Raw genomic sequence first — 57,671 nt, 5'->3', positions numbered from 1 at the left:
AAAGCACAACAATATGAGACCAGTATTTCAAAGTAAAACCTGTTTTTCAAAAAATATAGAAGGATTGGGCAACTTTGAACTTTTTCCTCTGGATCTGGATGAGCATGTTCCTGTTATTCATAACTGGGTAAATCAGGAATATGCCGAATACTGGCAAATGCTTGATACAACTACAGAGCAAGTCTATGAAGCCTATGAATATCTTTTGGCACAAAAGGATTATTATATCTGTATGGGATATTTTGAAGGTGAGCCATGTTTTTTACTGGAATGCTATCATCCAAAACATGTCCTGAGCAAATTTTACAACGTTGAAGACTCAGATTGTGGTATGCATATATTGGTGGCACCACCAGACAAAAAAATAAAATCTTTCACATGGAGTGTATTTCAGACTATCATGGAGTTTTTATTCTCTGATCATAGAATTCAACGTATTGTAGTGGAACCGGATGTTAGAAATGAGAAAGTTCACAAACTTAACCGAAAGGCCGGATTTACACGCTACAAAAAAATACAACTACTGGAAAAAGAAGCATATCTGGAGTTTTGCACCAGAGAACAATTTAAAAACGCCCTACAAAATCAAATAATATGAACCAAATAATAAGTCCCGAAAAAACAATAGAACACCTTACCCCGGAAAGCTGGGCAAAGGCAAATCTATATCTTATTCAGAAAGCTTTGGCTGAATTTGCTCATGAAATGATTATTAACCCGCAATTAATATATGAAAAGGATGGATGGGGTTACTATCAGCTTCCTGCTCAACACGCAGAAGGAGAAATAATTTATACCTTCAAAGCACAGAAGCGGGTTTTAGATCATTGGTCTATAGATGTACATTCAATAAAAAAGACACATAACGGAAAAGAAGTTCCATTAGATCTTATACACCTCATCGTAGATTTCAAAGAGGAGTTGGAATTTTCTAAAGAGATACTTCCGGTTTACATAGAGGAACTGATTAGTACATTATATGCCAGAGCACAGGTAATGAATCGTGAGAACAATTCTTGTATCCTGGCAGATGCAGACTATCAGACCATAGAAGGTTCTACAACCGGACACCCTACTTTTATTGCAAACAACGGAAGAATAGGCTTCGATGCGGATGATTATTACAAATATGCGCCGGAATCACAAAATGAACTTCGCCTGCTTTGGATTGCTGTAAAAAAGGATCGCTGCAATTTTTCAACTGTTGAAAGCCTTAGCTATGATGAGCTGATGAATCAGGAGCTTTCACCCGAAACATTAATAAAATTCCGCCAAAAACTAAAAGATCTGGATCTTAATGCCGAAGAATTCTATTATATGCCTATCCATCCGTGGCAATGGTATAATAAAATGAATCCGACTTTCTCTTCAGAAATAGCCTTGCAAAATATTGTATTACTAGGTGAAGCAGAAGACTTATACCGCGCACAACAGTCTATCCGTACTTTTTTCAATACAAGCAACCCGGATAAATTTTATGTGAAAACAGCTATGTCTGTGCTGAACATGGGCTTTATGAGAGGACTTTCACCTTATTACATGAAAGCTACTCCGGCTATTAATCAGTGGGTAGACGATTTGGTAAAAAGCGATGCATACCTTCAGGAAAAAGGCTTTATTATTCTGAAAGAAATAGCTGCAATAGGCTACCGAAGTGAATATTATGAAAAAGCACTTCAGAATAATAATACACCTTATACCAAAATGCTGGCAGCATTATGGCGGGAAAGCCCAATGCCTTTCGTCAACGAAAACCAACGTCTTATGACAATGGCAGCTCTGCTTCATCTCGATAATAATGGCTATTCTCTGGCCGCTGAGTTAATCGAAAAATCAGGTCTTACAGCAGAAGAATGGGTAAGCAAATACCTCGATCTTTATCTGATGCCATTGATACATAGCTTCTATGAATATGATCTTGTATACATGCCGCACGGAGAGAATCTCATCCTGATTATGGAAAATTACACTCCGGTGAAAATTATTATGAAAGATATAGCAGAAGAGATTGCAGTATTAAACGGAGATATCAAACTCCCGGGTGAAACCAGCCGTATTGGTATAAAAGTTCCGGACGATTTTAAACTAACTTATATTTTCACTGATGTATTCGACTGCTTCCTGAGGTATTTATCTGCTCATCTTCATGATCAGGCAGACTTCAAAGATGAAAATTTCTGGAGACTAGTTGCTGATAAGATTATAGCATATCAGGAAGAGAGGCCTCATCTGAGAGAGAAATTTGAAAAATACGATATATTCGAACCACAATTTAAAAGATGCTGTTTGAACCGTTTACAAATAAAAAACAATAAACAAATGGTAAACCTTGAAGACCCAATTAATAGTTTACAGTTTGTAGGGATGCTGGATAATCCGATTCATATTTATAAAAGAGAATTGGTGTAATACACAACCCAAAATAATTGAAATATCTAAGAAAGCATTGCAAGCTAAAGCCGCTTGCAATGCTTTTATTTATACAAGCTTTTTAAATTTATCAGGCTTATACTTAATTTTCACAATAGGCAAATGCCCTGAAACAGCCCTGCTAGTAAAATTTAATTTGGTATATCCCTCTTAAATTTGTAAAATTGAAGTCTCTAATCATCCATTAACGGATAACAAACCCCAAAAGTTGAAGGTAAGCAGGCATTATAAGAATTTTCTGACCGCTATTTTTATAGCTATATATGCCTTTGCTGTTTCTCCGGCAGAATATTTACACAACCATTTTTTTCATAATTTCGACACCAACGGAATTCAGCATACAGCAAAACATGGCGATGCAAACTTAAAAAAAGCAGCATCTTCATGTGACGGTAAGTGTCCTATTTGTCATCATAAACTTATTGGTGAGGAAGGGAATATACCTAAACTTATTCCGGATTTTTATTCCAGTAAGTTTGGTGACAAAATATTATCCTTTATTTCTGAGGCTTCTTTCTCAAAATTCTTTTCTTTAGCTGTAAGAGGTCCGCCAGTATTATTATGATATTCAAATAAATGACGTCAGCACATCCTGCTGACTACAATTCTTATTTACATAACACATCCGCTGTTTATTCTGATTATTTAAAAGCATTTACAACTGGTATTGGCCAGTTGCTTTGTCGGTATATACACAGAGGAGACATAATAATATTTTCGATGTCAGTATTACAAGCAATAGCGCTTAGTAAGCAGTATAATAATGTAACTGCACTAAGCAATCTTAATATATCCGTAGAAAAAGGAGAAGTTTTCTGCCTGCTGGGACAAAATGGTGCCGGCAAAACAACAACAATTAATATTTTCTTAGGCTTTCTGGAAGCAACTTCCGGAAAAGCTTTGATCAATGGAGCAGAGGTACACCTCAACGATGAATGGACTAAAAAATACATTGCCTATATCCCTGAAGTAGTTCAGTTATATCCTAATCTTACAGGAATAGAAAATCTGGATTTCTTTAGCAAAATGGCTGGTTTTAGTTATTCGAAAGAACAACTTACAGAATTTCTGAAAAGAACCAGCTTGCAGGAATCTGCACACCATAAAAGACTTTCTGCCTATTCTAAAGGAATGCGCCAGAAAGTAGCGATTGCCATTGCAATAGCTAAAGATGCCGATGTTATCCTGATGGACGAGCCAACTTCCGGACTGGATCCAAAAGCAACCGCAGAGTTTACCAGGATTTGTAAAGAATTTGTTGCCCAGGGCAAAACCATTGTGATGGCAACCCACGATATCTTCAATGCAGTAAACGTAGGCACAAGAATAGGAATAATGAAGCAGGGATCATTAGTTCATACAATAGATGCTAAATCTGTTACGGCAAGTGAATTACAGAAAATCTATCTGGAAACGATCTAAAGCCGACATACATGAAGTATTTATATATAGCAGCCACACTGGTAATATCCAGTGTGAAGATCTGTGCACAGGAAAATCTTTCAGGTGAAGTCACGGGTCAGGATGGAAAAAAAATTGGTAATGTAAACATCATCATCAAAAATAAAGAAGGAGAATATAAAACAACTACCAATCAGGAGGGGAACTTTATTGTCACCGGAATCCTGCCGGGGTTATATCATATTGAAGCCAATGCAAAGGCTTATGATAGCTATAACCATCAAATAAAAATAGACAGTACAACCCCTAAAATATTTATACAGCTTTTCAGACAGGCAAACGAAATACAAAATGTTGAAATCTTGGGACGTTCTTCCAAAAAGTATTACAGTGATTACTCTTTCACCGCTACCAAGATCGCTGCAGATAATAAGGATATTCCGCTTTCAATCTCAACTGTAAGTAAAGAACTAATAGCGGATAAACAAGCTTATCAGTTGGGTGATGCAGTGAAGATGGCAAGCAGCGTAACGCCTCTAAGTTACTATAACCAGTTTAGTATCCGTGGTATTGCACAGAATGAAGAAGGGACCATTATCAACGGTATGCGCACCCGGCAGTATTATTTTATGCAGCCTATTACCAGCAATCTGGAGAAGATAGAAGTAATAAAAGGGCCGGCAAGTGCTACTATGGGAAGTGTAGATCCTGGAGGAAGCATTGTACTGATTACAAAGAAACCATTAAAAACAACAAGGAGAGAGGTAAGTATAAGCGCAGGCAGCTTTAGTACAATAAGAGGAACAATGGATTTTACCGGGCCTTTGGATCAGGATAAAACATTATTGTATCGTTTTAATGCTGCCTATACGGAAGCAAAAAGCTTCAGAGATCTGCAGTCTCAAAAAGCAATATTAATATCTCCATCCTTTTCTTATATCCCAAATGATAAAACTGCCATTAATGTAGAAATGATCTACAATGATTCTAATGGCAGAATAGACAGGGGACAGCCTATTTTCGGGGCAAAAGATGGGGCTACAGATCTCCGCAGTACACCTATAAGTTTTAATCTGGGTGCAGTAAACGATTATTTCAAATCGAAGGAATTAATCATTATGTCCAATTTCACTCATAAGTTTACCGATAAGATTAGTATCAATGCTTCTTATATGAAGCAAACCTGGAAAGAAGATTTACAGGAACACAGAACAACCAATGCTTTTGCAGTAGACAAGGATAATAAACCTATTCCTACACTTGCTGCAATGCAGATGGTACAGCGCGATCAATTCTGGAATACCGATAATCTAAATACCTATCTGACATTTGATGTAAAAACAGGCCCTCTGCAACATAAGATTCTGGCAGGTTATGATTACCTAAGTACTCATAAGCACAAAGGCGGAGCACAAAATACAGCAAGAGGATATCTACTGGTCAATGGAAAAACAGCATCGTCTTACGATCCAAAGAATGCTGATTCCTATCAAATGATTACAGTAGATGGTATTACAATGCCAAAGCCAAATGTAGAACACTTTAATTTGGCGAATCCTGTATATAATATAAAAAATACAAGTGAGTATATATTTACTAAGGCAGCTTTACCTCCTGCATTAATTACTTCCGGGGGGCTTTATCTGCAGGATCAGATCAAATGGAACAGGTTCAATTTATTTCTAAGCCTTCGACAGGAATGGTTTCAGGATGTAACAAATTACAAAGAGAACAATGAAATTGTTGTAAAAGATTCGAAACTGATCCCGAGAATAGGACTAACCTATACCGTGAATGATAAAATAAACGTATATGCTTCCTATATCGAAGGCTTTCAGCCGCAATCCAATACAGCTTCTTTAGCTCCGATAACAATTCCATCCGGACGTGCTTTCCAGCCATTGATAAGTAATTCTAAGGAGGTCGGGATGAAAGCAGATTTTTTCAACAAGAAAATTCATGTTAATCTGGCAATATATGAGATTATCCAGAAAAACATTCTGCTAAATGCCAATGATCCTTCAAATCCTGATTTATTAGTCACAAGAGGAAAGGAGAGGAGCAGAGGACTCGAGATGGATATTATCGGTTATATTCTACCAAACTGGCAAGTTTATGCTACTTATGGTTATAACGATGCCAAAATTGTGGAAGATACCAATCCTGCATTAGTAGGTGCCAGAAAACAAAACACACCATTTCATAGTGCCAATATATGGCAGAAATACAGCTTTGATCAAAATAGTATTATGAAGGATTTTGCTATTGGATTTGGTATTCAGTATAGCGGAAATAAAGTCCCGATGTATAACCGCTCGTTTGTAGTTCCGGATTATACGCTTTTTGATGCTGCAATCTATTACACTCCTAAACAGGGACATTTGGAGATGACTCTTAATGTCAATAATCTATTTAACAAAACCTATTGGTTGGGAGCACAGAATTATCTGAGACTCTTCCCCGGAGCGCCCAGAAATGCAATGCTTACTGCAACCTATAAATTCTAAATCTTGTTTATATGAGAAAAAATATCATTCGGCTGATTTCCGGACAAGTATGGAAACAGTCATTACAAAATAAAGGGATCCTCTTTCTGCTCGTTTTGTTTAGTTGTTTATTTTTATTTGCAGCTTATACGGGCTGGAAAAACTATTCGGTACAGGAAGAAATAAGAACAGAACACCAGCAGGAAGTACGGCAGCAATGGGAAAGCAAACCGGATAAGCATCCTCATAGAATGGCTCATTATGGTTATCTGATCTTTCGTCCAAGATATCCGTTAAGTTTTTTTGATTCAGGCCTAGAACGTTATACCGGAAATTCTGTATTTCTGGAAGCACATAAACAAAATACAGCAAACTTTTCGGAAGCCGGTTTTTCATCAGGAATGCTAAGATTTGGAGAAATTAGTATTGCAATGATCCTTCAGATCCTGGTTCCTTTATTTATCTTTTTCCTTGGTTTCAGCTGTATATCTGCGGAAAGGGAAAACAACACCCTGAAGGTACTTCTCAGTCAGGGGGTAAAATGGAAAGAACTTTTGACTGGCAAAATGCTGGGTTTATTATCTGTAGCCAGTCTGTTGTACTTTCCTGTAATTATAGTTTCAGTAATTCTCTGGTTATCTCTTGCTGGTTTCAAAGTTAGTATAGATGAGGTAACACGCTTATTATGGATTATCCTTAGTTATTTTGGTTATTTCTTTATTATATGTCTGGTTTGTGTACTGGTTTCGGCTACAAGTAAAACATCAAAATCATCTTTAATAAAATTAATAAGTATCTGGCTATTATTTATTGTGATTATGCCAAGAGCAGCACAGGTATTTGGAAGCTATACACATCCGGCTCCTTCCAAAATAGATTTTGATACACGGGTAGAAAGTGAGCTGATAAAAGCCGGGGACAGCCATAATCCCGATGATATACACTATAAAGGAATAAAAGACTCTTTGCTAAAAACTTATAAAGTAGCAACAGTAGAGGAATTACCCTTTAATTACAGTGGTTATATTATGGCAGAGGGCGAAAAAATAAGTGCCGGGATCTATAATAAATACTGGAACGAGCAGCTACGTATCTACGAAAAGCAAAATAATGTTAGCACTTATCTCTCATTTGTCAACCCGTTTCTGGCTATTCGAAACCTCTCGATGGCACTTACCGGTTCAGACTTCAATTCCTACGTCAGCTATCAGGAACAGGTAGAAGCATATCGCTATAAGCTAGCCCAACTGATGAATAAACTGCAAATGGAAAACATCAGTAACAAAAAGCAGGGAGCAACAGATAAACCTTACACTATAAGTAAGGATCATTGGAAAGAAATGCCTGATTTCAGGTATCGGTTTATCGGACAAAAAGATCTGTTCAAAAATGAAATAAGTGCTATACTATCTCTTATTATCTGGGGAGCAGGTCTCTTATTTCTGATTCATTTTATATCTAAAAAAATAAAAATATACTAAGCTATGTACCTATTATTATTTAAAAACTTCTTCCGCTCCCGGTCAGCTTACCTTGGATTGGCTTTTTTACTGTTATCGGGTATGGTGAGTATCTATATTGGTAAACAGTTTATAGATAAACAAGAAAACAATATTGAACACACAGCCAAATATCAGCAGGATCATATACAGCGCTATGTCAAATATTTTGACAAAGAAGCAGGTCTGCTGCTATATTACCTGAAGTTTGGACTGGTAAATAATACAGATAACCTAAATGCTCTTTCTGTAGGACAACGCGATATTAATCCATCTGTACAAAGCCTCACCATCAGAAATCTTGAAGGTCAGAAATATGATACCGATCTCAACAATCCTGTAAGTCTTCTTTTCGGAAATCTGGATCTGGGTTTTGTCATTATATTCCTTTTTCCGTTAGTTATTATTTCGTTCTGTTATAATCTGCTATCTGAAGAGAAAGAGGAGAGTACCTGGGTATTGGTATCTGTACAGTCGCCAGAACCGATAATGATTCTTTTCCGAAAGTTACTAGTACGTTTTGTTTCAGTCATGGGTGTGTTCATAATCTTAATGATTCTGGCATTTATAATTCTTGATTTGTCTTTCAATACAGTATTCTTTGGCTTTGTTTCTGTGTCTTTCTTCTATCTGAGCTTTTGGTTTGCGCTAAGCTTCTGGATTGTATCCATGAAGAAGAATTCCAGTATCAATGCGGCAAGTCTGCTTTCATTCTGGATTATATTAATCATTGTATTACCAGCACTTCTGAATAATTTTATTATAAATAGATATCCACTGCCAGAAGCATTGGATACAGTAATAGAACAAAGAGAGGGTTATCATGCAAAATGGGACACAGATAAAAAAGCTACTATGGAGAAGTTTTATAAACATTATCCTCAGTTTTCTTCTTTTGGATATCCGAAAGAGAGTTTCAACTGGCTATGGTACTACGCTATGCAGCAAATGGGCGACGATGAATCCAAAGCACAGTCTGATCAATTGGTCCATAAATTATGGGAGCGTGAAAAAATGAGCCGGAGTCTTTCTTTTTTTATACCAGGATTGCATACCCAATTTCAGTTTAATGATCTTACTCATTCGGGGCTTAGCAATCAGTTAAAGTTTATGCAAGCCACAGATAAGTTTCATGAAAAAATGCGGCTTTATTTCTATCCTAAAATTTTTGCCAATGAGCCGGTAAGCAATCTAAACTGGGATTCCTTCCAACCGGAGCATTATCACGAAGATTTTCAGCCCAACTGGAGGGCAATGCTCGGACCTTTATTTATCTTCAGTTTATTATTAGGTATACTCACGATGCAGAATTTCAGAAAGCCTGTTCTTTAAAAATAAAGCCTCACAAATCATAAGTTTGTGAGGCTTTTATAATATATATCATACTATATCAACTATGTAATAATCAGTCGGTAACCAACAGCTCTGACATTCAAAATATTAATCCGAGGATCTTTTGACAGCAATTTGCGCAATTTAGAAATAAAAACATCCAAACTGCGTCCGTTGAAGAAATTATCATCTCCCCAAAGATCTATAAGTGTTTTGTCCCGAAGCAGCATTCCGTTTTCACCTGTAGCCAGTCTGTGGAGAATTTCTCCGGATTTTGGAGAAAGATTAAAATACTCATCCTCATACTTTAGTTTAAGCGTATAAGGATTGTATTCGTAATCACCAATTTTCACGGTCTTTATAACTGGTACTGCTGTAACTTTTACATTTTTAAGCAGTCTGTTGACTCTGGCCACAAGCTCTTCAATACTAAAAGGCTTGCGCATGTAATCATCTGCACCTATAGAGAAGCCTTTTAATACATCCTCTGTTAATACACGTGCAGAAAGAAGAATTAAAGGAATAGTATTACCTTGCTCTCTTATTACCTTCAGAAAGGAATAACCATCTAACTTTGGCATCATAATATCTGCAATCACAATATCAAAATCCTGATTTTGTATAGCCAAAAGTCCTTCCTCTCCATTATTTACCCATTTTACAATAAAACCTTCTCTCTCCAGAAATTCACAGGTTAGTCCTCCCAGATCAGTATCATCTTCTAAATATAATATTCTGGCTTTATTATTCATACGAAGGGATATTTAATTCTATAGTTGTGCCTTCTGTTGTAGTATGTAACAAGCGGATGTTTCCGTTTTGTTTTATTAAAGAACTCTTTACAAAACTTAACCCAAGGCCAAATCCTTTCACATCATGCAAATCATTATTCATAATTCTGAAGTATGGAGCAAAAATTTCTTTTTCATATTTTCGAGGAATACCAATACCATTATCTTGTATGGTTATGATAATCCGGTTATTCTTTTTAACTGCCAAAACACTTATAACAGGCTTTTTATCAGAATATTTCAGAGAATTATCATACAGATTGATAAATATCTGCTTTAGCTGTTCATAATTGCCTTTTATACTCATATCTTCACCAATATTCATCAGCCTTATTTCTGCCTGCTTATCTTCTATAATGACCGAAAGATTATCCTGAACTTCATGTAATAAGGACAATAAATTTACAGAATTCAGATCAATTTTCCCTGTAGCTTCATCCGCTCTGGCATTTTGCAGGATTGCTTCTACCAGAGAAGAAAGTTTATTGGCTGCTCGCTGAATAATATGGACATATTTTTTTGCACCCTCAGGTTCATTTGTAATATTGTATTTTTCCAAACCTTCGGCTGCAATCAATATCGTAGACACAGGAATTTTAAGCTCATGTGTCATATTACGGGTAAACACTTCTTTATTTCTCAGGAGTTTCTGATTAAGCAACAAATTGCGGTATATAATAAATAGTGTTCCGATAAAAAGAACCATATAGAATACGGAAAATAAAATTGCCCATGATATAGAATAGATAGTAGTGGTGAATAAGTTCTCTATATGAATACTGAAGGTTCCTTTACCATACAATTTACTGATATCTTCCGTTGTATTTTCTGTATAAACAGCCTGTCCTGCAGGATATGTACTTACAACTTTTTTAGCTTTATTATAAACAATAATATCTCCGTACCTAAACAATACCGGCATAGATTTCTTTATTGAAGAATAGAGCAGACTATCGGTTTTCAGATCCGGAAGATTAAACTTTTTTATCTTCTCAGGAGTTTTCAAATTACTGGATTCTAAAACGATAACCTCTGCATTCTTATTTGTTTTATAGCTCTCCTTTATAGAGCCATCCTGCTTCCCAAGAGCAGATTTAACCTCTGGATTTTTAGCAAGTTCACCCATCAGTTTATTAAGTAGAATTTGTTGCATTTCTACTTTTGTCTGATCCAGCAACTCTTTCTTCTTGGACTGAAAAGTATTCCATAGCCAATATCCCTGAAAGATAAAAACAACAACTACAGTTAATATTAAAAGCGGTTTCCCGAAACGAATAAAAAAGTTATACATGCAATTTGTATTTCTATGCATCGAAATTACATATTATGAGTTGTAATAAAATAATCTGATAACACTATTTAACACTAGATAACGATTTGATAACTAAGATATTTTTCTTTTTAGTGAAAATTTGTACCAGAAAAAAAATTATGAAAACAAAACCCAAAAAAGTACATCTTTTACTAGCCCTCTTATCTGTTATTTGTCTTTATGCACAACAGATTAATCTACCTTTTAAATTGTCAAAAGACAATAGATCCATCTTTATAAAACTACCTGTGGAAAATCAAAAAGACAGCTTGCTTTTCTTTTTTGATACAGGAGCAGGAACTACACTTTTAGATAAAAAAATAGCACAAAAACTTAATCTTAAAGCCAAATATAAAACAGAAATAAGAGGAGCAGGAGGTAAAAAGCTCTATGATGTATTGACTAACCAAAAAATATTCTTAGATCGAAGCCACTATATAGACAGCACAAATATTGTTTTAGATGACCTATCCAGACTTAACGCGTTATTCGAACAGAAATTTGACGGGATAATAGGTGCTTCAATTTTGAAAAAATATCTCACTAAAATTGATTTTGAAACACATACCATAAGTTTATATAAGTTCGATAATTTTTCCGATTATACGGGTTATCAGAAGCTGCCTTTTGAATTTTACTCGGGTATTCCAAAGTTACCCATTACGTTTGAACTGAAAAATAAAGAGAAATTTTCCGGTGACATTTTATTTGATAGTGGAGCAGGACTAAGTCTTTTAGTAAATTCTCCTTATAAAGAAAAAAATAAATTATTAAATAAAATTGATGAAAAAATAACACTTATCAGCAATAACCTAAGCAATAAGACCAATTACGAAAAGGGGCTTATTAAAAGTATTACACTAGGCAATACAAGATTTGAAAATAAGAATTTAGATATTTCTTTGGCTTCAGACAAAGAAGGTGTCAGCTCTGCGGAGGATATCCTTGGCATTCTGGGTAGCGAAATCATTTACAGATTTAATATTATACTCGATTATAAAAACAAGAATATTTATTTAAAACCTAATTATCTTTTTCATGAAAATTTTGAAGAATTGGTTAGTCCTATATCTTTAAAATATAGCGATGACAGGAAAGAAATTATAATATCAAATGTTTTACAAAATACTGATGCCTATAAAAAGGGACTTAGGGAAGGTCAACGGATTATATCTATTAATAATATTCAGAATAAAGATATCCATTTTTATAGTCAGGTTCTAAAACGAAAAAACAAAAAGATCCTTATTAAATATATAGATAATGACAACAAAGTTAAATCAGTAAAATTTAAATTGAAAAAGCTGCTTTAAAAAGTTTCTTCAGTTAATATAAATAACCCCAACAAACATTCCCATTAACATTTATATTTCAAAACAAATAGCAGCCTTAAAAGCTGCTATTTGCATTTAAACAGAAATTATATGAATAAAGGAACTAATTCTTTTTATTAATTTTATCATATGAAAATAGAACACATTGCCCTATGGGTAGAAGATTTAGAAACCATTAGATCTTTTTATGAAAAATATTTCAGTGCTGTTTCTAACGAAAAATATATCAATCCTGTAAAACAATTCCAATCCTATTTTTTAAGCTTTCCGCACGGAGACTGCAGAATAGAACTGATGCAGAGACCTGATATTATCAAGTCTACACATGATTATGAGAAACAAACTATGGGAATTATTCATTTTGCTATTAGCCTTGGAAGCAGAGAAAAAGTAGATAAGCTAACCCAACAGCTTGAGGCGGACGGATATGCTATCGCTGGTTTTCCCAGACTTACAGGCGATGGATATTACGAAAGTGTAGTCCTTGACCCGGAAAAAAATATTATAGAAATCACCGAATAATTTAAAAGCCGACAGACTACACCATAATTATTTTTTTATAGCAATTTTAATCAGAAGATCCAGTTTCTTTTTATATTCCTGAGATATAATACCTGATTGTCCTTCTTCATAAAGGCCGCTTCTGGCAATAGGCACACTAAAAGGCAGTGTCCATGCTCTTAATGACTTTGCAATAGCATCCATAGCATTAATTCCCTGCATGGCCTGCACACCATCTGCCCAGCAAACCAGTCCTACTTTTCTATCTGTAAGATAAGGTTCTGCATTTTTAGCACTTACTTCAAGCCAGTCAAGACAGTTTTTCATAACTCCCGGAATGCTTCCATGATAAAGAGGAGCAAGCCAGAAATGAACATCTGCCTCCAGAAACAATGCATTCATAACTTCTACACCATGAGGTACATTTTTCAATGTTGTATCATATAATGGTATTCCGCTGTCTGCAAGATTGAATATTTTGCTTTCCACACCAGATTCTTTCAGTTTTCCCGAAATATAATCCGAAAGTGCTCCGGAGGTAGACAAAGGATTTCTTTCCAGCGCTCCGTTGAATATTATTGCTTTCATTAGTATATAATATATTCTGATATTCTTCTGAATATCGGCTTTTTAGTTTTTAAAAATTACTTTAGGCATTCCTATTTCACCATACATCAGCGCTTTTACCAAAGGCTTCAGGCGACTCGTAGCCAGCATATAAAGTGCAGGCGGTATATCCGGTCTTGCCCTCACCACCACTTTATGTCCGGTGAAAGAAGATACATCGGCCTTTAGCAGATTATCCTTCCATAAATCCTCTTCAACGGAAGTTATATCCTTAAAATCAAAATAAGCAGCATTGCCATGAAATTTTTCAGCCAGTACCATGTAAACCCAAGGCGGGATAATAGCATCTGCTGAGCAAACTATAGCTACAGCCTTCCCTTTGAAGTAAGTAAAATCAATCTGAGATATCGAGCTTCTGAATTCTTTTTCTTTCACGATCATCTCCATGTAAAGATAATCTTTAATATCGAATTCAATGATCTCGATATCCGGCTTATAATCAATTAAATCAAATGCTATGATTCCTGATGCCTCAACCTTGTTTATAAAAATATTCCCTGTCATTACAAAATTCTACAGATAACGCTAATTGTTTCGCACAATGCTGCTTTTGTGCTATTTAATTTCTGCAAGCGCAGCTTCGTAGTTTTCTTCCACAACCTCCCAATTCAGGACAGACCAGAAAGCATCCAGATAGTCAGCTCTCTTATTCTGATATTTAAGATAATAAGCATGCTCCCAAACATCTACTCCCAGAATAGGAAATCCTCTGCTTACCAATTGTGTATCCATTAGTGGATTATCCTGGTTAGCCGTTCCTGTAATTCCTAAAGAACCGTTATACTTTACAAATAACCATGACCAACCGGAACCAAATTGTCCCAAACCAACTCTTTTTATTTCCTCTTTCAGAGCATCCATGCTGCCAAAAGTCAATTTAATTGCTTCTGCCAATTTGCCTGTAGGCTCAGTTTTAGGAGTTGGAGATAGTATACTCCAGAACAAAAGATGGTTATAATGTCCGCCGCCATTATTTCTTGCAGCAGGACTGTATTTACTTATTTCCGGTAAAATTTCTTTCAGACTTTTTCCTTCTGCATCACTACCTTCAAGAGCTTTGTTCAGATTGTCTACATAAGCCTGATGGTGACGCTGATGATGAATTTTCATTGTTTCGCTGTCAAAGTGAGGCTCTAAAGCATCATATGCATATGGAAGTTCTGGTAACTGAAATGTACTCATAACGTTGTTTTTTATTGTTATTAATCTGTGGCAAAGTAAAAGAAGAAAAACAATAAAACAACTAAAAAGTTGTTTTATTAAATAAAATGAAATAATTTAAAATATCTATCAATAACTGGTATCAGATATAAAAGCTAATAAATAGAAACTACTAACTTTGTAACAGATAAAAATAAAACAACTAATTGTTGCTAAATGAAAAAAAATCCAACAGATAAAATATTAATGCTTCTGAAGATGAGAGGAGAGGCAACTGCTCTTGTTATTGCAGAAGAATTAGACATAACAAAAGAAGGGGCCAGAAAACATCTTCTTAATTTGTCTGCAGACGGACTTGTAGAAGCAAATGTGCAAAGTGGAGGAGTAGGCCGACCTTCTGTCAGCTATTCTCTCACTGAAAAGGGAATTGCCAAATTTCCGGACAGCCATGCAGATATTACAGTACAGCTGCTAAAATCAGTAAAAAACCTGTTAGGAGAAAATGCATTAAATCTGCTTATTGGAGACAGAGAGGCAATTGTTTACCAAAAGTATGATAAAGCTTTAAATGGAGCAGAGACACTGGATCAGAAATTAAAAATACTGAGCCGGAAACGTTCTGAAGAAGGTTATATGGCAGAATGGAAAAAAGATGAAGACACTTATTATCTTATAGAAAATCATTGCCCCATCTGTGCTGCCGCAACAGAATGCCAGGGTTTTTGCCGATCGGAACTTAACAACTTCAGACAGCTGCTTGGTCCTGAATATAATATAGAAAGAACAGAATATATATTAGACAGCGGCAAACGCTGTACTTATAAAATCGAGAAAATATAAACAACAAAATAAATCCGATGATAATCTCTGAACTTATTTTACAGACCCATAATTTAGTTGAAACAGAAAGATTTTATTCCGAAAAACTTCAGCTGGAGATTATTGCAAAAACAGAACTTTCAGTTTCGTTTCGTACGGGTGACTCAGTTCTCACTTTTGAAAAAAATGACCGCGAGGGAGATTTCAAATATCATTTCGCCTTTAATATTCCTGCTAATCAACCTGAAGAAGCAATTATATGGGCCTATAATAGAATTGAGCTCATTAGAAATCCGGAGACTCATCTTATTACAAATTTCGATAACTGGAGAGCACAGGCAGTTTATTTCTATGACAACAACGGAAATCTTGTTGAATTTATAGGCCGGACAGATCTTAATAATAATTCCGATGCCGAATTTTCATCTAAAAGTATACTAAACATCAGTGAGATCGGAATAGTTACAGATCATCCGCTAAATTTAGCCCAACAGATTACTCAACAAACAGGAATTGATTATTTTGTTAAAGGCCCGAAAACAGAAGAATTTGTAGTATTAGGAAATGATAATGGTTTACTTATTATTGTAGACCCGAATAGAAATTGGTATCCAACAGAAAATAAAGCAGAGAAACACAAAGTAAAAGCCCGTATTATAACAGGTGAAACTGAGCTAAGTTTTGATTTCAATTAATACTATAAAGCATTATAAATCATAAAATTACTCTTGTAGTAATTTTACTACAATTTTAGAAATAAACAAAAACTCTCGTTATTGTTTGAAAAAGGTCATATAAATTTGGTGTACCAAGAATAAGGAAACACTAAAATATTTTTAACAATTAAATTCTTAGAAATCATGGCTGCAAACAATTCAAGAGCTATCTTAAAATTCAACAACGGTACTGACCAAAAAGTATTAAAACTTAACTACAGCGTAGCACGTTCTACTGACGTTTCAGGTAGAGTTGCTTCTGATCCTTCTAACGCGATTATCAAAATCACTGTAGAAGCAACTGAAAAATCTGACATCATCGAATCTTTATTGAATGGTAAATACAAACCAACTACAGGTGAGGTTACATTCAACAAATCTCATGAGGAAGGAACTCTTATCAAACTTAACTGGGAAAACGGATATGTAATCCAGCACGAAGTTGACTTTGATGCTATCGACAGCAACAACATGTTGGTGAGCTTCGTTATCAGCGCTGAAAAAATCACTTATGGTGGTGGTGCTTACGATGGTATCTGGCCAGGTAACTAAAATATAAATTCTGATATGAATTTTTAACTAATAGCGCATTGTTAGCAGTGCGCTATTTTGCCTTTTTTTATTTGAGTAAGAAAAATAACGCTTTAGACGTTATATATACAAGGAGATAATTTTTATCCTGATTTACACCTACTTAATACAAACACCAAATGATACAATCATGTTTAAGGAAGAAAATAATAAAAAGAATATTATATCATCTAATAGCTCAAAGGGAAAAGGAATTAATCCGGATTCTTTAAAAGATGGCGTTGGAAAAGAAATAGCTGAAAAAGCTGGTGAGCAATTATCACAAATAAATTCCAAAGTTGGAAAAACGTTAGGTAAAGCCGCCAATGGAATCTCTGAAGCAGGTAATTACGCTAAAATGCGTGGCTCCAAAACAGCCTTGCTAGGGGAACAAACCGATAACTTATGGGGAAAACAACCCACATCAAAAATTCATAATGTAGAAGCTTTTCCCCAAAGTGCTATACAGGGAATTAACCGGGTCGTAAAGCTACTCGTTGTAATCAATGGTGAAGTTATCCAGAATTTTAAACATTTCAAACTCACCCAAAGTGCTTCCAAGCACCATACTTTCAGTCTTATGCTTCCTCATGATGCAGTGCAGGAGGCAGAAAGCTATCAACTGGAATTTGTCCAAAAATTTTTAGGAAAACGTCTTACAGTAGTTTTCAGGTACAAAGATGTTGAAGACGGACCAGAAAGAACATTCGTAGGAGTTATCACAGAAGTAGGATTCAGTCAGGAAAAAGGCAGCCTTGGAGATATTGTAGTAGAGGGATCCAGTCCAACAGCTTTACTGGATGCAGCTCCACATACCCAAAGTTTTGGTGGTCCACAACCTATAAGCCTTAATAGTATTGCAGATTATGTTATAAAGCAAGGAATCAATCCGGGGCTTTATGATTTTCGTATCGCTGCAAAATATGGAAATCTGGATTATAGCGCACAATACGAAGAAACACATTATAACTATTTATCCCGTATGGCGGAGGCCCATGGAGAACAGTTTTTTTATGATGGGGAAGTACTGCATTTTGGTGAACTCCCACCACAGGAAAAACCTATTACTCTAAAATACGGTAGCAATATAAACGATATAAAAATAAAAATGAGGGCTCAGCATGTAAATCCTTCATTTTATGGATATAACAGCAGCAAAAATGAAAAATTAACTACCGGAAAATCGGTAATAGATCATAAATCTGACATTGCTAAACGCGCCTATAATATTTCCGAACAAACCTTTACAACACCAGCATTAAGGCTGGCGCCTATAAAAGCATCTACCTCTATGGATATCAATGCTTCCCAGAAAGGCACAGCAGGAAGCAAAGCAGTAGATGTATTCATAACATCCGGAACAACGACAGTTCCATTTCTCTATCCTGGCTGTATTGCCAATATAGAAATGAGAAAATCCGGAAAAACTGAAACTTCTTATTTTACCAAGCTAATGATCACTGAGGTCTCACATGAAGTAGATGCCAGAGGTTATTACAATGGTTATTTCGAAGCTATTGCTGCAGATACAGGTTTTATTCCAAGACCTGAATTTAAAATGCCAAAATCTGAGGCGCAGGTCGCAAAAGTAATTTCCAATACCGATCCTCTGAATCAGGGGCGGGTGCAGGTGCAATTCGATTGGCAGGAGGGAAGTGATACAACAAACTGGATCAGAGTAATGACGCCAGATGCAGGAGGAAGTGATAAAGTAAGCAAAAACAGAGGCTTCATGTCTATCCCTGAAGTTGGAGACCAGGTAATGATAGGTTTCCAGCATCAATTACCCGACAGACCTTTTGTAATGGGATCTATGTTCCACGGTCAAGTTGGCGGTGGCGGCGGTCAGGGAAATAATGTTAAAAGTTTGAGTAGTAAAAGTGGCAATAAGCTAGAGCTGCACGATGGGGAAGGTTCTGTATTCCTAACCGATAAAGGTGGTGCAAATATGAAATTCGATGGGGCCGGAAATGCAACAACTAATACCAATACCAATCATACCGTAAATGCAGGCAGCAATAGTGTTATTAACGCTGGTGCTGCAAGTGCAATTAATGTAGGAGGTAAAGAAGGAGGAGGTGCAAACTCCATGTTGTCTATGAATAGCGCCGGAGAAATAACTCTAGAATGTGATACTACTATTACTATAAAAACGGGAAGCAGCTCCATTACCCTGACTACAGGTGGTGATATTACAATTGAAGGATTGAACATAAAAGTTATTGGAAGTGATACCACCGAACTAGGAAAGTCAGGAGCTAATCCGGGAATTAAAATAGATGCCGATATTAAAAGCAATGCTGCTAATATAAAATCTACATCTTCCGGCCCAACAAATATTACAGGAGCCGATGTAGAAATTAATAAAGGGTAATTATGCAAATTAATATCGAAAACAGAGGCGAATATCGGACATATGCTTTTATAAGAGAAGAACGCTATCAGTTTCAGGGTCTCCATAATGAAAATTATATTGAAGCTCAGCTAAAAGTAACCTTAGTCTCTTATGATAATAATATTCCAGTTTTTAGAGTTGAAATGCCCTTTTATAAGCAATCCAATAAAGACGGAATGTATAAATGGGTAGGAGATCTTTATGAGCTGAGAGAAAATATAATATGTACTCTAAATGAGGATGGACAATTAGGAAATATTCAGAACCTGGAAGATATCCAGGAAAAATGGAAAGAAATAAAGCCTAAGGTTGTTCTAAAACACCGAGACGAAAAATACAGAGATTTTTTTATAAAAGGAGTAGAAGAGCTTCTGCAAGACGGTGAGCGCCTTGCACATGCACTCCGCTTTACTATGCCTTATCAACTTCTTTTTCCTGGGATTCATTTTAAAGAATTTAAAAAAAATCAAATTACAAATGGCTATCGTGAGCTGCCCAATTTTATTGCAACGAAAAATGTACCCATAATCACGGAAGAGAAAATTTCAGAGCTAGAAAATGGGAAATATCAAATCGATGTAAAAGGAAACATTGATGAAAAAAATTTTGAGCAAGATAAAGTAACAGCGATGATACGTATTCTGAAAAACAGACCACGCGTACCAACTCTTTTAGAACTAAATTATATAGAGCGTTATCTTTTGGAAGAATGGCCCTGGTCCGAACAAAGTATGTGTATGTCTTTGGCTCAGATTCCCGGTACATTATACAGAGAGGAAAAAAATATTTTAAAAGCAATTACTCATGACAATTCAGCTAATTGATATTGTATTCCAAAATGACCGTTATTATCTACTTTTTGACGATAATAATGCTTTGGATATTAGTACAAATACAAATGAGTGGTATGTTTTTGCTGATGATGAATACCTATGTAACATAAGTGAGTGCAATATTTCTGAAGCTTTAAAAATTCCGGGCAAAATTATTTTGGAAACCAAAATAAATCTGAACAAACTGGAAAACCGTTTCAGAAAAATGAAAAGTGTGAAAATAACCTCAGACAAAATTAACACCTAAAACAATCGCATTATGGCAAAAAAATATGTACCCGAAGGTGCTTTTTTAGCATGCGACAAAGGAACCAGCCCTTCAACTCTGAGGGTAAGCAACAATAAAAACACAACAATATATGGAGTACCCATGGCTTCGGAACTGGATTTCATTCCTTTCTTTAATATCAAGCCAATGGGACTTTGTACCAACCCTCTAAAATGGGCAACAGGAGTCTCATGTCTTCCAACAATTGTTACCGGCTGGCAGCAACCAAAAGACGGGGTAAAAATAAATGGAAGCAGAATGCTCTTGGAAGATTCCTTTTGTGATTGTATTTTTGGAGGAAAGATTAATATATTTTTTGATCGATCTGCAGCCGTACAATTTGGTGTAGGTGAGGGCAAAATGCCAACCGATTATATAAAGGAAGGTTTTGACTGGCTTGCGGAGCAGGAAAAACAAAATAGAAAAGCAAGAGATCAGTTTTTACCAGACTGGATGAAGCCAGTAACCGGTGCTGTAGATTGGTTTAATGATTTAGGATCAGGCTTAGTTGAAGGAGCTGTAAATGGCGTTGTTGGTTTAGGAGAAACTATTTATCAGGTTGGTCAGGATCCTATAGGAACTGGCGAGGCCTTATGGAAAATGGGATCGGATGCCGTAGACTGGGCTAGTAAAGGTGAAAACTGGACCAATATGGCAAATGATTCCTGGAATTGGGCCAGCAATGGTGATAATTGGGGAAAAGCTATATCCGACGGAGCTCAATGGGTTCAGAAGAATCCAAGAGAATTAGGAAATGCTGTAGGTCAGTTTATTCCTGATGCTGCTGCAGCCGTTTATTCAGGAGGCTCCTCTCTTGGAGTTTCAGCTGCAAAAGTAGCAGGGAAAGAAGCTTTAGAAGTAGGTACCAAAACAGCACTGAAAGAGGGAGTAGAAGCTGCCGCTAAAAAGGGAGCTAAAGAAGCTGTAGAAGAAGGCACAGAAAAAGCAGCTAAAGAGGGGCTTGAAGCTGCCAGCAAAAGAACAACAGCAGAAGTTATGGAACAACTCGCAAAGCATGATGGTGGAGACATTGCTAAGGTTGTTACGAAGCCTGCTCCGAAAAAAGCAAACCCTCCTTTCAAAATTAGTGATAAACACGCTGGTGATGTGAAACTTGAAGCTGAGTTTAAAAAACAACTACAAGATCAGCAAGATGCAATCAATAAAATGAAAACTAGAGATTGGTTGCAGAATCGAGAAGATTTTGTCAAAAGAGATAAAAAGGATTATGCAAAAAGGGCAAAAGAAGCGCGGGATAATTACAGACAACAAGAAATAGCAAAGAGAATAGAAGATAATATTGTTAACAAAAAAATGTCTCCTCAAGCAGCTGAAGAGGCAGCAAAAGAATCAATGAAAGGACAGGCCGCCCTACATAATCCCGATGGAATAGCTGGAGGGAAGGTAGATCAAATTACCGGAATGGGAGATGGCCGAGTAAATTCATCCATTGGTAGTCAATGGGATAAAGGCAGAGCAAAATCTATAGAAGACCAATTAAAAAAAGAATTTGGTATACCACCAAAAAAAATCAGTGATATTCCCGATGATGAAATAATGAATGTAGATTTATTTTAACTTTAAATAAAAAAATATAAAATGGAAAGATTAACATTTGAAGAAAAAAACATAAATAATTACAAAAAACAAAGCGATGTATCTTCTGGTATCATAAATAAATTTACGGATATCCTTCCAAATGAATTGATAAATATCTGGAAGACTATGGGATTTGGTATTTATGAAGATGGTTTTCTTCAATTGATAAATCCTGATGAGTTCGAGTTTGTATTCGATTATATTGATAAGCTTTTAGAGCCATCGATTGTTTTTGGATACACTGCACTTGGGGATTTATTAATATGGGAGGGAAATAAAAACTGGACTATCTCTGAAGATGAAGGGAATAGAGTGAAAATAATAAATATTAGAAAGTGCCAGAGCCGTGCATTAAATTCAATGCAAGGAACTTTAGATGTCTTTTTTGATGAATATTTTATAGGCCATAAAGACTACTTTGATTCCAAAGCATTTTTAGAAATTAAAGGAAAAATGCCAAAATTAGAATATGGTCAATGTTACGGTTATGTTCCAGCATTATCTTTAGGTGGGAAAGCTTCAAATAATAACTTACAGATTGTAGATGTAAAATCGTATATAGAGGTGATTGGTCAGTCTGTAGGTAAGATTATTGACTTAGGTTAGTATCTGTAACTTACAAACCATTAAAAGCATCTTGTTGTCCAGTTTTTAAAAACTAAAAATATGACAGTTGACGAGATTTATTTATTAATAGCTCAAAATATTGCAAACAGTATCCAAAGTGAGGACTGGAGCAAAGTTACTCTAAATATTCAGGGAGATGACACCTATGTTGACACAACAGGTGAGTATTTAGATTCCAATAATACTGCCCAATCATTGGATGTACATAATTTCGATGCAGATGTTGATTTTGCAATAATGGAACTCCATGAGATCACTACAGAAGGAGGTAATAACAAATGGGATAAAGCTATTTTCACATTAACATCAGACGGAGATTTTGATATGGAGTTTATTTGGGATCAGGAATTACAAAATGAAATTGATCGACTTTCTAAAGAATAACAAACATTTATTACAATCGAAAATAATCTAAACCAAATATTATCCTCCACAATAGATAATATACCAACAGACCAATGGGATAACTTTTCTCTTAATATTTGCGCATTAAATAAAATGATTGCTATAAAAGCATTTTATGAGGCAGAAGGAAAGTTTATATCTTTTGACCCGGAGGAAAATGGAAATGATATTACGATGAAAATTAAGACTTTGAGAGAAGAAATGTATAAAACATCACCTAATAAGGGAGCTTGGTATATGGCTATGTTTACAGTTATGAATGATGGTCATTTTGATTCTTCTTTCGATTATGACAATAAACCTGAATTCAAATATGAACCGAGTAAAGACAAATTTTTAGATGATCTAAATGTATTTCCAAGACAGGAAGAATTAACACCTGACTGGCTGAAGGAAATAGTTAAGTCTTAGATCTAAGCAACTCATATTCATTCATTAATAAAATAAAACCTTCTGGAATCAGGAGGTTTTACTTTTCACTCTTAAACCCAGGAATTCGGCAATCGGCTTATCAGAAGCCGTATCCTAAAATTTCGGTTGTCAATAATAGAAGATTAACCACTTTTTCTTCTTATTTTCGTTTCATAAGCCAATTTATAAGATTCGGGAGCTCATAATGACGATTGGGTTATCAATCGTTCAAAAACTATCCAAAAATCACGAAATTTGTTGCTGAAAATTATGTTTAAAAGTCTCTGAAGAGTTGAGGCATCTGAAGTATGAAAAGAACAAACGAAGTCTTTTTTAAAAACCACTGGAAACGGGTATTAATTATCCTGCCGGCATTTGTAATATTGTACCTGATTGGTTACATTATGGATCCCTTTTCGGAATATGCCAGAACATTTTTTCACAGGGATATATCAGAGATATTAACAGACTTTGGTATTACATTAATCTTCTGTACGATTGTCTGTGAAATCAGTATCCTGATTAGCAACTGGCTGGATCACAAATTACCATGGATAGAGCATTCGAGAAAAAGATTTGTAATAGAAACCCTGCTGAACTTTGTCGCTGTACTTGGTATATTATTTATAATTTTCTCAATTTATTCTTACTATGTACTGGAAGCTGGCATGCATTCAGTTCTTACTGATTCCAAATACATACAGGAGACCAGAGAAATTATGCAGCAATTTCTCATTACACTAATGGTGACATTCTTAGTAATGGTGATCAATACCGGAAACAGTATTTTATTGAAATGGAAAAATACCGCTGTAAGAGCAGCAGAATCTGACAGAATAGCAATGGAAGCGGAACTGCAATCTTTAAAATTACAGCTGGATCCTCATTTCGTATTCAACAATTTAAGCGTTCTGTCCGAACTGATTCTGAGAGATCAACAATTGGGCTATGAATATGCTGAAAATTTCACGAAGATCTACCGGTACATGCTCGTAAATTCAAAGAAAAATGTTATACATCTGGAGGAAGAAATAAAATTTCTGAATGCCTATATTTTTCTGTTAAAGCAACGGGTAGGTGAGGGCCTGATATTCGAAATTGATATAGACCGCAAGCAGTATTTAAACAGCCTTCCGCCACTAACGCTGCAATTACTGGTAGAAAATGCTATGAAGCATAATAAAACTTCCAAAATTAATCCTTTGCATTTAAGAATTTATAGTAACAGCGAACATAGCATTGTTATTGAAAACAATTTCAACCCGCTGGAAACCAATACTCCTTCCTCTGGAATCGGATTGGAAAATATAGCCCGAAGATACCGTTTGCTGGGTGCTGTAAAGCCTGAAATTTTTCAGGATGATAAAATATTTAAAGTAACTGTTCCTTTAATCGAATTAAAATAATAAGTATATGAATATTTTAATTATAGAAGACGAAAGACCTAATGCTGAAAGGCTGAGAAGATTAATCCAGGGGATAAAACCACAGGCTAATATACTGAGTGTGCTGGAAAGCGTTAGCGAAAGTGTTGAATGGCTGGAAACCCATGAAAGGCCAGATCTTATTATGATGGATATTAAGCTTTCAGATGGACTAAGCTTCGAAATTTTTGATAAAACCCAGCTGGTAGATATTCCTATTATCTTCACAACAGCTTATGATGAATATGCTATAAAGGCCTTCAAGCAATATAGTATAGATTATTTACTAAAACCTGTTGATAAAGACGAACTGGCTATGGCTTTCGAAAAGTATGACCAGCTTGATATCATGGTGAATAAAGCAACTAATCCTTCTATTGAAAAATTGCTGGATGAGTTTCGTCCTAAAAATTTCCGGACACGCTTTCTATTGTCATACAGGGATGGTTTCAAAACTGTAATGGTGAGTGATGTGCTTTATTTCTATTCGGAACAGAAGATAACCAAGGCCAGACTTGCAGACGGGACAGACGAAATTATTCCACATACAATGGATGAACTGGAGCAACAACTTGACCCCAAGTTATTCTTCCGGGCTAACAGACAGTTTATTATTTGTATAAATGCTGTTGAACATGTTTATAATTACTTTAATAATAAACTTAAAGTGGCTATGAGAAAGAATACTGATGTAGAAATTATTGTAAGTAGAGATAAAGCTCCCTTACTTAAAAACTGGATGGGATATTAATAATAATACGAGTATATACTTAAATAATAAAACCGCTGCCTGATAAGCAACGGTTTATATTTTTGATATAAACACATGTATTTAGAGCACCAGCTCTGTAATAGACGCATCATTCAACAGAACTTTTGAGCAAACCTTATGATTTTTCGCGGCTCCCTGCACCCGCCAGGTTACTGTAAACAAATCTCCTTGTTTGATCTGCTTACCCAACATTGGTCTTAGATGGTGTTCACGGAAAATAGCTTCGTACCTTTCTATTGCTTCATCATTATAAGGAATTGTAATCCGGTATGTATGGAGCGAACTTATTTTATCTATTATATTCTGAACATACTTTAAGCTTATCAGTAGTATAACAACTACAGCCATTCCATATCCTGCTTCAGTATAATATCCTGCACCTATTGTCATACCAAGAGCTGCGCAAATCCAAATGGTAACAGCAGTTGTAAGTCCGGACACTCTGTTTTCTTCTTTAAAAATGACACCTGCACCCACAAAGCCTATTCCGGTAATAATATTAGCAGCAATACGATCCGGGCTTCCCGGAGCACCAAGACTTCTGGACAACATTGTAAACATACACGACCCTAGTGTTACAAGAATCATTGTACGAAGACCTGCCGCTTTCAGCTGATATTCTCTTTCTATTCCGATAATACCACCCACAAATACGGAGGCTATTATTAACAGAATTTCGTAATCAATTTCCATGAATTATTTTTTCTTTAAAATTAATAAATAGATTTTCAGATGTAGAATATATGTTACAAATTATTTATTCCCGTCAGGAATAGCAATCCCGGATATAGAATAAATATCCGGGATCTTTTTAATTATTTTTTTGATTTAAAAAATCGGCCAACTGCTTTTTTTATATTTTCCCAATATTCTTTTCCTAATAAAGCTATTGCAATAACAAATATTATTTCTCCAATAACAACCAATGCTGAGATGATCCATGCTTTATGCGGAATATCCATAAATGGTAATATCGGAACTGCCATCCAATACAACAATACAAAGCCTAACAGGATTAAACCGGTTTTCTTTCTTATATTTTGATTTGTCATACGTCAACAGGTATCGATAATAACGGGATATTGCTACCCGAAGCCATAATACTGGTTTTACTTCTGTGTATAACCGATTCCCAAAAACCATATTTATGAGGTACCATCACAAGCAAATCTGCCTGTGTATTCTCTATTTCATCTTTTATAGCAGCTACTACATTATCGGAAAGTACATTTTTATAATAATGACTGATACCCGCCAGTCCGTTATCCATATTGAGCTTTCGTTCCTTTACAGCATCATCTGTCTGTAGCTTTTTTAAGACAGACTCAACTGTGAATATTTCTATCTGAGCTCCAAATACAGAAGCAAAATCACGAAGTTTATCAGGAAATTCTCCAGATATATCTTTATCAAAATCACATGCATAAAGTATATTATTCACCGGTGTATAATGCAGATTTTCAGGAACTGCCAATACAGGAATCTTCAGACGATGAATAACCTTAGTTGTTGTATTTCCCATTAGCTGCTGTTCAAGGCTTTTATCACTCATACCCATTACCAGGATATCTGCCTTCCAGGTTTCAGCACATGCAGAAAGTTCTGTATAGATATCACCAGATGCAAAGTGCCGGATTACTTTAATACCAAAGGTCTGGGATAGGGCATAAGCACTATCTTCAAAATTGTCTTTGGCTTTCTGAAATATATTATCCATAGACTCTACGGAAAGTCTTGCATTTAAAGCATGGATAGATATATTATGCAAATGAAATAGGACAAGCTCTATATTATGCTTGGCGGCGGCTTCAGCAGCATAGAGCATAGCATTTTGCCCTGCTGCTGAATAATCTGTTGCTACAATTATTCTGTTCATATCAAAAAATGTTTGTATTAATATACGAAATCCCCGGCAGAACTAGCCGGCCAGGGATCTCTATCTATGGAATTTCAATTACTTACCAATTGGAATGGCATATCCCAGAGAAAATATAAATCCACGGTTTTTAATGCTTTCTCCTTTTACATCAGAGATATTGCTTAGCCCTAGATTGTATCGTCCGTCTACAATTAGTTTACCTGGTCCTGCCGGTATTGCGGCTCCCAATCCCATTTGCAACCCAAAGTCAACACTTTTTGTTTTACCCAAAGCTTCCTTTACTTTATTACTCTGTCCCAAACGGAAACCAATAGAAGGCCCTGCATTTACATATACCGGTCCAAAGCTGTATTTTAATAATACCGGTATTTCCAGATAATTCAGGTTGTAGTTTGTCTTGCTGGCTCCTGCAGGCTTAAATGCAACTCCTTTTTGTATATAGTTAAGTTCCGGCTGAATAGAAAAACCATCTTTTCCTATAGGAATATTAACACCTAAACCTGCCTGAAAACCTACTTTAGATTTTTCACCACCAATACTTTTTATGGATTGTGTCGCTACATTAATACCAGCTTTAGGAATTAATTCAATACTTTGTGCACTTACACTAATTGCCCCAATTCCAAATGTGAATGCTACCGCTAATAATACTTTTTTCATTGTTTCTAATTTTTTCTTGATTAAAACTGAAGCAAATCTACATTCGATGGTAATGGAAAATATCTGTTATTTTACCGAAACGGAAATAGTTACTTCCCAAACGTAATCCTGTACAACTGAAGCGTAACATCGTATATCAGACAATGAAATTCGTAAACACTACACGCTGAAATACAACCATTTAAAGCGAAAAATCCAGTACTAACAGATAATAAAAACAGCTGCTAATCTTTTCGGTCGGGTCTCTTTACATTTCAGAGGCCAATATTTCCGTTTCAGTCAGATAATCGAATCCGTGCTTTTAAATGATAGCTTCCTTTGCAGCAAATTAAATGTCAGAGATATGATTACAAAAATGAGAAAACCAAGCTCTTTAATATTGGCTGTAGCAGCAGCGATGTTTCTTTCATCGTGCGGACAGAGTAGTCCCGGTTCTGCAGCCGGAGAATTACCTGCACCGGAAACAGACTTTGTTACCCTTATTCAGGGAACAGGGGATACACAAAAAGAATACCCTGGTAATATTGAGGGTATTGTAAATGTTGACGTAAAGCCTCAGGTAACCGGATATTTACAGGCTGTATTAGTAAAAGAAGGGCAGTATGTACAAAAAGGACAGCCTTTATTCAGAATAATGCCGGATGTCTATAATGAACAGGTAAAAAATAGTGATGCCGGATTAAAATCCGCGCTTGCAGCTCAGGCAACAGCCAGACTGGAAGTTGAAAAACTACGTCCTCTTGTAGACGGGAAAGTGGTTTCCGATATGCAGCTAAAAACAGCTCAGGCCAATTATAATGCAGCTACAGCTCAGGTAGAACAGGCAAAAGCAGCATTGGGATCTTCAAAGATCAATGCTAATTTCACACTTATAAAGGCACCTGTAAGCGGTTATATCGGTCGCATTCCTAATCGTACAGGTACATTGGTATCACCTGCAGATACAGTAGCACTGACAACACTTTCAGACATCAGTACAGTACAGGTTTATTTCTCAATAAGCGAAGCTAATTATATCACTTACAGCAAAGAAGGAATTTTATCAGGAGATTCAGCTAATATCCAGCTGATCCTTGCAGACGGATCGGTATACAACCAAAAAGGCAGAGTAGAAGCGGGTAGTGGTAATATAGATAAAGTAACAGGGAGTATTACCATGAAAGCTGTTTTCCCTAATCCTGATAAACTACTGCGTTCCGGTGGTGCCGGAAAAATTGTGATCGGCAGAACGGTAGACAATATTGTAGAGCTTCCGATAACAAGTGTAAAAGACATTCAGGATAAATTCTTTGTATTCAAGCTTGCTGACAGTAGCAAAGTTGCAATGGTACCCATCCAGATCGACGGAAAAACCAAGGATACTTATTATGTAAAATCGGGAGTAAAAGCAGGGGACAAAATTGCACTAAACAGAATCGATATGCTACAGGACGGGATGAAGGTACAGCCAAAGAAAGCACCTGCAAAATAACCCGCAGAGAATAATTACATATTAAAAACGAAATTATGTTAAAAAAAATTATAGACCGTCCGGTCTTTGCAACAGTAATATCGGTAGTTATTGTAGTACTGGGGATTATAGGCCTTAGCAGACTCGCAATTACCCGATTCCCGGATATCGCGCCACCTACTGTTATGGTAAGAGGTTCTTATCCCGGAGGAAACGGACAAACCGTTATACGCTCGGTTGTTACTCCTTTGGAAGAGCAGATAAATGGTGTAGAAAATATGGAATATATGAAATCTACCGCCAGTAATGATGGTTCATTTTCTATTTCTATTATATTCAAGCAAGGTGTAGATCCCGATCAGGCAGCTGTAAATGTACAAAACAGAGTTCAGCAGGCTACACCTATATTACCTCAGGAAGTACTAAGAAACGGAATCACAACTTCCAAACAGCAGAACAGTATGATTATGGTATTCAACCTGTATACTGATGATAATAGTAAATACGATGAAACTTTCCTGCAGAACTATGCTAATATCAATCTTTTACCACAGGTAAAAAGAATTAAAGGTGTTGGACAAGCTCAGATTTTCGGGATCAAAGATTATTCAATGCGTATATGGCTGGATCCTCAAAAAATGGCGGCTCAGGGTCTTGACCCTGCAGATGTTACCAATGCAATTGCCAATCAAAGCTTAGAAGCTGCTCCGGGAAAACTTGGACAGGAATCAGATGCCACTTTAGAGTATGTCATCCGCTATAAAGGAAAAAAGAATCAGCCTGAGCAATATGAAAATATTATTGTAAAAAATGAAGGAACAAATATTGTCCGTCTTAAAGATATTTCCCGTGTAGAGTTTGGTTCCATTAACTATAGCGGTAACAACACTACCAACGAGAAGAATGCAGTAACCATTGCTATTATGCAAACTTCGGGGTCGAATGCAAACGATATTGAAATTGGTGTAAACAAGTCTCTTGAACAATTATCAAAATCATTTCCTCCGGGTATTAAGTATTCCAAGGTTATTAGCTCAAAAGAAAGATTAGACGAGGCCATCAGTCAGGTAAAATCCACACTTCTTGAAGCCTTTGTACTGGTATTCATTATTGTATTCCTGTTTTTACAAGACTTACGTTCAACTATTATTCCTGCTATTGCCGTTCCGGTTGCTATTATTGGTACATTCTTCTTCCTTTTGGTATTAGGTTTTACCATTAATGTACTAACGCTCTTTGCACTGGTACTAGCCATTGGTATAGTCGTCGATGATGCTATTGTCGTCGTAGAAGCTGTACACAGCAAAATGGAAGGTTCTACTATGAGTGGTAAAGAAGCTACGCATAGCGCAATGGGTGAAATTACAAGTGCAGTAATTTCCATTACCCTGGTTATGGCTGCTGTATTTATTCCTATTGGCTTTATGACAGGTTCCGCTGGTATTTTCTACAAGCAATTTGCCTATACACTAGCTATTGCCATTATTATTTCGGCTGTGAATGCACTTACGCTAACGCCAGCATTGTGTGCATTGTTCCTAAAAAATCATAACACGGAAAGCGGACATACCCATGAGAAAAAAGGATTTGTGAAAAAATTCACCACTGCCTTCAATGCCGGATTCGAAAATATGACGGGTAAATATGTAAAAGGGATTAAATTTCTATTCAAAAGAAAACTTGTTGCCGGCGGACTTGTAGTAGGAGTTATTGCATTAGCTGGATTCCTTATGACAACTACACCAAAAAGTTTCGTTCCGATGGAAGATGATGGCCTGTTGATTTATTCATTAACAATGCCACCAGGAACCGGACTTACAAAGACAACTGAAGTAGCCAACAGAATTAACAAGATGCTGAAACAAAATGAGGCTATAAAAGAGAATACCTCTATTACAGGCTACAACCTTCTGAGCAGTAGTGCAGGCCCTGCATACGGAATGGGCTTTATTAAACTTAAACCTAAAAAGGAGAGAGGTGCTGTAAAAGATATTGAGTCTATCAATGCTATGATAAGCCAGCAAATGGCGGGTATAAAAGAAGGAAGTGTAATGGTATTCAGAATGCCACCAGTAGAAGGATACGGAGTAACAAATGATGCAGAAATTGTATTACAGGACCGTACAGGACGCGATCCTCAGGTATTGAAAGCTAAGGCTGATGAACTCATCGGACAGCTGATGCAGACACCGGGAGTAGCTTTTGCTTATACAACATTCAGAGCCGACTATCCTCAGCTGGAGCTGGAAGTAGATGAAGATAAAGCTAAACAAATGGGGGTTAGTGTTGCTGGTTTGCTAAATACAATCCAGGGGTATTTCTCCGGAGATCAGTCACAGAATTTCTCAAGATTTGGAAAATTCTACAGAGTGAACATTAAAGCAGACGGCGTATTCCGTATGGATGAAGCAGCTTTCAATAATATTTTTACCAAGAATTCGGCAGGGGAAATGGTACCTGTAAATACACTGATAACGTTGAAGAAAGTATATGGTCCGGAATCTGTAAGCAGATACAACCTTTACAATTCATTGACCATTAATGTTGCTCCGGTTCCGGGAATTAGCAATGGTGAACTTATGAATCGTATAGAACCTGTATTGGACAAATTACCATCAGATTATAGTTATGAGTGGACAGGATTGAGTCTGGAAGAGAAGGCTTCAGGAAATCAGACGGTTTTCATACTAGCCTTGTGTATATTCTTTGTTTATCTGATTCTTTCAGCACAATATGAAAGTTATTTGTTACCGCTATCTGTAATCCTTTCTATTCCTACAGGAGTTATAGGTGCATTCCTTGGAATCCGCGCTGTAGGTCTGGACAATAACATCTTTGTACAGGTGGGACTTATTATGCTCGTTGGGCTTCTCGCCAAGAATGCCATTTTGATTGTGGAATTTGCTGTCCAGAGAAGAAAAGAAGGAATGTCTATTATAGATTCTGCTATAGCAGGTGCACGTTCGAGATTACGTCCTATTGTAATGACTTCATTGGCCTTTATTGTAGGTATGATACCGTTGATGATTTCATCAGGAGGAATGGCAGCAGGAAATATATCCATCAGTGTAAGTGCCGCTATGGGAATGCTAAGCGGAGTAGTGCTCGGCGTATTTGTAATACCTGTACTATATATACTATTCCAGTATCTACAGGAAAAAGTATCCGGAAAAAAACATACAGACCAAACCGTAAAAAGCGAATCGTAATGAACAAAAATACAATCACAAACTGGCTGGGAGCAATTGCAATTGGTGCATTGGTAAGCTCCTGTTCTGTGGCTCAGAAATATACACGCCCGGAACTGAACATGCCGGTACAATATAAATCAGAGGTTAATTTAACAGGAGATCGTGTACAATTGCCATGGAAGACATTTTTTAAAGACCCTCAGCTGATTTCACTCATTGAAAAAGCTTTGCATAACAACAATGATGTAGCCGTGGCCTTAAAAACCATAGATCAGCTGGATCTGGCGATGAAGCAGGCAAAATTATCAATTCTTCCTACGGCTCAGGCAACTATAGGTGCTAACAGAAGTTATCCTTCTAAAAACAGTATGAATGGCTCTATGGCGGAGCAGTTTATAGGGACTAAATATATAGATGATTATACTCTGAATCTTGGAATATCCTGGGAGGCAGATATATGGGGGAAAACTAAATTGCGTAAAGACCAGAGTATTGCAGATTATTTTGGCCAAAAGGAAAATGTTGTGGCTCTTAAAACCCGTATTATTGCTCAGGTAGCCCAGGCATATTATAATTTAATAAGCCTTGATCAACAGCTTAAGATAGCGAATGAAAATGTAAAGCTTAGTGATGATATTCTGCGCATGATGCGCCTGCAGTATAATTCGGGTCAAGTTAACTCTTTAGCTATAGAGCAGGCAGAAGCTCAAAAGAAAACAGCCGAGCTTATCATTCCTCTGGCGAAGCAAAATATAAGTGTTCAGGAAAGTGCATTGAGTATTCTTTGTGGTGAATATCCGGATAGTATTTCCAGAGCTGGCAGCCTTAAAGGTGTAACACCAGAAGAAATTTACGGATCCGGCGTTCCTGCAGAATTGCTTAGCCGCCGTCCGGATCTTAAAGCTGCAGAATATGCCGTTATTTCATTAAATGCAAAAACAGGATTGGCGAAAACAGCAATGTATCCGTCTATTAGCTTGTCTGCGCAGGTAGGAGCTAACTCTTTTAAGTTCAATAAATGGTTTGATTTGCCAGGTTCGATAACGAAAAACCTTGCAGCAAATCTCACTCAGCCAATCTTTCAGAAAAAAGAACTGCAGACAGCTTACAAAACTGCTGTCATTGAACAGGAAAAAGCTGCAATTCAGTTTAAGCAAGCCGTAATGACAGCTGTAGGAGAGGTCTCTAATGCTATGGCTAATTATAAGGGCAGTACTGAAAGATTAAATTTGGTATCCAAAAAAGGGGAGGCTCTGGATAAAGCCACCAAAGATGCAACATTATTGTATAAAAATGGTATGGCCACATATCTGGAGGTAATCTCTGCACAAAGTGCAAAATTACAGAATGAGCTGGAACAGAATACTATAGAGCTAGATAAGCTAAATAGTATGGTAGAATTGTACAGAGCATTAGGAGGAGCTACAGACTCCATTTAGAAAACAACACTATTATATATATATCATTTTTCTCATTTAATTTGTTGTTTTTGAAATTGTATTTATTGACAGTTTCGTGCGAGGCAGATCTTCGGGTCTGCCTTTTTTATTTAAACAAAGTCTTTTTCATTCCATATTGCATTATTTCCGTTTCAGGAGGCTTTATTTCCGTTTGGGTCAAAATAACGTATGGATATGTTCTTAATCTTTCTTCTTTTGTAGCAGAATATCGGGAGCAATATCCCGAAATAACAGAAACACAATATGCAACAAACCTGGTTAAAAAGATTTATGCTTATCTGGAGCGGGCAGTTTATATCGCTGATCAGCAGTTCTGCCGTTAATTTTGCAATTATTATCTGGCTTAGTCTTGAAACCAGATCTGCAGAAATTCTGGCATATGCTGTAATTGCAGGAATGCTTCCGCAGGCTATTTTGGGGCCAATTGCAGGTGTCTATGTAGACCGGTGGAACAAAAAATTGACCATGATGCTTGCAGACAGCTTTGTAGCGGTCTGTACACTTATTATGTCTGTATGCTTTTATCTGGGGTATGAAAACCTTACTATGATTTTCATAGTGCTTTCGCTTCGTTCAATAGGTTCAGCATTTCATATGCCTGCAATGCAGGCAGCAATTCCTATGATTGCTCCAAAATCAGAATTATTACGGATTGCAGGAATTAACCAGATTATCCAGTCTGTATCCGGTATTGCAGGACCCGCACTTGGAGCGCTTTCAATAAGCTTTTTTTCAATAGGGAAGGTGCTGTTATTCGATATTGCAGGAGCAGCAATTGCCGTAATATCACTAGCTTTTATAAAAATACCGAAAACAAATAACTATAAAAAAGCAAAAGCAGGTATAAGAAATGTTATACAGGATATGAAAACGGGATTTAATGCCATCCGAAGCAACAGGGGTTTGTTTATGCTGTTCGGCGTTTCTGTAATGTCAGCTTTATTTGTAATCCCAACTATTCCGTTGCTTCCGCTAATAACTATAAACCACTTTAATGGTGATAAGTTTGAAATGGGATTGGTAGAAATTCTCTGGAGTATTGGTATGCTTATTGGCAGTGGTATTCTTAGCATATGGAAACCAACAGTTAATAAGATATTTATTATCAATATAATGAATATTATAACCGGGATATTATTGGCATGGTCCGGGTTGCTTCCTTCAAATGCATTTCTCATTTTTATTTTTCTGATGGGAATATGCGGAGCAGCATACTCGGTAGAGAGTGCAACATTTACAACAATTGTTCAGGAAAAAGTAAAACCGGAAGTATTGGGACGGGTATTCTCTATGTATTTCAGTCTAATTCTTTTGCCTTCCATGATCGGGCTTTTTTCTACAGGTTTCCTTGTTGAAGCAATCGGAATCAATCAGGCATTTATCGTATTAGGTGTTTTAACAGCTGTTGTAGGAGGATTATCTTTTATGATTCCTGCATTAATGGCTCTGGATAAAAAAGACAATAAAATACTGGAAACAAACAATTTATAAGTATGAAACAACAAACCATCATCAATATATTTTTTCATAGTTTAGTTTAATTTGTTGTTAAAAGCTGTGAGACAGTTTTGAGCAGACAGGTTTTAGTGCACCTGTCTGTTTTTTTATTTATAAATACAGCTTTTATGCAACATTGATACTAAGTTTTTGCTCAAAATCTGAGTTTTATTTACACATCAAAAGAAGTAGGATAAAGGATATTATTTCATTATAAAAAATACTCTATTTAACATAATATTAATTATAGGTCAAAATAGTCCTCGCAAGCTCGGTTGCCCTATAATGACATTATGTAAAATATACCTCGGTCATTGCAACATAGTTCAGTCTTTCAGTGCATTTTGCCCTATAATTAGTCATTATGTTCGGAGCCTCCGGAAATAGCCGCTCAGCCAACGCTCATGTTTGCAAAAATAAATGTGTTTCGAATGAAAAATTCACATTTAATTTTTGCTGCACAAATTCCCGACGCTCGTCCTGTCGATTTAATTTTTTTTGCCAACGCTCGGAAAGCGAAATTTTATTTTGAAAATGCCAATGTGCCTGTCGGCTTTTTTCTGGCATTTTTCTATGCTGGCGCTCACGACGTTAATTATCTGTTCTTTTGCCTTGATGCAAAAGAACCAAAAAATCAAGGCTATGATACATTACTCACGGTTTATTTATTTTTTATTTGGTGTTCGTGATTGCTTTGCAATTCGCTAAAATGCCAAAGCGAGTGCTTCAATCATGTTTCTATTTAACATAATGTAGAAAAATCTGCTTCATATAATGCTTGTATTTCGCAATAAATCAATCATTTGACTTTTATTTCTCCGTTTACGAATCGTAGTTGCTCGAATACTTCGGGATGTACCATTGCTTTGATTTTCTTGCGTAATAGTCGGCTGCTTTCATTCTGTACTCTGGCTAAGAGTTTGGTGTCTATCGTGTTGGGATCTTCCTTTTCGACCACTATCCTACCCTTGTAGATCCATACCGTGAGTTTGTCTTCGGCTTCGAATCCGCATTTGCGAACCCATTTGCCAAGAAGCATTATTCTGGATGCGTAGTCGTTTTTACGGTAGCCTTCACTATCTGTGTATACGGCTGATACCGTAAGACGGCGGATTTCCAATAGTTTGTCGTCTCGGTCTTCTTCTCTTTCGGATAATTTTACGTTGCACATAATCAAGGTGTTTTTTGGTTAATATCGTAGAATACGGTTTCCCGTAATTTGGCGTATTTGGATTGACTTATATTTGTTTCCGCCAGTGTTTTTTATATCATTGTGCAATGATGTTGTGAAGTAAGACAAGGTTTGCGGGATAATCAATTCCGTTTCAGGATGTTTTATTCCGAAAAAAGCATAATTTAGAAACTTCATTTACCAATAGTTGTTAATTATTTTAACTAAAAACAGTATATTTGAGATTTACGATACATACCGATATGCCAAACAAGAAAATACACCAAGGTCGAAACATCAAGCGTTTCCGTGAAATGCTCGGCATCAAGCAGGATGCCCTGGCCTACGAATTGGGCAAAGACTGGAACCAAAAGAAAATCTCTCTCCTGGAACAAAAAGAATCTGTAGAAAAGGATATTTTAGAACAAGTGGCTAAAATCCTGAAAGTACCTACCGAAGCTATTGAGAATTTTGATGAGGAACAGGCGGTAAATATTATCTCAAATACATTTACAAGTAACGACACATCGACTTTAAACGCTATAAATATTCAGCCGACTTTCAATCCTCTTGATAAGATGGTTGAGCTTTATGAGCGTATGCTTCAACAGCAAAAGGAAATGATTGAGAAGTTGGAGAGATTAATTCATGAAAAATAAGCTTCAGTAAGCCCAAACTATTTTAGCTCGATGGGAGAAAAAAAAATTGACAGTAATTCAGGTGTTCAAGCAAGCGTTGGATTTGATTTTCAAAGAAACAGTTGTATTTATATATTTCTAGAGAAGTATAGTGCTTTAAAAGACCAAAATTATTTCATTATGCTAGAGCATTATGATGATATTGTTTTCGGAATTTTAAATGAAAAATCCGAGCTCGCAGAGATAACAACATATCAGGCAAAAAAATCTTCAACTAACTGGACAACAAATAAATTATATGAGATTATTCAAAAAATTTGTAATTCAGGAGTTGAGTTGTTAAAAGATGAATTAAAGAAATCTCCCTCTTATTCACAGTTACATCATTTTATAACTAACAATACAATTTCTCTCGACTATAAATGTTCTACTTCAAAAAAAACAGAAAGATTCTATGTTAATGAAACAAACGAATCTGTAAAATACACTGCTTTACCTGTAGATTGCCAAACTAATTTAAAAAAAGGAAATACCAATATCACATTTGATAAAGATCAGTTAGATCAATTTTCTAATCTAAATTTTAGCTTTATAGATATTGGGCGTAATACAAAAAGTCAATTAGAATTATTATCGGGAAAATTTAAAACCGTATTTGGAAAGCTTATTCTTGATCACGATGCAGCGAGAGATACTTTTATTTTTAATCTAAAAGGAATTGAAAGCACATATAATAAGGGTGATCAACCTAAATTAAAAGATGTATCAAAAAGATTAGAATCTTCAAAAATAAATGAGATCCTAAATATATTGACTACAAAGAATCTTGCTCTTGAAATGTGTCGAAAAAAAGCAGATAAAATCTATGATGAATTGGGAATAAATGTAGTTGACGCACTAAATTTTGAACTTGATTTTGAAAATAGTTTAGATCATTTTAAAGACTTAAAGCAAGGAGAGCATCAAAAAATAATTAAATACATTGAAAGTAAAAAGCCAACATTTGCAAGCTATACTAATGATGTGAATTGTATTAAATATCTACATGACGATTTTTTAAAATATAATAGCTCTGTATTGTCTCCTACTCAACTAAAAGCTGCAATAGCGGCTGGTTATTATCAAATACTTTTACAAAAATGAAAACAAAATTAAAACTCAATAAAATATTTATCCATAGTGAAGTTAATAAAAAGAGTTTTTTTACTGACTTTGGAAACAATCTTAATGTAATATACGGGGCAAATACTTCGGGTAAAAGTACCTTAATTCAATTAATACTATATACGTTTGGAATCAATGATAATAAAACTAAACTGGTAAAAATATTATCAGAGAATATATTTACACGTTTAGACATAACAATAATAAAAGGGACACAGAATAATGATTTTACTTTTGTGCGTAATGATGAAACCCTATTCATCAAAAACCACACAGAAAATAAGATAATTACATTTAATGGTATTTCTGGTAATAGTTCTGTTGAACATGCAAAATTGAAAGAATTTTTCAATAATTTATTTGATTTTGATTTACTGTTAGAATCTAAAAGCGGAATTTCAAAAGCGCCAATAGAAACAATCTTTTTACCCTACTATGTATCACAAGATGTGGGATGGGTATATTTAAGAAAGTCCTTTAGTAATCTTGATTTTTATAAAAATTTTAAAGATGACTTTTTAGACTATTATTTAGGAATCTCAAAACTAGAAGATAAAGAACGAAAAAAAGAACTTGAAAATGAATTGAATGATAAAAAGTTAAAATATAACTTCTATCTTAATTTTGAAAGGACTGATAAAACAATTGAGACAGCTAAACTTATTGATGATTCTTTTAAAGGAAAAGGACAAGAATTTATCAACGAGATAGCACAAAGAAAATCAGAGTTATTAGAACTGGAAAATGAATATGTAAAAAAATCAAATATATTGACCTATAATACTCAAAGACTTTCTGTTGTATCTAAGGTTAGTAGAAATCATAAACATCAGTTCCCTGGCAAAGATAATTGTCCTATTTGTCAACAGATATTACCAATAGATACGAAAGAAATATATCAGTACTATCAGGAAGAAAATGATTCAATTAAAATAAAAGAAAAGATATCATTAGAAAATAAAAAGATACAGTCAGACATCAATTCATTAAATAAAAAAATTAGTGGATTACGAGATATGTTAGCAAATGATTATCATAGGCATATAATTTATTCGCAGAAAAATGTTACGCTTGATGAATGGATAAAAACGCAGGCAAACATAAAGCTTGAAGATTCAATAAATGCAAACATTGGAAAATTAGATTTCGAAATTAAAGCTTTAAAGGAAAAACTACAATTATTTAAAAATGATGAAGATTTAGAAAATGAGCGATTAGCTAAAAACAGAAAATTTAAAGACTATTATAACTCCAATAATAAAAAGCTTGGCGTTCCTCAGTTGGACGATAGAAGATTCAATTATATATATGAATTATCAAGTTTTCCTTTTCAAGGTGTTGAGTTACACCTTGCCGTTTTGAGCTACCATTTTGCTTTTAACAAGATCATTAATGAAACAAATAATATTCAAAGACTTCCTTTAATGCTTGATAGCATCTTTAAAGAGGACTTAGATGGAAAGAGTAAGGATAAAATTTTGGATTTTATTTGTACTAACACACCAAAAGATACTCAAACAATTATTTCGTTAGCTGATAATAAACTAAAAGACTCTAAAATAGAATACTATAAAAAGACATTTTTCAATAATAATACAAAGCTAATTTGCATTGGTGACTCAACTGAAAAGCAATCAATCTTAAAAGATCATCATAGCAATTTAGATAATTTGCTTAATAGCACTTATGAAATTATGGAGCATGTTTAAAATATATCATTCTTCAATTAAATTTAATCATAATCTCAAACTTAAATACATTAAATAATTATCAAAATAATAAACTTTTAAATGAAAATAGAAGATATTTTTTTAAAGTTTGATAGTGGTGGCACAAGAGATCGATTCTCTTTTGAAACGTTCGTATTAAATTTGTTAAAGTTCCACATTGAACATCAAAATAAAAAGTTTTCACTTGTCGAAGGTGAAAGAAGAATTGGGAATGCATACGCGGAAGATGGATTCGATAATTTCAAAGGGTTTACTTTGATTGATATTAAATTCAATTTAAATAGAATGCCGGCGAGGCTATTAGCTGATTATTATACTCATAAACTTAACAGGGCAGAAAGAAACTTACTTCATTCTAATATCCTGTTAATAAGTTTTGAAACAGTTCTAGAAAAAAATATATCAAGAATAACTGATGAAATATTATTATTAAATCCAGAATTAAAAATAGCAATATGGGGGCCTAAAGAAATCTCCAAAATAGCGAATAAACATAAGGCAAAAGCAACAGAAATTGGTAATAATTTATTTTCATTAAGATTAGAAAATGCTGTTACTAAAGAAGCTGGAGATTGGAAAAAAGAAAGAGATGAGAAAATAGACATCTTAAAGGACTGTTATGATCGTGGTCAATTTTCAATGTTTTTAGGAGCCGGCGTATCAAGTAGTGCAGGAATGCCTGACTGGAATACTCTACTTAGTTCACTCTTTGTATCCTATTTAACAAAAGAATTTAACCAACAAGCAAATATATCTGATGAGGATATAAAACAAATTGTAGAAAGATTAAACGCTGTTGACGAGCCATCAGCATTAATGGCTGCTAGATATCTAAGAAAAGGATTAGTAAAACAAACTAGCGAAATAAAAGATTTTACTAAAGCAATAACAGAAAATCTTTATAAACTAAGGGATACAACAAAAAAATTGGATTCTGATCTAATTACTTCAATTTCAAATTCATGTATGCCGCGAAGAACCGGAGCTAGAGTTAGAACTGTAATTACATATAATTTTGATGATTTACTTGAGAGGCAATTAACTTCAAAATCAATACAACATCACAGTATATATACAGAAAATGAGGCTTTTGACCGTGATGAATTACCTATTTATCATGTGCATGGTTTTTTACCAGAAGATACAGAAAGGTATGAAGGATTAGAAAAAAGTACACTAGTTTTTTCTGAAGAAGGTTATCATCAAATTTATACAGATGCTTATCATTGGTCAAATCTAGTACAATTAGCAAATTTGAGAGAGAATAATTGTTTAATGATTGGACTGTCTATGACTGATCCAAATTTGCGTAGACTTTTAGATATTTCAGCAAGAAATATTGATACACCAAGACATTATGCCTTTATGAGGAGGCTGTCTATTGACAAATTTGCCTATTCAACCAAGGATGGTGTTAGAACTCAACATGTTGATAACGTCACTGGAGCAGAAGAATTTTTAAATCGACACCATAAACTAAATGAGGAAATAATGAAAGAATTAGGAGTTTCAATTATATGGTTTACAGAATTTGAAGAAATTCCTGCAATCCTAGATAAAATTAATTCTTAATCAAAATATTTTTAAAGTACACATACTTTCTCATTCGGTTGAGTTCCCTACTCTATTTTAAGCAGAGATTGCGTGAGGGATAGCAGCGAAAAGCCCACAGCGAGGTACGAGCGAGGACTTGTAGTACAAGTGAAGAAAAGCAATATTCATTTGCTTTTAATGAAACTTGCGAACAAAGTTCTGCCCGACCCGTAGGGTCACGCCCAAAGGAAAATCTTTTTAAAAGTTGCAATCTTTGTGGCTTGCGCCACTCATTGTGCTACTCAGTTTTATAGGCTTTTTCTACATTATTTTGTGAGGCACATTTTGTTTATTTATCATATTCTGGATTTCAGGCACATTAGTGATTATTTGGGCGTGTCCCCTGCCCTTTTTTCAGTTGTTTTTTGGTTGGGCAGTGGTCGAAGCAGCTTCGCTGGCTACCTGCATATCAAAGCAGCATCAGCCGCTTTTTTATTTGGTAGTGCTTTATCTTTTGTTTGAGCTACGCTCGCAACCTTCGATATAAGCTATCGCTTATTTCTCGGTTGCTCTCAAAAGGATACCGCTGCTATCCCTCACGCATGAGAATGGTTTGAGGAGGAAATGAATCGGTTATATGGAGGTTTATCGGTCGAATAAAGAGTGAAAATAAAATTCCCCTTTTCCCCTGCTCTAAAAAATTAAATACCAAAGCTATTTTACATAATGCTCCGTACATTATGTAAAATAAAATAGTGCCTGCATCACAAGAAATTGTGTGCTTCAAAGCATTTTGCCCTATAATCAGTCATTATGTTCAGAGCCTCCGGAAATAGCCGCAGGCCAACGCTCATGTTTGCAAAAAATTAAGTTACTTTGTAATATGTAAGTAAAGACAAAATTGAAAACTCAGCCAATATATTCTATACTCCAAAGCAAACAAAAATACATATTTGCATTTTGCTTAATATTGTTTATTGCTGCTAATATAATCTTGGATTATTTATTTACTATATTTCAAAACAGCAGTTTTTATTTTTCAGAATCATTATTATTCAGTTCTTATTGGGTTATTTACATTTTATTGCTGCCATTATTTTTTAAACTAGTCGGACAGCTAAAAAAAATAACTTCTAAATTATTGCTCACAAACTCTGCTATTGTACTTCATTTGATTATTTATCCTGCATTAGTTTGGGCTCTCTCAGAAGTATTCTATAACCACACTTTCCCCTATTGGCAAACTTTTAATTTTGCTATATCCGCATACTTTATAAAAACAGTAATTATTTATGGATTTTTGCTGGTTATAATAACTATTTATGGTCAAAAATTGCAGCCCCATGCAATAGCTAAGGGAACAATTGGAGAAAATAAAACAAAAAACTTCATCAGCTCTCTTATAGTTTCTGATAGCAACAGTACAAAGATAGTGCTAGCCGTGGACGACATACTTTATTTTTCAGCCAACACTCCTTATATTAATATATACCATCATTCCAAGAAATATCTGCATACCGAAACCTTAAAATCTTTGGAATCTCAGCTGAATAATAATCAGTTTGTGCGCATTCATAAATCGTACATTGTAAATATAAATAAAATTTTGTCTATCCAATCCCGACAGAATGGTGACTATGATATCACACTTTTGGACAACACTATCCTGAGGGTCAGTCGTAGCTATGCAAAGAATTTTAAAGATAAGTTTTCACAGCAACATCGGGTTAGCACAAAATAAACTCCACTCACCCTATTCTATTTGAAAATTAACTGTTTTCGTTATCATTTTTGTAGAAAAATTTGACAATGAAAAAATGGATAATCTTTAAACTTATTTCTCTGCTTTTGTTATCTGTAAGTTGCAACGGACAACAACCCAATAAAAAATCATCAGATATAAAAAATGGAGTCGTTGGTGGTGGCTGTGATAGCTGCGAATTAATGTACATTGGAATGCCTGAAAAAATACAATCGACCAATACAAGCCCGGGTTGGGACCAAAAAGGTCAGAAATTGGTTGTAACCGGAACTGTTTTTCAGATAGATGGAAAAACACCTGCACCAGACGTTATCATCTACTACTGGCAGACAGATAATGATGGGTATTATTCTCCAAAACCGGGATTAGATAGCAAAGTTAAGCGTCATGGTTATATTCGTGGCTGGGTTAAAACCGATGAAAAAGGAAAATATACAATCAGGACTATACGCCCTTCTCCCTATCCAAATGATATTTTGCCTGCACATATTCATTTATCCGTTAAGGAGCCAGATATTGCTAATGAGTATTATACCGATGAGATTAATTTTGATGATGACAAGCTCCTAATTCCTCATTTCAAAAAATATCCACAGGAAAACCGTGGTGGAAGCGGAGTTGTAAGAGTACTACTAAAGGATAATATGCAGATTGCTGAACACAATATTGTACTCGGGCTTAATATTCCTAATTATCCAAAGAAAGCAACTGTAGTCTTACAATCTGGCTTAAACATAGGAGAAGACCAGCCCTCATTTATACCATTCCACGTATATGGACCAGACAGAGGTACACAAACTTGCCCTGTTTGCAAATATGGACGTTATCATGGCATTATTTATTTCGTGGGAAATAATACAAATTGGAATGAAGTAAAAAGTTGGTTACAATTTTTAGAACAGGAAAGTAAAAATCGCAAGAAATATCTCAAAGTCTATTTTGTTTACGGAAACGATAAAGATTATAATAAAGACCAACGACAATCCATGTTAGAAAAACTTGGAAGTGAGCTCAATATTCAATATACAGCCCTAACTTTTGTACCCTCTTTTTATGATGAAAAAACTGAAGCAGTCCTAAATAAAATAAACCCGCAAGCAGAAAATACCTTTGTTATTTATAAACACAGGAATATTGTAGACAAATACATTAATCTTAAACCTACCAAAGAAAGTTTTAAGATGCTTTCAAATGCTTTGGATAAAACGCAAGGTGATTTTTTCGATTTACCAGAGCCAAACTATGAATAAATATAAGACATATACAAAAACCGAAATTTGCAGAACTACACCTCAAACTAAAGGATTAACAATATATCAGATAGAGTAAATAATAAAAAAGACCGGAATTTCTTCCGGTCTTTTTACTTTATTATAAATGCTTAATTAAGCATCGATTTTAGCATAAACAGCGTTCTTCTCGATAAAATCTCTACGTGGCGGAACTTCATCACCCATTAGCATGGAGAATACATTATCAGCCTCTACAGCATTATCAATAGTAACCTGCTTTAGTGTACGGTGCTCAGGATTTAGAGTTGTATCCCAAAGCTGTTCAGGGTTCATTTCCCCAAGACCTTTGTAACGCTGAATCTCTACTCCTTTACCATCTTTGGATAATTCCTGAGTAAGTTCTTCACGCTCTTTCTCGTTCCATGCATATACTTTCTTGTTACCTTTCTTCACCAAATATAATGGCGGAGAAGCGATATATACATAACCGTTTTCAATAAGCTCCTTCATATATCTGAAGAAGAATGTAAGAATCAATGTGGAAATGTGAGAACCATCCACATCGGCATCGGTCATAATAACGATCTTATGATATCTAAGTTTTGTAAGGTTAAGTGCCTTGCTGTCTTCTTCAGTACCAACACTTACCCCTAAAGCCGTATAGATATTTTTAATCTCGTCATTATCATATACCTTGTGCAACATAGATTTCTCTACGTTCAGGATCTTACCTCTTAATGGCAAAATAGCCTGGAACAAACGATCTCTACCTTGTTTCGCAGTACCACCTGCGGAGTCTCCCTCCACAAGGAATAGCTCGGATTCTGCTGGATCTTTAGAAGAACAGTCGGATAACTTCCCTGGTAATCCGGAACCTCCCATCGGAGATTTACGCTGAACCATTTCACGAGCCTTCTTAGCTGCCTGTCTGGCTTTTGCTGCTAAAACAACCTTCTGTACGATGGTCTTCGCTTCATTTGGATTTTCTTCCAGGAAGTTAGTAAGCATCTCCCCTACAATCTTGTCTACAGCACCAGAAACTTCGGAGTTACCTAATTTCGTTTTGGTCTGTCCTTCAAACTGAGGTTCCATAACTTTTACAGAAATTACAGCTGTAAGTCCTTCACGGAAGTCGTCCCCTGTAATCTCTACTTTCTCTTTTGCAGGCAATCCAAGATCATCTGCATACTTCTTCAAAGTTCTGGTCAATGCTCTACGGAAACCTGCTAAATGCGTACCTCCTTCGTGCGTATTGATATTGTTAACGTATGAGTGAAGATTCTCATTAAATGAAGTGTTATAACGCATCGCTACTTCTACAGGAATATCATCACGCTCTCCTTCCATGAAGATTACGTGTTCCATAATAGATTCACGGTTTCCGTCAATAAACTCAACAAACTCCTTCAGACCACCTTCAGAGTGAAAAACTTCTACTTTGAAGTTTCCGTTTTCATCTTTTACACGCTCATCGGTTAATGTAATAGTAATACCTCTGTTTAGGTAGGCTAATTCACGAAGACGTGTAGCTAAAGTATCGTAGTTATAAACCAGCTCGGTAAAGATAGTATCGTCTGGCTGGAAGAACTGCTGAGTACCTTTTCTGTCACTATCTCCAATTTTTTCAACCTCAGAAACAGCACGCCCTTTCTGGTATTTTTGTTGATAAACATGTCCGTCTCTGTAAACAGTCGTAATCATATCGGTAGAAAGTGCATTCACACAAGATACCCCAACACCGTGCAAACCTCCGGATACCTTATAGGAATCCTTATCGAATTTACCTCCGGCACCAATCTTGGTCATTACCACCTCCAAAGCCGATTTTTGCTCCTTCTCGTGGAAGTCTACAGGAATACCTCTACCGTTATCACTAACTTCAATAGCATTTCCTTCTTTTATAGTTACTGTAATCGTGTCACAGTAGCCTGCCAAAGCTTCGTCAATAGAGTTGTCTACAACTTCGTATACCAAATGGTGTAAACCTCTTAATCCTACATCACCGATGTACATTGAAGGACGAAGACGTACGTGTTCGATCCCTTCTAACGACTGAATACTACTGGCAGTATATTGTTTATTACTCATTCAAAATTACATTTTTCAATAACTACAAATATACGAAATTTTGGGCATATATATGCTATAGACAATATATAAAAATACACCACAATTACTATATATAGTATGGAATTTATCAGTGTTTTAAATCATGTCAAAAACAATATTTTAGAAGAAATAATACTTAACTTTAATTCGTCAAAATCAATATTATGGACGATTTTATAGCTGCCCGATCGCAAATGGCCATGTCACTGGGCTTTCATATCATTTTCTCCTGTATCGGAATGGTAATGCCCTTTTTAATGGCCTATGCACATTGGAAATACCTGAAAACAGGAAATGAGATTTATAAAGGACTCACTAAAGCCTGGAGCAAAGGTGTTGCTATATTATTCGCAACCGGAGCAGTATCCGGTACAATGCTGTCTTTTGAATTAGGTTTATTGTGGCCTAAGTTTATGGAACATGCTGGTCCTATTTTCGGAATGCCATTCTCATTGGAAGGAACGGCATTTTTTATAGAAGCTATTGCCTTGGGATTCTTTCTTTACGGCTGGGACAAATTCAATAAATGGTTCCATTGGTTTTGTGGTTTCTTAGTTGGAGTAAGCGGACTGGCTTCCGGAATTCTGGTTGTTGCTGCTAATGCATGGATGAACAGCCCTACTGGTTTCGATTATGTAAACGGACAATATATAAATATAGATCCTATTGCAGCGATGTTTAATGATGCATGGTTTCCGCAGGCATTCCATATGACGGTTGCAGCCTTTTGTGCTACAGGTTTTGCTGTTGCAGGTGTTCATGCTTACCTTATTACAAAAAAGAAAAACATCGAATTCCACACAAAAGCTTTCAGAATTGCTGTTGGCTTTGCCCTTATTGGCGCTTTTGGTGCACCATTTAGTGGTGATATTGCTGCAAAGTCTGTTACAGAAAGACAGCCTATAAAACTGGCAGCTATGGAAGCTCATTTCGAAACCGAAAAAGGTGCTTCTTTTGTTTTAGGAGGTATTCCAGATGTAAAAAACAAAACGGTAAAATATGCGGTGAAAGTACCCAAAGTGCTTAGCTTTCTGGCAAAAGGAGATTTTAATGCAGAGGTAAAAGGTCTGGAAGCCTTTCCTGAGGACGAATGGCCTCCTATAGCCGTAACCCATTTCGCATTTCAGATTATGATCTTTTTCGGTGTTATAATGATGTTTATTGGTGCTGTATACCTCTACTCTTTCTTCTTTAAAAAGGAATGGCTGAGTAAAAACTGGCTGTTGAAAACCTTCTTTATAGCCACTCCTTTCGGATATATAGCTTTAGAAGCAGGATGGACGGTAACCGAAGTTGGCCGTCAGCCCTGGATTATCTATGGTGTGATGAAAACAATAGACGCTGTTACACCAATGCCGGGTATACAGTATTCATTCTATTTCTTCACTTTTGTATTTATATCGCTATCGGTTGTTCTGATGTTCCTTATCGGAAGACAAATTAAGATGGTACCCAAATTATATGACCCTACAGACGCTTTGTTTAACGATAAAAAACAGAAAAAATGATTTACATTGTAATAGGCTTTTTATGGCTGTCTATCTGTCTGTATATTATCTTAGGCGGAGCCGATTTCGGAGCCGGAATCGTAGAATTATTCACCAATAAAAAAGCCCGACATAAAACCGGAAAGATCATGTATGAATCAATTGCTCCGGTTTGGGAAGCCAATCATATGTGGCTTATTATTGCTATCGTTGTTTTATTTGTTGGCTTTCCACGGATTTATGCATTGATGTCCACCTATTTGCATATTCCTTTAGTACTAATGCTTATTGGTATTATCGCCCGTGGTACAGCTTTTACCTTCAGGCATTACGATGCTGTAGAAGACAAATGGCAGATTCTGTATACTCAAATCTTTTATTATGCCAGTCTGCTCACCCCTTTCTTTCTTGGGCTTATAGCAGCAGCTACAGTATCCTCCTCTATTAACCCGGATGCTACAGGCTTCTTAGATCTTTACATCTTTAGCTGGCTCAACTGGTTTGGTGTTTCTGTTGGCCTTTTTACTATAGCCTTATGTGCTTATCTGGCTTCAGTATTCTCATTAAGAGAAACCAGAGACAAAGCAGAATTACAGCTGATGATCCGGAAAACTAAGCAAATGATGTTATTTGTTGTGATTACAGGTGCATTGGTATTTCTTACTGCTTATCTTTCTGGTATACCTTTAATGATGTGGGTATTTTCCAAACCATTAGGTATTATCGCCATTACGCTGGCCACACTTGCATTGGGATTGATATTCTATTGTATACGGGAGAAGAAGCTAATACCGGTAAGGGTTCTGGCAGGTTTCCAAATCATTATGATATTGGTAGCAGCGACTTACCAGCACAATCCTAATATTATATTATTAGGCAATGGAAATCACATTTCGTTACTGGAATACGCTGCACCACAAAAAACTCTTGAAGCATTAGGCTGGGCGCTGATGCTGGGCTGTGTATTCATACTACCCTTCTTGTTTTACTTAATGTATTCTTTCAGCAAAATGAAGAAATAAAAGATAAATTTCTGAACAATAAAAGAACCCTCAATTACCTTAATTTCTTATGGTCTTTGAGGGTTTAACTTTATGTTATCAACCACATAGACACATAGTATTTCAAAAAGATATCTTCGATAGTAATATAGTATACATCGCTAATGTGCGAAAGCTTGCTTTCCTATATATGACTCTATTCTATACGGCTTATCCTATGTACCTATGTGGTTTAAAGCTTTTCCCATTATAATGTGTATTATTCCGTAGAAATTTTATATCGAATTATGTCCATTAATAGCTTTTATCTATATTTGTGAAAACGTAATACATGATTAAGAGAACATTCGCCTTTCTGGCAGGTATAAGTTTCGGATTACTGGCAGCACAAAAATCGGACGTTGGTAACTGGATAATGCTTTTTGGTAACGAAAAGATAAATCCTAAATTCAATATCCATTACGAAGTCCAGTACCGGAATTATGACTTTATAGGCGATCTTAATCAGCTTTTACTAAGAACAGGTATTGGTTATAACCTTTCTGAAAACAACAATAATGTTTTATTGGGTTACGCCTATGTACATTCTCACAACTACGATGCAGACCAGAATATTTCCCAACTGGATGAACACAGATTGTTCCAGCAGTTTATTACCAAACAGAAATTTGGCAGAGTACAGCTAAATCACCGTTACAGAATTGAAGAGAGATTTCTGCAGCCAAAGACAGAGGTTAGATTCCGTTATCAATTGGGAGTTATAGTTCCTTTCAACAATACTTCACTTGTTAAAAACACATGGTATGCCAGTGTATACGATGAAATCTTCATCAATGCTAAGAAAGAAGCTTTCGACAGAAACAGGCTTTATGCTGCTGTAGGCTACGTCATCAATGACAAAATGCGGGTTGAAGGCGGGCTGATGAATCAGATGCTTTCCAATACCGACCGATATCAGTTTCAGATAGGCTTTTACCTGAACGATGTTTTCGGATTAATGCGTTAATTCCGATAATATATATTTTAAAATAACGAACCTTGTCAAAATTAGTTTTGACAAGGTTTTTGCTTATTTAATTCTGTATACCACTACTGTTTAAACATTCGCAACTAATATCATAATACATTAAATTACCGAACGTGGGCAAAGAATGTAATATCTTTTCCATGTTCAAAAACCAATATACCTTTCTTATTTCGTAATTCTAAATTCTTACTTAATTCTATGGTGTAAAGTAGGCTGTAGGAAACCATTGAAAAGCATTTTGTAGTTTCTTAGTAAAGCCTGTCCCTGGCCATGTAAGATGATAACCTAATCCCTGCAGTCTGTTATCTGCTAAATAGTTAAGTATCTTTTTTCTGGATTCAACTGCCAGATCCAAATCTGTATCTCCGGAGAACCCCCATTCCGGATGGGGAAATAATAAAGCATCTGAATGAATTAAATCGGCCATATAGAGTATTTCCTCATTTTGCGATTTTATCTTACAAAGCGTTAATCCCGGCGTATGCCCAGGCGCTTGTATAAAGCTGAAATACTGATAAAGCGGCATGTTAAAATCATAGTATTTGGTCTTAGACTTTATGGCTGTCAGTATTTTTCTGATGCCTCCAATAATCTGTAAAAGAAAATCTGGCTTATTCTTCAGAGCACTATTTCCAAAGTCCTCCATGGTAGCCTGCATCCAAAAGTCGTATTCCGTTTTATTAATAAAATAACCAGCATTTGGAAAAACCAATTTTCCGGTTTTATCTACAAGACCACCAATATGATCGGGATGAGCATGAGAAATAAATACGTCGGTAATATCCTCAGGCTTAAAGCCTGCTTTGGAAAGACTCTCCAGCAGGAAACCTGTATTTTCATCCGCAAACATTCCCATTCCGGCATCCATTAGAATTAATCTGTTTTCTGTCTTTATCAACGGAACATTCATTGCCATATCAATGTTTTCTTCCGACCGGAAGTTATCCTGCAATAACTTCTTTAGTTCTTTTATATCAGCTCTTGGTGCAAAACCATCTACCCCGTCCCGGATAAAACCATCAGAAAGAATATACAATTCCAGTGTCCCTAATTGCATTTTCTTGTAACCCGCCAATGATTTCCGGGCTTTCTGCTTTACAGGTTTAGTCACTTCGGCTAATAAACTTGTTGCAGGCAATAAACTAAATAATCCTGCAATACTTCCTTTTTTTAATAATTCGCGTCTGTTCATCAGATATGTGCTTTTTTACGTTTAATAAAAGACAGAATAATAAAACCTAAAACACCGATAGCAAAATAACCTTCAGCAATACCAGTCTGCTGTACCGGCTTTATTATTGCAGCTATACCATAACTAACTACAGAAGTTATAATATATACTACTCCACCTGTAATTCCGCCAGATATTCCTGCAGATTTTGGGAAACGCCCCAAACAATAAGCAAAGTAGTTATTAAACATAAATCCTGCAGTAACATGTATTACAAAAGCAAAAACTACTAATGTAAAGAGGTTCTCTATATAGAATGAACTAGCAAACATTAGTACTATAAAGAGCAATTGTAAGAAGTTGGAATATCTAAGCTTTGGCAGAAAGGGCCTGGAGATTAATGCCTTTCCAAGGAATCCGCCGCTCATCCACGCCAGTCCCATCAGAAGCGAAAGATATCCTGTAGTTACAGAGGAGTAACCTAATTTGTGTTCTATAATAAATGGGCCGCACAGGTTGTAGAACATAATCAGTGCATAGCTTACGCCACACATTAGCATCCCAAAAAAGAAATCTAATGTCCCCAGCATGGTTTTAAATTCATTCCACAGAAAACCAATATGAAAAGGATTTTTATTTTTAATGGTCTCTCCGGAAAAGATAAGCTCCAGTATCAAAATTATTAATGAATATACTGCTAATACAGTAAAGTTAGACTGCCATCCAAAACTCTTTTGCAAATACCCGCCTATAAAAGGTGCTATAATAGGGCCTAATGACCATACAATAGTCATAATACTGAGGTAATGTTTCCTCTTTTCCCCATCATAAACATCCACAAAAAAGGCTCGTTTGGATACAACCACCAACCCGGACAATATTCCCTGTACAATCCGCATCAGATAGATAACATAAATATTTTGGGTGTGTCCTGTGATCCAGAAAGACACAACGAAAAGTAATAATGCCATAATACTGATCTTATAGCGCCCGAAAGCATCTACCAGAGCTCCTGAAAAGAACTGAGAGATACCATAACTGATAAGATAAAAGGTTAAAGTAAGTTGTATCCTGGCTTCTGGCAGATGGAGATCTTCGGCCATACTGGGCATAGATGGCAGATAAATATCCGTGGCTAATCCCGACATTGGAATAACTGCGAAAGCAAGAATAGTAGCTATGAATTGGTGTTTTGTTTCCAGCTGCTTATTAAGCATATAGTATTATTTGTTTTTTTGTTTATGATTTATTTTTTCAAACCTCATAGGTTTAATATTTTGAAAATTTAATTTCAACATTTAGAAATTAATATTATTGAGCCTTCATTATTTACTCAACAATTGTCACTCTGAACAAAGAGTACAATTTAACAAGACCTCTCAATACATTTTGTTACATTCCTTTTCGCAAAACACTCGAGGTGACAGAGTTTATCATTTAAAAGCTTTCTTTACCTATTTACTCGACAGCTGTCACTCTGAGCGTAGTCGAAGAGATAGTTTACAAAGCTTCCAATATCGTTTTAAGATCTGAATTAAACTTTGTAGGAAGAAATTCTGTTATTTCATATTCAGCTACCTGATACTGATGAAAGGGATCTTCTTTTATTATTTCCCTTATCTCCTCTATTGTTGCATTTTGAGCTATAATAATTCCTCCGGTTCTCGGATTCTTTCTTCCTGACATCAGGAACTTCTTATCAGCATAATGCTTATCCAGAAAATCATTGTGTGCATCGATATGTACTTCTATTTCGCTGATAGCCTTAATATAGTTTAATGATATAATAAACATGGTCATTTGTTGTTTAAACAATGCAAAGGTCGCCTATCTATAGGACTTGACAATATTAAATACTGATAAAATTATTTTCAAAACCTATGAGGTTTAGTTCTAGTATTTCAATTGTTGCTATGAACCTAACCCCTAATTAACAAAACTAGCTATTAAAGAGTATTTTAATTATTCACCAGTTTCATAGAACCTTCAGAATAACGTGGTCCGGTATTCGGATATTTTTTAATAATCTCTTCTATCTGGTTCTTTTCTGTTTCTGTGAAAGTAACCGCAGCAGCTTCAATATTCTGCTCAAGATATTTTACACGCTTAGTTCCCGGAATAGGAATAATATCGTCTCCCTGAGTCAATACCCATGCTAATGCTAACTGACTACCAGTAATATCTTTGGATGCAGCCAATCCATTCAGTTCTTTAGCCAGATTTTTGTTATTCTCAAGATAGGCTTCCTGATAACGTGGCAAACTTTTTCTGAAATCACTATCTTCCAATTGCTGAACTTCGTTAATATTATTGAACAAACCTCTTGCTAAAGGCGAATATGGGACAAGACTAATTCCTAATTCTCTTACCACCGGAAGTATGCTTTCTTCTACATCTCTTGTCAGAAGTGAGTATTCGGATTGTAAAGCAGCAATCGGATGTATTGCATTGGCTTTCCTGATAGATTCAGCAGATGCTTCAGATAAACCTAAGTAACGTACCTTACCTGCTTTTACCAGTTCTGCCATAGCGCCTACTGTTTCTTCAACTGGCACATTAGGGTCTATACGGTGTGCATAATACAAATCTATTGTATCAATTTTCAATCTCTGAAGACTATTATCAACTGCCTGTTTAATCCATTCCGGTGATCCATCAAAATAAGTATTAGCACTATTGCTCGGTCCTGCTTCATTATTCTTAAAACGGAACCCGAATTTGGTCGCTATAAATATCTTATCTCTGTTGGGTACCAAAACCTTTGAAATAAGCTCTTCATTTTTTCCATTAGCATACATGTCTGCAGTATCCCAAAAGTTAATTCCGGAATCTAATGCTTTATGTAATGTTCTGATACTTTCCTGTTCGTCGGCCTGTCCATAAGCGAAGCTCATGCCCATACAACCTAATCCTATAGCGGATAATTGTTCTCCTGTTTTTCCTAAAGTTTTGTAATTCATAACTCGATGTTTTTAATAATTTAAAGTTTTAAAACACCAAAGCAATAGTGCCTTTGTGTTATAATTATATAAAGTAATTTAACAACACAAAGTTAAGTAGCACTCACTGGGGAGCGTATAAAGTATTCAAACTAAAAATTGTAAAATTCAAACAACTTTACTTCTGTAAGCTACAGGCGATAAGCGAGTCTGTTTTCTGAAGAAATTGGTAAAATAAGCTGAGTCATCGAAGCCAAGGCAGAAAGCAATTTCATTGATGTTCCAGTCGGTATGATTTAATAAAGCTTTAGCTTCCTGAACAATTCTGTTGGCTATTAATTCCGAAGTTGTTTTTCCGGTAACCGTTTTCAACGCTCTGTTGAGAGAATTAACATGAATATTGAGGTTTTGGGCATAATCTACCGCAGATTTTAGTCTCAGAGGGTTGGCTGTTCCATCAATAGGATATTGTCTTTCCATAAGATCCATAAAGAGTGAAGCTACTCTCTGTGAAGCATTATTATATCGTTCATAAGATTGTGCCGGGCTCATTTTCATAGCTTCATGCACCAGAAGCTGCAGATAGTTACGAATAACATCATATTTGTGAACGTAATCAGCATCTATTTCTTCTTTTATTCTGGAGAAAAGAAGTTCTACAGATTTCACCTGATCGTCATTCAAAAAGAATACAGGCTCACCTCCTATCTTATAAAAGTTGGAATCCTGAATGTTTCCCATATTGCCATTTTTCAGAAAATGTTCAGTAAAAAGGCAGAACCATCCGCTCTGATCTTCAGAAGTGGCTTCCCATGAATAAGGAATTAACGGACTCGAGAAAAGCAGTGCAGGACGGTCTATACAAATCCATCTGTCGGCATAGTGTAGTTTGCCCTCACCTATAATTAAAGAGATCTTATAATAATCTCTGCGGCTATATGGTGTGACTCTGGCACAACTTTCTCTGGAGAAAATATTGACATGACCTACCCCCGGACAGCACAAGAGTTTGGAAACATCTTTTCCGGGCAATGTTCTGGTATAAAATTCCTGTAAAGTTTCGGAGGTTTTCATAGTTCAAAGATATAAAAATCAATCATTACACAAAACTACTTTGGAATATAAAAACTCTTCGAATACATTCAGATTGGTATAGTTATATTAGCATTTACTATCTACTAAGCCCTACAATTTAATACTATATTGATACCTTAATAAACTTAATTTCTAAATGATGAAATAAACCATTAAGAAGTTAAGATAATTTAGGTTTAGTCTCTCATATCTGATAACATGAGTTCGTTATAATACATGCCACTCTTTGCTCAGAGTGATATTATCTATCCTTGTAAGGGTTTTAAACCTTCATAAGCCTAGAAAAGTTGGAAATACCCAACAGAAAGATTTGTGATCTTTTCTTTGTGTTTAAACCAGACTTATCGATACACTTCACTTTGTGCCCGAAGTGACGAAGATTGTCTTTCTTAAAAATTACATCGAGAAGTGTATTGAATAGTTTTTCAGCCTAAAAAATGACAGAATTCTGTCATATTATCGTGTTTATTTATCCTTTACATTTACATCAATTTATAAAAATACCTTAAAAAAAATAAAGCAACTTCACAACAATTAATTTATTCTAAATCAGTATGTATGGTTTCAGTACGAATAGTACTGAAACAAATTTTTGTATATAAAAGAAAAATATATAATGAATGAACACAATACAGAGAATAATGAAAAAAAGAGAGTTTATATTCCGCCTAAAATTGAAGTTTCCTATATAGAGATGGAATATGGAATTGCTACAGGCTCTACTATACAGCCCGGCGGAACGAGTGGTATACAGGAAGACCCATGGGTAGATGGTGGAAGTGCCGGAACAGGTGAACCGGAAGGAGAATGGTGGAATTAATTATTACACAGGTTATTTAGTATTAACCACTTCACTATTGAGAATAGATGATGTAGGATGAGCACTTATTCATATTTCTAAATTCATAATTAAAACAAAAAAATAATGAACAAAGTTTTAAAACTTTCGTTTCTTGTGGGACTATTTCTATTTGCAATTTCATGCCGAGGTACCGATACAGATCGTAATATTTCTAACAACGGGCATAGTATAAGTTTTAACATTACTGAGGGAGGCTTCGATATGGACTATCAGGCTTCAGTAAACAGCAATTTCAGGAATGCTGTGATCAACAGAGAGGAAAAAATCAATTCCGGACCATTCAGCATTACGTCAGGATTCTCCCCTTTCATTTCCAAAATACACTATTCATCAGTATTGTCCTCTTCAACTTCCAAAGCGAGCGTATTTAGTCTTGGTGTAAATGTAAAATACCGTGTAATAGTCTATAGACAGGATGGTACCTACCTGGGACAGGAAGTGGGTAATGTATCTGATAAAGGACAAAAGTTTTTTGCTAACCTCAACCTGGTTGGAGGTCAACGTTACACCTTTGTTACCTATTCTCTGAATACAACAGCTGATCCTCCTGTGGTCCCCACCGATAATTTAGATTCTGCAGTTCTTAACCTGAATGGACTAGACGGCAAAGAATCCGGTACCGATCTTATGTATGCCATCAACGAAAATGTACTGCTGTCAGGAGGGAATACAGTATTGGATGTAGTACTGAAACACCAATTCAGCAGGATCAGCATTAGTGTAGAAAATACCGATGCAAAAGGAACTCCCGGACAACCGGACTACATTAAAGGCAGCTATGCACTGAACAATAATACGACAGGTGGTTTTACCGGGAAGATCAATAACTTTTATTCTTCGACAAAGATCAGCCTTAAAAATGGTTCTGTTACCGGAACAAACTCCGGCGAAGCTTCTATT

General features: G+C 35.7%; 53 protein-coding genes and 1 pseudogene (2 of these 54 only partly in view). 38 read left to right on the top strand and 16 right to left on the bottom strand.

What is annotated here, in order from left to right; all coding sequences use genetic code 11:
• From AYC65_RS06755 to AYC65_RS06720, 8 genes are all read left to right on the top strand, one after another.
• Positions 1–36 carry the final stretch of a lysine N(6)-hydroxylase/L-ornithine N(5)-oxygenase family protein gene (locus tag AYC65_RS06755; protein WP_034867133.1) on the top strand. Its footprint begins 1,299 nt before the window's first position, so the window shows 36 of its 1,335 coding nt (coding positions 1,300–1,335); the start codon falls outside the window, past its left edge; it ends in the stop codon at positions 34–36.
• The gene (locus AYC65_RS06750) at positions 14–598 is read left to right on the top strand and encodes a GNAT family N-acetyltransferase (protein WP_034867136.1); all 585 of its coding nucleotides are present in this window, start codon (positions 14–16) and stop codon (positions 596–598) included. The genes AYC65_RS06755 and AYC65_RS06750 overlap by 23 nt, the downstream gene beginning before the upstream one ends.
• On the top strand, positions 595–2,409 hold the full coding sequence (locus AYC65_RS06745) for an IucA/IucC family protein (protein ID WP_034867138.1): 1,815 nt from the start codon (positions 595–597) through the stop codon (positions 2,407–2,409). Before AYC65_RS06750 ends, AYC65_RS06745 begins: the two co-directional genes overlap by 4 nt.
• A gap of 229 nt (positions 2,410–2,638) precedes the next feature.
• Complete coding sequence (locus AYC65_RS06740) at positions 2,639–2,995, top strand: hypothetical protein (protein WP_034867141.1); 357 nt, start codon at positions 2,639–2,641, stop codon at positions 2,993–2,995.
• Positions 2,996–3,150: 155 nt separating this feature from the next.
• Positions 3,151–3,852 (top strand): ABC transporter ATP-binding protein, encoded by a 702-nt coding sequence (locus AYC65_RS06735; protein WP_034867144.1) that lies wholly within the window; start codon positions 3,151–3,153, stop codon positions 3,850–3,852.
• An 11-nt stretch (positions 3,853–3,863) separates the two neighbouring features.
• Positions 3,864–6,338, top strand: coding sequence for a TonB-dependent receptor (locus AYC65_RS06730; protein ID WP_034867147.1), 2,475 nt, complete (start codon positions 3,864–3,866; stop codon positions 6,336–6,338).
• Between the two features lie 11 nt (positions 6,339–6,349).
• Complete coding sequence (locus AYC65_RS06725) at positions 6,350–7,798, top strand: ABC transporter permease (RefSeq protein WP_034867149.1); 1,449 nt, start codon at positions 6,350–6,352, stop codon at positions 7,796–7,798.
• A gap of 3 nt (positions 7,799–7,801) precedes the next feature.
• Entirely contained in the window at positions 7,802–9,148 is a 1,347-nt protein-coding gene (locus tag AYC65_RS06720; RefSeq protein ID WP_034867151.1) for a DUF3526 domain-containing protein, read from the top strand.
• 62 nt (positions 9,149–9,210) lie between these two features.
• On the opposite strand, the gene AYC65_RS06715 is transcribed toward AYC65_RS06720, so the two are convergent.
• Together AYC65_RS06715 and AYC65_RS06710 are read right to left on the bottom strand one after the other, a co-directional pair.
• Positions 9,211–9,900: a response regulator transcription factor gene (locus tag AYC65_RS06715; RefSeq protein WP_034867152.1), complete on the bottom strand. Its 690-nt coding sequence runs from the start codon at positions 9,898–9,900 to the stop codon at positions 9,211–9,213.
• A complete protein-coding gene (locus AYC65_RS06710; protein WP_034867154.1) occupies positions 9,893–11,230 on the bottom strand; it encodes a sensor histidine kinase in 1,338 nt (445 codons plus the stop codon). The genes AYC65_RS06715 and AYC65_RS06710 overlap by 8 nt, the downstream gene beginning before the upstream one ends.
• Before the next feature lie 140 nt (positions 11,231–11,370).
• Here AYC65_RS06710 and AYC65_RS06705 point away from each other — a divergent pair, with 140 nt between their 5' ends.
• Both AYC65_RS06705 and AYC65_RS06700 read left to right on the top strand, forming a co-directional pair.
• Positions 11,371–12,564, top strand: coding sequence for an aspartyl protease family protein (locus AYC65_RS06705; protein ID WP_059333771.1), 1,194 nt, complete (start codon positions 11,371–11,373; stop codon positions 12,562–12,564).
• A 150-nt stretch (positions 12,565–12,714) separates the two neighbouring features.
• On the top strand, positions 12,715–13,107 hold the full coding sequence (locus AYC65_RS06700) for a VOC family protein (protein ID WP_034867162.1): 393 nt from the start codon (positions 12,715–12,717) through the stop codon (positions 13,105–13,107).
• 27 nt (positions 13,108–13,134) lie between these two features.
• Here the strand turns inward: AYC65_RS06700 and AYC65_RS06695 are convergent, their stop codons facing one another.
• The 3 genes from AYC65_RS06695 to AYC65_RS06685 are packed head-to-tail and all read right to left on the bottom strand — an operon-like array spanning position 13,135 to position 14,895.
• Positions 13,135–13,674 (bottom strand): NADPH-dependent FMN reductase, encoded by a 540-nt coding sequence (locus AYC65_RS06695; protein WP_034867166.1) that lies wholly within the window; start codon positions 13,672–13,674, stop codon positions 13,135–13,137.
• Between the two features lie 42 nt (positions 13,675–13,716).
• Positions 13,717–14,217, bottom strand: coding sequence for a DUF2480 family protein (locus AYC65_RS06690; protein WP_034867168.1), 501 nt, complete (start codon positions 14,215–14,217; stop codon positions 13,717–13,719).
• A 51-nt stretch (positions 14,218–14,268) separates the two neighbouring features.
• Positions 14,269–14,895 (bottom strand): superoxide dismutase, encoded by a 627-nt coding sequence (locus AYC65_RS06685; RefSeq protein ID WP_034867171.1) that lies wholly within the window; start codon positions 14,893–14,895, stop codon positions 14,269–14,271.
• 195 nt (positions 14,896–15,090) lie between these two features.
• Here AYC65_RS06685 and AYC65_RS06680 point away from each other — a divergent pair, with 195 nt between their 5' ends.
• From AYC65_RS06680 to AYC65_RS06625, 12 genes are all read left to right on the top strand, one after another.
• Positions 15,091–15,714: a helix-turn-helix transcriptional regulator gene (locus tag AYC65_RS06680; RefSeq protein ID WP_034867173.1), complete on the top strand. Its 624-nt coding sequence runs from the start codon at positions 15,091–15,093 to the stop codon at positions 15,712–15,714.
• 17 nt (positions 15,715–15,731) lie between these two features.
• On the top strand, positions 15,732–16,388 hold the full coding sequence (locus AYC65_RS06675; protein WP_078674547.1) for a VOC family protein: 657 nt from the start codon (positions 15,732–15,734) through the stop codon (positions 16,386–16,388).
• Positions 16,389–16,553: 165 nt separating this feature from the next.
• On the top strand, positions 16,554–16,961 hold the full coding sequence (gene tssD / locus AYC65_RS06670; protein WP_034867178.1) for a type VI secretion system tube protein TssD: 408 nt from the start codon (positions 16,554–16,556) through the stop codon (positions 16,959–16,961).
• 169 nt (positions 16,962–17,130) lie between these two features.
• Positions 17,131–19,353 (top strand): type VI secretion system Vgr family protein, encoded by a 2,223-nt coding sequence (locus AYC65_RS06665; protein WP_078674548.1) that lies wholly within the window; start codon positions 17,131–17,133, stop codon positions 19,351–19,353.
• Positions 19,354–19,355: 2 nt separating this feature from the next.
• Complete coding sequence (locus AYC65_RS06660) at positions 19,356–20,198, top strand: hypothetical protein (RefSeq protein ID WP_034867180.1); 843 nt, start codon at positions 19,356–19,358, stop codon at positions 20,196–20,198.
• On the top strand, positions 20,179–20,454 hold the full coding sequence (locus AYC65_RS06655; protein ID WP_034867183.1) for a hypothetical protein: 276 nt from the start codon (positions 20,179–20,181) through the stop codon (positions 20,452–20,454). The genes AYC65_RS06660 and AYC65_RS06655 overlap by 20 nt, the downstream gene beginning before the upstream one ends.
• A gap of 12 nt (positions 20,455–20,466) precedes the next feature.
• The gene (locus AYC65_RS06650; protein ID WP_052114606.1) at positions 20,467–22,053 is read left to right on the top strand and encodes a polymorphic toxin type 15 domain-containing protein; all 1,587 of its coding nucleotides are present in this window, start codon (positions 20,467–20,469) and stop codon (positions 22,051–22,053) included.
• 21 nt (positions 22,054–22,074) lie between these two features.
• Positions 22,075–22,680: a GAD-like domain-containing protein gene (locus tag AYC65_RS06645; protein WP_034867185.1), complete on the top strand. Its 606-nt coding sequence runs from the start codon at positions 22,075–22,077 to the stop codon at positions 22,678–22,680.
• 60 nt (positions 22,681–22,740) lie between these two features.
• Entirely contained in the window at positions 22,741–23,085 is a 345-nt protein-coding gene (locus AYC65_RS06640) for a hypothetical protein (protein WP_034867186.1), read from the top strand.
• Between the two features lie 114 nt (positions 23,086–23,199).
• Positions 23,200–23,517: an immunity protein YezG family protein gene (locus tag AYC65_RS06635; RefSeq protein ID WP_052114607.1), complete on the top strand. Its 318-nt coding sequence runs from the start codon at positions 23,200–23,202 to the stop codon at positions 23,515–23,517.
• A gap of 308 nt (positions 23,518–23,825) precedes the next feature.
• Positions 23,826–24,923 (top strand): sensor histidine kinase, encoded by a 1,098-nt coding sequence (locus AYC65_RS06630; RefSeq protein WP_078674549.1) that lies wholly within the window; start codon positions 23,826–23,828, stop codon positions 24,921–24,923.
• A gap of 7 nt (positions 24,924–24,930) precedes the next feature.
• A complete protein-coding gene (locus AYC65_RS06625) occupies positions 24,931–25,692 on the top strand; it encodes a LytR/AlgR family response regulator transcription factor (RefSeq protein ID WP_034867191.1) in 762 nt (253 codons plus the stop codon).
• 81 nt (positions 25,693–25,773) lie between these two features.
• On the opposite strand, the gene AYC65_RS06620 is transcribed toward AYC65_RS06625, so the two are convergent.
• From AYC65_RS06620 to AYC65_RS06605, 4 genes and pseudogenes are all read right to left on the bottom strand, one after another.
• The gene (locus AYC65_RS06620) at positions 25,774–26,406 is read right to left on the bottom strand and encodes an MgtC/SapB family protein (protein ID WP_052114608.1); all 633 of its coding nucleotides are present in this window, start codon (positions 26,404–26,406) and stop codon (positions 25,774–25,776) included.
• Between the two features lie 121 nt (positions 26,407–26,527).
• Positions 26,528–26,765: pseudogene (locus AYC65_RS06615) on the bottom strand (transporter suffix domain-containing protein); the annotation flags it as partial.
• Positions 26,762–27,589 carry a universal stress protein gene (locus tag AYC65_RS06610; RefSeq protein ID WP_034867195.1) on the bottom strand — a complete coding sequence of 276 codons (828 nt, stop codon included), beginning with the start codon at positions 27,587–27,589 and terminating at the stop codon, positions 26,762–26,764. The pseudogene AYC65_RS06615 and the gene AYC65_RS06610, both read right to left, overlap by 4 nt.
• 78 nt (positions 27,590–27,667) lie before the next feature.
• Positions 27,668–28,252 (bottom strand): porin family protein, encoded by a 585-nt coding sequence (locus AYC65_RS06605; RefSeq protein ID WP_034867196.1) that lies wholly within the window; start codon positions 28,250–28,252, stop codon positions 27,668–27,670.
• A gap of 343 nt (positions 28,253–28,595) precedes the next feature.
• Between AYC65_RS06605 and AYC65_RS06600 the strand changes: the two genes are divergently transcribed.
• From AYC65_RS06600 to AYC65_RS06580, 5 genes are all read left to right on the top strand, one after another.
• The gene (locus AYC65_RS06600; RefSeq protein WP_034867199.1) at positions 28,596–29,723 is read left to right on the top strand and encodes an efflux RND transporter periplasmic adaptor subunit; all 1,128 of its coding nucleotides are present in this window, start codon (positions 28,596–28,598) and stop codon (positions 29,721–29,723) included.
• Between the two features lie 35 nt (positions 29,724–29,758).
• On the top strand, positions 29,759–32,911 hold the full coding sequence (locus AYC65_RS06595; protein ID WP_078674550.1) for an efflux RND transporter permease subunit: 3,153 nt from the start codon (positions 29,759–29,761) through the stop codon (positions 32,909–32,911).
• On the top strand, positions 32,911–34,332 hold the full coding sequence (locus AYC65_RS06590; RefSeq protein WP_034867205.1) for a TolC family protein: 1,422 nt from the start codon (positions 32,911–32,913) through the stop codon (positions 34,330–34,332). Before AYC65_RS06595 ends, AYC65_RS06590 begins: the two co-directional genes overlap by 1 nt.
• 264 nt (positions 34,333–34,596) lie before the next feature.
• Positions 34,597–35,844, top strand: a complete 1,248-nt coding sequence (locus tag AYC65_RS06585; RefSeq protein WP_034867207.1) for an MFS transporter — start codon at positions 34,597–34,599, stop codon at positions 35,842–35,844.
• Between the two features lie 437 nt (positions 35,845–36,281).
• On the top strand, positions 36,282–36,539 hold the full coding sequence (locus AYC65_RS06580) for a hypothetical protein (protein WP_059333773.1): 258 nt from the start codon (positions 36,282–36,284) through the stop codon (positions 36,537–36,539).
• A gap of 110 nt (positions 36,540–36,649) precedes the next feature.
• Here AYC65_RS06580 and AYC65_RS06575 read toward each other — a convergent pair whose 3' ends face one another.
• On the bottom strand, positions 36,650–37,021 hold the full coding sequence (locus AYC65_RS06575) for a SymE family type I addiction module toxin (protein ID WP_034867212.1): 372 nt from the start codon (positions 37,019–37,021) through the stop codon (positions 36,650–36,652).
• A gap of 263 nt (positions 37,022–37,284) precedes the next feature.
• Between AYC65_RS06575 and AYC65_RS06570 the strand changes: the two genes are divergently transcribed.
• The 6 genes from AYC65_RS06570 to AYC65_RS06545 all read left to right on the top strand — a co-directional run bounded on the left by AYC65_RS06570 (position 37,285) and on the right by AYC65_RS06545 (position 45,098).
• Positions 37,285–37,680 carry a helix-turn-helix domain-containing protein gene (locus AYC65_RS06570; protein ID WP_034867214.1) on the top strand — a complete coding sequence of 132 codons (396 nt, stop codon included), beginning with the start codon at positions 37,285–37,287 and terminating at the stop codon, positions 37,678–37,680.
• Between the two features lie 30 nt (positions 37,681–37,710).
• Positions 37,711–38,802: a dsDNA nuclease domain-containing protein gene (locus AYC65_RS06565; RefSeq protein WP_059333774.1), complete on the top strand. Its 1,092-nt coding sequence runs from the start codon at positions 37,711–37,713 to the stop codon at positions 38,800–38,802.
• On the top strand, positions 38,799–40,532 hold the full coding sequence (locus AYC65_RS06560) for an ATP-binding protein (protein ID WP_059333775.1): 1,734 nt from the start codon (positions 38,799–38,801) through the stop codon (positions 40,530–40,532). The genes AYC65_RS06565 and AYC65_RS06560 overlap by 4 nt, the downstream gene beginning before the upstream one ends.
• 81 nt (positions 40,533–40,613) lie before the next feature.
• Positions 40,614–42,125, top strand: coding sequence for an SIR2 family protein (locus AYC65_RS06555; protein ID WP_034870234.1), 1,512 nt, complete (start codon positions 40,614–40,616; stop codon positions 42,123–42,125).
• Positions 42,126–42,987: 862 nt separating this feature from the next.
• Positions 42,988–43,827, top strand: coding sequence for a LytTR family DNA-binding domain-containing protein (locus AYC65_RS06550; RefSeq protein ID WP_034870233.1), 840 nt, complete (start codon positions 42,988–42,990; stop codon positions 43,825–43,827).
• 68 nt (positions 43,828–43,895) lie between these two features.
• The gene (locus AYC65_RS06545) at positions 43,896–45,098 is read left to right on the top strand and encodes a dioxygenase family protein (protein WP_034870232.1); all 1,203 of its coding nucleotides are present in this window, start codon (positions 43,896–43,898) and stop codon (positions 45,096–45,098) included.
• A gap of 135 nt (positions 45,099–45,233) precedes the next feature.
• Here AYC65_RS06545 and gyrB read toward each other — a convergent pair whose 3' ends face one another.
• Positions 45,234–47,168, bottom strand: coding sequence for a DNA topoisomerase (ATP-hydrolyzing) subunit B (gene gyrB, locus AYC65_RS06540; RefSeq protein WP_034870231.1), 1,935 nt, complete (start codon positions 47,166–47,168; stop codon positions 45,234–45,236).
• Between the two features lie 185 nt (positions 47,169–47,353).
• On the opposite strand from gyrB, the gene AYC65_RS06535 reads away from it, so the two are divergent.
• The 3 genes from AYC65_RS06535 (at position 47,354) to AYC65_RS06525 (ending at position 50,683) form a co-directional block, all read left to right on the top strand.
• Positions 47,354–48,697, top strand: a complete 1,344-nt coding sequence (locus tag AYC65_RS06535; protein WP_034870230.1) for a cytochrome ubiquinol oxidase subunit I — start codon at positions 47,354–47,356, stop codon at positions 48,695–48,697.
• On the top strand, positions 48,694–49,698 hold the full coding sequence (locus AYC65_RS06530) for a cytochrome d ubiquinol oxidase subunit II (protein ID WP_034870228.1): 1,005 nt from the start codon (positions 48,694–48,696) through the stop codon (positions 49,696–49,698). Before AYC65_RS06535 ends, AYC65_RS06530 begins: the two co-directional genes overlap by 4 nt.
• Positions 49,699–50,008: 310 nt before the next feature.
• Positions 50,009–50,683 (top strand): DUF2490 domain-containing protein, encoded by a 675-nt coding sequence (locus tag AYC65_RS06525; protein ID WP_034870227.1) that lies wholly within the window; start codon positions 50,009–50,011, stop codon positions 50,681–50,683.
• 217 nt (positions 50,684–50,900) lie between these two features.
• Here the strand turns inward: AYC65_RS06525 and AYC65_RS06520 are convergent, their stop codons facing one another.
• From AYC65_RS06520 to AYC65_RS06500, 5 genes are all read right to left on the bottom strand, one after another.
• Positions 50,901–51,896, bottom strand: a complete 996-nt coding sequence (locus AYC65_RS06520) for an MBL fold metallo-hydrolase (RefSeq protein WP_034870225.1) — start codon at positions 51,894–51,896, stop codon at positions 50,901–50,903.
• Positions 51,896–53,092 carry an MFS transporter gene (locus AYC65_RS06515; protein WP_034870224.1) on the bottom strand — a complete coding sequence of 399 codons (1,197 nt, stop codon included), beginning with the start codon at positions 53,090–53,092 and terminating at the stop codon, positions 51,896–51,898. The genes AYC65_RS06520 and AYC65_RS06515 overlap by 1 nt, the downstream gene beginning before the upstream one ends.
• Before the next feature lie 283 nt (positions 53,093–53,375).
• The gene (locus AYC65_RS06510; protein ID WP_034870222.1) at positions 53,376–53,669 is read right to left on the bottom strand and encodes a YciI family protein; all 294 of its coding nucleotides are present in this window, start codon (positions 53,667–53,669) and stop codon (positions 53,376–53,378) included.
• A 164-nt stretch (positions 53,670–53,833) separates the two neighbouring features.
• Positions 53,834–54,835 (bottom strand): aldo/keto reductase, encoded by a 1,002-nt coding sequence (locus tag AYC65_RS06505; protein ID WP_034870220.1) that lies wholly within the window; start codon positions 54,833–54,835, stop codon positions 53,834–53,836.
• A gap of 147 nt (positions 54,836–54,982) precedes the next feature.
• Positions 54,983–55,888 (bottom strand): helix-turn-helix domain-containing protein, encoded by a 906-nt coding sequence (locus tag AYC65_RS06500; RefSeq protein ID WP_034870219.1) that lies wholly within the window; start codon positions 55,886–55,888, stop codon positions 54,983–54,985.
• Between the two features lie 637 nt (positions 55,889–56,525).
• On the opposite strand from AYC65_RS06500, the gene AYC65_RS06495 reads away from it, so the two are divergent.
• Positions 56,526–56,729: a hypothetical protein gene (locus tag AYC65_RS06495; protein WP_034870218.1), complete on the top strand. Its 204-nt coding sequence runs from the start codon at positions 56,526–56,528 to the stop codon at positions 56,727–56,729.
• A 105-nt stretch (positions 56,730–56,834) separates the two neighbouring features.
• Positions 56,835–57,671 carry the 5' portion of a hypothetical protein gene (locus tag AYC65_RS06490; RefSeq protein ID WP_052114711.1) on the top strand. Its footprint extends 846 nt past the window's final position, so the window shows 837 of its 1,683 coding nt (coding positions 1–837); it begins with the start codon at positions 56,835–56,837; the stop codon falls past the right edge of the window.

The sequence above is a fragment of the Elizabethkingia bruuniana genome, from assembly GCF_002024805.1.
Taxonomy (GTDB): Bacteria; Bacteroidota; Bacteroidia; order Flavobacteriales; family Weeksellaceae; genus Elizabethkingia; species Elizabethkingia bruuniana.
This window is presented reverse-complemented; position numbering and strand designations above follow the sequence as displayed.

Bases quoted from the DNA above. Each gene is read 5' to 3' on its own strand.
- AYC65_RS06635 (WP_052114607.1), top strand. From the start codon at position 23,200: ATGATTGCTATAAAAGCATTTTATGAGGCAGAAGGAAAGTTTATATCT.
- AYC65_RS06525 (WP_034870227.1), top strand. From the start codon at position 50,009: ATGATTAAGAGAACATTCGCCTTTCTGGCAGGTATAAGTTTCGGATTA.
- AYC65_RS06565 (WP_059333774.1), top strand. From the start codon at position 37,711: ATGGGAGAAAAAAAAATTGACAGTAATTCAGGTGTTCAAGCAAGCGTT.
- AYC65_RS06585 (WP_034867207.1), top strand. From the start codon at position 34,597: ATGCAACAAACCTGGTTAAAAAGATTTATGCTTATCTGGAGCGGGCAG.
- AYC65_RS06545 (WP_034870232.1), top strand. From the start codon at position 43,896: ATGAAAAAATGGATAATCTTTAAACTTATTTCTCTGCTTTTGTTATCT.
- AYC65_RS06610 (WP_034867195.1), bottom strand. From the start codon at position 27,589: ATGAACAGAATAATTGTAGCAACAGATTATTCAGCAGCAGGGCAAAAT.
- AYC65_RS06750 (WP_034867136.1), top strand. From the start codon at position 14: ATGAGACCAGTATTTCAAAGTAAAACCTGTTTTTCAAAAAATATAGAA.
- AYC65_RS06710 (WP_034867154.1), bottom strand. From the start codon at position 11,230: ATGTATAACTTTTTTATTCGTTTCGGGAAACCGCTTTTAATATTAACT.
- AYC65_RS06575 (WP_034867212.1), bottom strand. From the start codon at position 37,021: ATGTGCAACGTAAAATTATCCGAAAGAGAAGAAGACCGAGACGACAAA.
- AYC65_RS06715 (WP_034867152.1), bottom strand. From the start codon at position 9,900: ATGAATAATAAAGCCAGAATATTATATTTAGAAGATGATACTGATCTG.
- AYC65_RS06600 (WP_034867199.1), top strand. From the start codon at position 28,596: ATGATTACAAAAATGAGAAAACCAAGCTCTTTAATATTGGCTGTAGCA.
- AYC65_RS06720 (WP_034867151.1), top strand. From the start codon at position 7,802: ATGTACCTATTATTATTTAAAAACTTCTTCCGCTCCCGGTCAGCTTAC.
- AYC65_RS06520 (WP_034870225.1), bottom strand. From the start codon at position 51,896: ATGAACAGACGCGAATTATTAAAAAAAGGAAGTATTGCAGGATTATTT.
- AYC65_RS06560 (WP_059333775.1), top strand. From the start codon at position 38,799: ATGAAAACAAAATTAAAACTCAATAAAATATTTATCCATAGTGAAGTT.
- AYC65_RS06660 (WP_034867180.1), top strand. From the start codon at position 19,356: ATGCAAATTAATATCGAAAACAGAGGCGAATATCGGACATATGCTTTT.
- AYC65_RS06735 (WP_034867144.1), top strand. From the start codon at position 3,151: ATGTCAGTATTACAAGCAATAGCGCTTAGTAAGCAGTATAATAATGTA.
- AYC65_RS06580 (WP_059333773.1), top strand. From the start codon at position 36,282: ATGAAAAATTCACATTTAATTTTTGCTGCACAAATTCCCGACGCTCGT.
- AYC65_RS06620 (WP_052114608.1), bottom strand. From the start codon at position 26,406: ATGGAAATTGATTACGAAATTCTGTTAATAATAGCCTCCGTATTTGTG.
- AYC65_RS06555 (WP_034870234.1), top strand. From the start codon at position 40,614: ATGAAAATAGAAGATATTTTTTTAAAGTTTGATAGTGGTGGCACAAGA.
- AYC65_RS06625 (WP_034867191.1), top strand. From the start codon at position 24,931: ATGAATATTTTAATTATAGAAGACGAAAGACCTAATGCTGAAAGGCTG.
- AYC65_RS06700 (WP_034867162.1), top strand. From the start codon at position 12,715: ATGAAAATAGAACACATTGCCCTATGGGTAGAAGATTTAGAAACCATT.
- gyrB (WP_034870231.1), bottom strand. From the start codon at position 47,168: ATGAGTAATAAACAATATACTGCCAGTAGTATTCAGTCGTTAGAAGGG.
- AYC65_RS06590 (WP_034867205.1), top strand. From the start codon at position 32,911: ATGAACAAAAATACAATCACAAACTGGCTGGGAGCAATTGCAATTGGT.
- AYC65_RS06685 (WP_034867171.1), bottom strand. From the start codon at position 14,895: ATGAGTACATTTCAGTTACCAGAACTTCCATATGCATATGATGCTTTA.
- AYC65_RS06645 (WP_034867185.1), top strand. From the start codon at position 22,075: ATGGAAAGATTAACATTTGAAGAAAAAAACATAAATAATTACAAAAAA.
- AYC65_RS06640 (WP_034867186.1), top strand. From the start codon at position 22,741: ATGACAGTTGACGAGATTTATTTATTAATAGCTCAAAATATTGCAAAC.
- AYC65_RS06605 (WP_034867196.1), bottom strand. From the start codon at position 28,252: ATGAAAAAAGTATTATTAGCGGTAGCATTCACATTTGGAATTGGGGCA.
- AYC65_RS06510 (WP_034870222.1), bottom strand. From the start codon at position 53,669: ATGTTTATTATATCATTAAACTATATTAAGGCTATCAGCGAAATAGAA.
- AYC65_RS06535 (WP_034870230.1), top strand. From the start codon at position 47,354: ATGGACGATTTTATAGCTGCCCGATCGCAAATGGCCATGTCACTGGGC.
- AYC65_RS06725 (WP_034867149.1), top strand. From the start codon at position 6,350: ATGAGAAAAAATATCATTCGGCTGATTTCCGGACAAGTATGGAAACAG.
- AYC65_RS06695 (WP_034867166.1), bottom strand. From the start codon at position 13,674: ATGAAAGCAATAATATTCAACGGAGCGCTGGAAAGAAATCCTTTGTCT.
- AYC65_RS06655 (WP_034867183.1), top strand. From the start codon at position 20,179: ATGACAATTCAGCTAATTGATATTGTATTCCAAAATGACCGTTATTAT.
- AYC65_RS06680 (WP_034867173.1), top strand. From the start codon at position 15,091: ATGAAAAAAAATCCAACAGATAAAATATTAATGCTTCTGAAGATGAGA.
- tssD (WP_034867178.1), top strand. From the start codon at position 16,554: ATGGCTGCAAACAATTCAAGAGCTATCTTAAAATTCAACAACGGTACT.
- AYC65_RS06705 (WP_059333771.1), top strand. From the start codon at position 11,371: ATGAAAACAAAACCCAAAAAAGTACATCTTTTACTAGCCCTCTTATCT.
- AYC65_RS06675 (WP_078674547.1), top strand. From the start codon at position 15,732: ATGATAATCTCTGAACTTATTTTACAGACCCATAATTTAGTTGAAACA.
- AYC65_RS06570 (WP_034867214.1), top strand. From the start codon at position 37,285: ATGCCAAACAAGAAAATACACCAAGGTCGAAACATCAAGCGTTTCCGT.
- AYC65_RS06630 (WP_078674549.1), top strand. From the start codon at position 23,826: ATGAAAAGAACAAACGAAGTCTTTTTTAAAAACCACTGGAAACGGGTA.
- AYC65_RS06495 (WP_034870218.1), top strand. From the start codon at position 56,526: ATGAATGAACACAATACAGAGAATAATGAAAAAAAGAGAGTTTATATT.
- AYC65_RS06690 (WP_034867168.1), bottom strand. From the start codon at position 14,217: ATGACAGGGAATATTTTTATAAACAAGGTTGAGGCATCAGGAATCATA.
- AYC65_RS06650 (WP_052114606.1), top strand. From the start codon at position 20,467: ATGGCAAAAAAATATGTACCCGAAGGTGCTTTTTTAGCATGCGACAAA.
- AYC65_RS06505 (WP_034870220.1), bottom strand. From the start codon at position 54,835: ATGAATTACAAAACTTTAGGAAAAACAGGAGAACAATTATCCGCTATA.
- AYC65_RS06515 (WP_034870224.1), bottom strand. From the start codon at position 53,092: ATGCTTAATAAGCAGCTGGAAACAAAACACCAATTCATAGCTACTATT.
- AYC65_RS06530 (WP_034870228.1), top strand. From the start codon at position 48,694: ATGATTTACATTGTAATAGGCTTTTTATGGCTGTCTATCTGTCTGTAT.
- AYC65_RS06665 (WP_078674548.1), top strand. From the start codon at position 17,131: ATGTTTAAGGAAGAAAATAATAAAAAGAATATTATATCATCTAATAGC.
- AYC65_RS06500 (WP_034870219.1), bottom strand. From the start codon at position 55,888: ATGAAAACCTCCGAAACTTTACAGGAATTTTATACCAGAACATTGCCC.
- AYC65_RS06595 (WP_078674550.1), top strand. From the start codon at position 29,759: ATGTTAAAAAAAATTATAGACCGTCCGGTCTTTGCAACAGTAATATCG.
- AYC65_RS06730 (WP_034867147.1), top strand. From the start codon at position 3,864: ATGAAGTATTTATATATAGCAGCCACACTGGTAATATCCAGTGTGAAG.
- AYC65_RS06745 (WP_034867138.1), top strand. From the start codon at position 595: ATGAACCAAATAATAAGTCCCGAAAAAACAATAGAACACCTTACCCCG.